53 protein-coding genes and 1 riboswitch (1 of these 54 running past the window's edge) are annotated in these 57,671 nt (G+C 39.3%); of the genes, 44 read left to right on the forward strand and 9 right to left on the reverse strand.

Features of this window, described 5'->3' with window-relative positions; all coding sequences use genetic code 11:
* The first annotated feature begins 210 nt into the window (after positions 1–210).
* The 4 genes from F601_RS0103130 to F601_RS0103145 all read left to right on the forward strand — a co-directional run bounded on the left by F601_RS0103130 (position 211) and on the right by F601_RS0103145 (position 5,648).
* The gene (locus tag F601_RS0103130) at positions 211–759 is read left to right on the forward strand and encodes a DUF7010 family protein (RefSeq protein WP_018164212.1); all 549 of its coding nucleotides are present in this window, start codon (positions 211–213) and stop codon (positions 757–759) included.
* Positions 760–933: 174 nt separating this feature from the next.
* A complete protein-coding gene (locus F601_RS0103135) occupies positions 934–3,480 on the forward strand; it encodes a M1 family metallopeptidase (protein WP_018164213.1) in 2,547 nt (848 codons plus the stop codon).
* A 187-nt stretch (positions 3,481–3,667) separates the two neighbouring features.
* On the forward strand, positions 3,668–4,342 hold the full coding sequence (locus F601_RS0103140) for a response regulator transcription factor (RefSeq protein ID WP_018164214.1): 675 nt from the start codon (positions 3,668–3,670) through the stop codon (positions 4,340–4,342).
* Positions 4,332–5,648 carry a sensor histidine kinase gene (locus tag F601_RS0103145; RefSeq protein WP_018164215.1) on the forward strand — a complete coding sequence of 439 codons (1,317 nt, stop codon included), beginning with the start codon at positions 4,332–4,334 and terminating at the stop codon, positions 5,646–5,648. Before F601_RS0103140 ends, F601_RS0103145 begins: the two co-directional genes overlap by 11 nt.
* A gap of 89 nt (positions 5,649–5,737) precedes the next feature.
* Here F601_RS0103145 and rpsT read toward each other — a convergent pair whose 3' ends face one another.
* Complete coding sequence (gene rpsT / locus F601_RS0103150) at positions 5,738–5,989, reverse strand: 30S ribosomal protein S20 (RefSeq protein WP_074486519.1); 252 nt, start codon at positions 5,987–5,989, stop codon at positions 5,738–5,740.
* A 53-nt stretch (positions 5,990–6,042) separates the two neighbouring features.
* Positions 6,043–6,963: a type I pantothenate kinase gene (gene coaA, locus F601_RS0103155; RefSeq protein ID WP_018164217.1), complete on the reverse strand. Its 921-nt coding sequence runs from the start codon at positions 6,961–6,963 to the stop codon at positions 6,043–6,045.
* A gap of 280 nt (positions 6,964–7,243) precedes the next feature.
* Between coaA and F601_RS0103160 the strand changes: the two genes are divergently transcribed.
* From F601_RS0103160 to lplA, 15 genes are all read left to right on the forward strand, one after another.
* On the forward strand, positions 7,244–7,828 hold the full coding sequence (locus F601_RS0103160) for a class I SAM-dependent methyltransferase (RefSeq protein ID WP_282705024.1): 585 nt from the start codon (positions 7,244–7,246) through the stop codon (positions 7,826–7,828).
* Positions 7,829–7,969: 141 nt separating this feature from the next.
* A complete protein-coding gene (locus F601_RS0103165; protein WP_018164219.1) occupies positions 7,970–9,247 on the forward strand; it encodes a pyrimidine-nucleoside phosphorylase in 1,278 nt (425 codons plus the stop codon).
* Between the two features lie 18 nt (positions 9,248–9,265).
* A complete protein-coding gene (deoC, locus tag F601_RS0103170) occupies positions 9,266–9,925 on the forward strand; it encodes a deoxyribose-phosphate aldolase (RefSeq protein WP_018164220.1) in 660 nt (219 codons plus the stop codon).
* Positions 9,849–10,301, forward strand: a complete 453-nt coding sequence (locus tag F601_RS0103175) for a cytidine deaminase (protein ID WP_081600864.1) — start codon at positions 9,849–9,851, stop codon at positions 10,299–10,301. Before deoC ends, F601_RS0103175 begins: the two co-directional genes overlap by 77 nt.
* A 114-nt stretch (positions 10,302–10,415) precedes the next feature.
* Positions 10,416–11,477 carry a BMP family lipoprotein gene (locus F601_RS0103180; protein WP_018164222.1) on the forward strand — a complete coding sequence of 354 codons (1,062 nt, stop codon included), beginning with the start codon at positions 10,416–10,418 and terminating at the stop codon, positions 11,475–11,477.
* A 138-nt stretch (positions 11,478–11,615) separates the two neighbouring features.
* Complete coding sequence (locus tag F601_RS0103185) at positions 11,616–13,136, forward strand: ABC transporter ATP-binding protein (protein ID WP_018164223.1); 1,521 nt, start codon at positions 11,616–11,618, stop codon at positions 13,134–13,136.
* A 14-nt stretch (positions 13,137–13,150) separates the two neighbouring features.
* Complete coding sequence (locus tag F601_RS0103190; protein WP_018164224.1) at positions 13,151–14,212, forward strand: ABC transporter permease; 1,062 nt, start codon at positions 13,151–13,153, stop codon at positions 14,210–14,212.
* Position 14,213: 1 nt separating this feature from the next.
* The gene (locus tag F601_RS0103195) at positions 14,214–15,167 is read left to right on the forward strand and encodes an ABC transporter permease (RefSeq protein WP_018164225.1); all 954 of its coding nucleotides are present in this window, start codon (positions 14,214–14,216) and stop codon (positions 15,165–15,167) included.
* Between the two features lie 151 nt (positions 15,168–15,318).
* The gene (gene nox / locus F601_RS0103200; RefSeq protein ID WP_018164226.1) at positions 15,319–16,689 is read left to right on the forward strand and encodes a H2O-forming NADH oxidase; all 1,371 of its coding nucleotides are present in this window, start codon (positions 15,319–15,321) and stop codon (positions 16,687–16,689) included.
* Between the two features lie 238 nt (positions 16,690–16,927).
* Complete coding sequence (locus F601_RS0103205) at positions 16,928–17,896, forward strand: thiamine pyrophosphate-dependent dehydrogenase E1 component subunit alpha (protein ID WP_018164227.1); 969 nt, start codon at positions 16,928–16,930, stop codon at positions 17,894–17,896.
* 354 nt (positions 17,897–18,250) lie between these two features.
* Complete coding sequence (locus F601_RS0103210; protein ID WP_018164228.1) at positions 18,251–19,249, forward strand: alpha-ketoacid dehydrogenase subunit beta; 999 nt, start codon at positions 18,251–18,253, stop codon at positions 19,247–19,249.
* Positions 19,250–19,374: 125 nt separating this feature from the next.
* On the forward strand, positions 19,375–20,754 hold the full coding sequence (locus F601_RS0103215) for a dihydrolipoamide acetyltransferase (RefSeq protein ID WP_018164229.1): 1,380 nt from the start codon (positions 19,375–19,377) through the stop codon (positions 20,752–20,754).
* A 555-nt stretch (positions 20,755–21,309) separates the two neighbouring features.
* Positions 21,310–23,082 carry a dihydrolipoyl dehydrogenase gene (gene lpdA / locus F601_RS0103220; RefSeq protein WP_018164230.1) on the forward strand — a complete coding sequence of 591 codons (1,773 nt, stop codon included), beginning with the start codon at positions 21,310–21,312 and terminating at the stop codon, positions 23,080–23,082.
* Between the two features lie 233 nt (positions 23,083–23,315).
* Positions 23,316–25,181, forward strand: coding sequence for a CAP domain-containing protein (locus F601_RS12625; protein ID WP_155979150.1), 1,866 nt, complete (start codon positions 23,316–23,318; stop codon positions 25,179–25,181).
* Positions 25,182–25,330: 149 nt separating this feature from the next.
* A complete protein-coding gene (gene lplA, locus F601_RS0103230) occupies positions 25,331–26,320 on the forward strand; it encodes a lipoate--protein ligase (protein WP_018164232.1) in 990 nt (329 codons plus the stop codon).
* Positions 26,321–26,451: 131 nt separating this feature from the next.
* On the opposite strand, the gene trhA is transcribed toward lplA, so the two are convergent.
* From trhA to F601_RS0103250, 4 genes are all read right to left on the reverse strand, one after another.
* Positions 26,452–27,108, reverse strand: coding sequence for a PAQR family membrane homeostasis protein TrhA (trhA, locus tag F601_RS0103235; RefSeq protein WP_018164233.1), 657 nt, complete (start codon positions 27,106–27,108; stop codon positions 26,452–26,454).
* Complete coding sequence (locus F601_RS0103240; protein ID WP_018164234.1) at positions 27,098–27,544, reverse strand: DUF1836 domain-containing protein; 447 nt, start codon at positions 27,542–27,544, stop codon at positions 27,098–27,100. The genes trhA and F601_RS0103240 overlap by 11 nt, the downstream gene beginning before the upstream one ends.
* A gap of 127 nt (positions 27,545–27,671) precedes the next feature.
* Complete coding sequence (locus F601_RS0103245; RefSeq protein WP_018164235.1) at positions 27,672–28,949, reverse strand: hydroxymethylglutaryl-CoA reductase, degradative; 1,278 nt, start codon at positions 28,947–28,949, stop codon at positions 27,672–27,674.
* Positions 28,942–30,114: a hydroxymethylglutaryl-CoA synthase gene (locus F601_RS0103250; RefSeq protein WP_018164236.1), complete on the reverse strand. Its 1,173-nt coding sequence runs from the start codon at positions 30,112–30,114 to the stop codon at positions 28,942–28,944. Before F601_RS0103250 ends, F601_RS0103245 begins: the two co-directional genes overlap by 8 nt.
* 483 nt (positions 30,115–30,597) lie before the next feature.
* On the opposite strand from F601_RS0103250, the gene F601_RS0103260 reads away from it, so the two are divergent.
* The 9 genes from F601_RS0103260 to F601_RS0103300 all read left to right on the forward strand — a co-directional run bounded on the left by F601_RS0103260 (position 30,598) and on the right by F601_RS0103300 (position 40,015).
* Positions 30,598–31,437, forward strand: coding sequence for a thymidylate synthase (locus F601_RS0103260; protein WP_018164238.1), 840 nt, complete (start codon positions 30,598–30,600; stop codon positions 31,435–31,437).
* A gap of 169 nt (positions 31,438–31,606) precedes the next feature.
* The gene (locus F601_RS0103265) at positions 31,607–32,101 is read left to right on the forward strand and encodes a dihydrofolate reductase (protein WP_018164239.1); all 495 of its coding nucleotides are present in this window, start codon (positions 31,607–31,609) and stop codon (positions 32,099–32,101) included.
* A gap of 206 nt (positions 32,102–32,307) precedes the next feature.
* Positions 32,308–33,537: an ATP-dependent Clp protease ATP-binding subunit ClpX gene (clpX, locus tag F601_RS0103270; protein WP_018164240.1), complete on the forward strand. Its 1,230-nt coding sequence runs from the start codon at positions 32,308–32,310 to the stop codon at positions 33,535–33,537.
* A gap of 9 nt (positions 33,538–33,546) precedes the next feature.
* Positions 33,547–34,143: a ribosome biogenesis GTP-binding protein YihA/YsxC gene (gene yihA / locus F601_RS0103275; RefSeq protein WP_018164241.1), complete on the forward strand. Its 597-nt coding sequence runs from the start codon at positions 33,547–33,549 to the stop codon at positions 34,141–34,143.
* 172 nt (positions 34,144–34,315) lie between these two features.
* The gene (locus F601_RS0103280; RefSeq protein WP_018164242.1) at positions 34,316–35,107 is read left to right on the forward strand and encodes a putative ABC transporter permease; all 792 of its coding nucleotides are present in this window, start codon (positions 34,316–34,318) and stop codon (positions 35,105–35,107) included.
* Positions 35,108–35,257: 150 nt separating this feature from the next.
* A complete protein-coding gene (locus F601_RS0103285) occupies positions 35,258–35,521 on the forward strand; it encodes a phosphocarrier protein HPr (RefSeq protein ID WP_018164243.1) in 264 nt (87 codons plus the stop codon).
* Positions 35,522–35,523: 2 nt separating this feature from the next.
* Positions 35,524–37,257: a phosphoenolpyruvate--protein phosphotransferase gene (ptsP, locus tag F601_RS0103290; protein WP_018164244.1), complete on the forward strand. Its 1,734-nt coding sequence runs from the start codon at positions 35,524–35,526 to the stop codon at positions 37,255–37,257.
* Positions 37,258–37,579: 322 nt separating this feature from the next.
* On the forward strand, positions 37,580–39,010 hold the full coding sequence (locus tag F601_RS0103295) for an NADP-dependent glyceraldehyde-3-phosphate dehydrogenase (RefSeq protein WP_026183087.1): 1,431 nt from the start codon (positions 37,580–37,582) through the stop codon (positions 39,008–39,010).
* A 135-nt stretch (positions 39,011–39,145) separates the two neighbouring features.
* A complete protein-coding gene (locus tag F601_RS0103300; RefSeq protein ID WP_026183088.1) occupies positions 39,146–40,015 on the forward strand; it encodes a hypothetical protein in 870 nt (289 codons plus the stop codon).
* A 70-nt stretch (positions 40,016–40,085) separates the two neighbouring features.
* Here F601_RS0103300 and F601_RS0103305 read toward each other — a convergent pair whose 3' ends face one another.
* From F601_RS0103305 to F601_RS0103315, 3 genes are all read right to left on the reverse strand, one after another.
* Positions 40,086–40,706: a DsbA family protein gene (locus F601_RS0103305; protein ID WP_018164247.1), complete on the reverse strand. Its 621-nt coding sequence runs from the start codon at positions 40,704–40,706 to the stop codon at positions 40,086–40,088.
* A 90-nt stretch (positions 40,707–40,796) separates the two neighbouring features.
* Positions 40,797–41,450, reverse strand: coding sequence for an NAD(P)-dependent oxidoreductase (locus F601_RS0103310; RefSeq protein ID WP_018164248.1), 654 nt, complete (start codon positions 41,448–41,450; stop codon positions 40,797–40,799).
* Positions 41,451–41,573: 123 nt separating this feature from the next.
* Positions 41,574–42,011, reverse strand: coding sequence for an Rrf2 family transcriptional regulator (locus F601_RS0103315; RefSeq protein ID WP_018164249.1), 438 nt, complete (start codon positions 42,009–42,011; stop codon positions 41,574–41,576).
* 465 nt (positions 42,012–42,476) lie between these two features.
* Between F601_RS0103315 and F601_RS0103320 the strand changes: the two genes are divergently transcribed.
* From F601_RS0103320 to F601_RS0103395, 16 genes are all read left to right on the forward strand, one after another.
* Complete coding sequence (locus F601_RS0103320) at positions 42,477–43,196, forward strand: MBL fold metallo-hydrolase (RefSeq protein ID WP_018164250.1); 720 nt, start codon at positions 42,477–42,479, stop codon at positions 43,194–43,196.
* Between the two features lie 33 nt (positions 43,197–43,229).
* On the forward strand, positions 43,230–43,955 hold the full coding sequence (locus F601_RS0103325; RefSeq protein ID WP_018164251.1) for an SDR family NAD(P)-dependent oxidoreductase: 726 nt from the start codon (positions 43,230–43,232) through the stop codon (positions 43,953–43,955).
* Between the two features lie 137 nt (positions 43,956–44,092).
* Positions 44,093–45,595, forward strand: a complete 1,503-nt coding sequence (locus tag F601_RS13650; RefSeq protein ID WP_018164252.1) for a glucosaminidase domain-containing protein — start codon at positions 44,093–44,095, stop codon at positions 45,593–45,595.
* A 53-nt stretch (positions 45,596–45,648) separates the two neighbouring features.
* Positions 45,649–48,372, forward strand: a complete 2,724-nt coding sequence (locus F601_RS0103340; RefSeq protein WP_018164253.1) for a GBS Bsp-like repeat-containing protein — start codon at positions 45,649–45,651, stop codon at positions 48,370–48,372.
* A gap of 193 nt (positions 48,373–48,565) precedes the next feature.
* Positions 48,566–48,705, forward strand: a riboswitch (FMN riboswitch).
* Between the two features lie 278 nt (positions 48,706–48,983).
* A complete protein-coding gene (ribD, locus tag F601_RS0103345; protein WP_018164254.1) occupies positions 48,984–50,054 on the forward strand; it encodes a bifunctional diaminohydroxyphosphoribosylaminopyrimidine deaminase/5-amino-6-(5-phosphoribosylamino)uracil reductase RibD in 1,071 nt (356 codons plus the stop codon).
* Entirely contained in the window at positions 50,039–50,641 is a 603-nt protein-coding gene (locus tag F601_RS0103350) for a riboflavin synthase (RefSeq protein ID WP_018164255.1), read from the forward strand. Before ribD ends, F601_RS0103350 begins: the two co-directional genes overlap by 16 nt.
* Complete coding sequence (locus F601_RS0103355) at positions 50,642–51,817, forward strand: bifunctional 3,4-dihydroxy-2-butanone-4-phosphate synthase/GTP cyclohydrolase II (RefSeq protein WP_018164256.1); 1,176 nt, start codon at positions 50,642–50,644, stop codon at positions 51,815–51,817.
* Between the two features lie 13 nt (positions 51,818–51,830).
* Positions 51,831–52,298: a 6,7-dimethyl-8-ribityllumazine synthase gene (gene ribH, locus F601_RS0103360; RefSeq protein WP_018164257.1), complete on the forward strand. Its 468-nt coding sequence runs from the start codon at positions 51,831–51,833 to the stop codon at positions 52,296–52,298.
* 181 nt (positions 52,299–52,479) lie between these two features.
* Positions 52,480–52,842 (forward strand): MDR/zinc-dependent alcohol dehydrogenase-like family protein, encoded by a 363-nt coding sequence (locus F601_RS13470; RefSeq protein WP_248678577.1) that lies wholly within the window; start codon positions 52,480–52,482, stop codon positions 52,840–52,842.
* The gene (locus F601_RS13475) at positions 52,808–53,179 is read left to right on the forward strand and encodes a zinc-binding dehydrogenase (protein ID WP_051070619.1); all 372 of its coding nucleotides are present in this window, start codon (positions 52,808–52,810) and stop codon (positions 53,177–53,179) included. Before F601_RS13470 ends, F601_RS13475 begins: the two co-directional genes overlap by 35 nt.
* A gap of 32 nt (positions 53,180–53,211) precedes the next feature.
* The gene (locus F601_RS0103370) at positions 53,212–53,661 is read left to right on the forward strand and encodes a MarR family winged helix-turn-helix transcriptional regulator (RefSeq protein WP_018164258.1); all 450 of its coding nucleotides are present in this window, start codon (positions 53,212–53,214) and stop codon (positions 53,659–53,661) included.
* On the forward strand, positions 53,658–54,386 hold the full coding sequence (locus tag F601_RS0103375; protein WP_018164259.1) for an ABC transporter ATP-binding protein: 729 nt from the start codon (positions 53,658–53,660) through the stop codon (positions 54,384–54,386). Before F601_RS0103370 ends, F601_RS0103375 begins: the two co-directional genes overlap by 4 nt.
* Entirely contained in the window at positions 54,379–55,902 is a 1,524-nt protein-coding gene (locus F601_RS0103380; RefSeq protein WP_018164260.1) for an ABC transporter permease/substrate-binding protein, read from the forward strand. Before F601_RS0103375 ends, F601_RS0103380 begins: the two co-directional genes overlap by 8 nt.
* Positions 55,903–55,918: 16 nt before the next feature.
* Complete coding sequence (locus F601_RS0103385) at positions 55,919–56,440, forward strand: DinB family protein (protein WP_018164261.1); 522 nt, start codon at positions 55,919–55,921, stop codon at positions 56,438–56,440.
* Positions 56,441–56,456: 16 nt separating this feature from the next.
* Positions 56,457–57,296 carry an SDR family oxidoreductase gene (locus F601_RS0103390; RefSeq protein WP_018164262.1) on the forward strand — a complete coding sequence of 280 codons (840 nt, stop codon included), beginning with the start codon at positions 56,457–56,459 and terminating at the stop codon, positions 57,294–57,296.
* Positions 57,297–57,394: 98 nt separating this feature from the next.
* On the forward strand, positions 57,395–57,671 hold the start of the coding sequence (locus tag F601_RS0103395) for a TIGR01457 family HAD-type hydrolase (RefSeq protein ID WP_018164263.1). 497 nt of this gene lie beyond the right edge of the window; only the first 277 of its 774 coding nucleotides appear in the window; it begins with the start codon at positions 57,395–57,397; the stop codon falls past the right edge of the window.

Below are 57,671 nucleotides of genomic sequence, written 5' to 3' on the forward strand. Positions count from 1 at the left end.
TTTCAAGAGAAGCACAACGGCCTCGCTCCTCTTGAAATGAGGAACAAGGCCGTTGCTTAATCTTTTATTATTTCGTTGTCCACTTGACAGGGAGCAGTTCACCTAGGAAGTGTGGCTTTTTTGTAAAAAAATAGTCAATATTTCTTAAAGTGTTATAATAGAATTAGGCTGAAGTGACGTTTTTTTTTTTTTTGATAGGAGGATTCTATTATGAAGTTAGAAGAACTAAGAAATGATATTATTGTGAAGCAAAAGAAGGGACTGCCTTTTATTACAACTTCGGTTATTATTTGGATATTGATTACTATTGTCACTTGTTTAAATGTCAACCAACAATTAGAAAATATTCTTATCTTTTCTTGTTCTTGTCCTCTGATGCCATTAGCTTGGTGTATTGGCAAGAAAATGGATGTTGATATCTTTTCCAAAGAGAATCCTTTAGGTGAGGTTGGGTTTCTATTTACATTGAATCAACTCTTATATTTACTGATAGTAATGTGGGTATTTAATGCACTTCCAGAAAAAATGCTTATGGTCTTTGCTATGGTTTTTGGTGCTCATTTATTACCTTATTCTTGGCTGTACAAATCAGAAGCCTACCGTTTCTTCTCAATTCTTATTCCAATTTTATCTCTTGTTGTAGGTAATATTTTTTCTACAACTGTTCTATCAGCGCTAATGGTAATCATTGAGATAGTTTTTGCTCTTCTTCTTCACAAAGAAGTCAGAGAAACTGAAACACTTATAGGTGTAAATTGATACATTTTCAAAAAAATAAATGTCTAAAGGTTTAGAAAACTTACAAGAAGGTTTCTAAACCCTTTATTTTGTCCAAAATAGTTTGAAATGTGATATAATGGTAAAGTTTGTTAGACGTTTAGATAAAGCAATTTTTGTTTTAAAACTAAATAATTTTTGAATAAGAGGAGTCTTATGAAAACTGTAGAACATTATATTGAAAAATTTGTTCCTGAAAATTACAATATTTTCTTGGACATTAGTCGTGAAAACAAAACTTTTTCCGGTAATGTAGCTATCACTGGTGAAGCTCTTGTTAATACGATCTCATTACATCAAAAAGACTTGACCATTGCTTCAGTCTTGCTTGATAATGAGAAAATGTCATTTACAATGGATGACGAAAATGAAGCTCTTCATATTGAGTTGCCAGATACTGGCATGATGACACTTGTTATTGAATTCTCTGGAAAAATAACTGATAATATGACAGGTATTTACCCATCATATTATACAGTTGATGGTGTCAAGAAAGAAGTTATTTCAACACAATTTGAAAGTCATTTTGCGCGTGAAGCTTTCCCATCTATTGATGAGCCGGAAGCAAAAGCAACATTTGATTTGTCATTGAAGTTTGATCAAAATCAAGATGAAATGGCGTTATCAAACATGCCAGAAGTTAATAGCCAGCGTCGTCAAGAGACTGGAATTTGGACCTTTGATACAACACCTCGTATGTCGTCTTATTTGCTTGCATTTGCAATCGGAGATATTCAAGGAAAAACAGCCCACACGAAAAATGGTACTCTTGTTGGCTCATATGCAACTAAAGCTCATAAGCCACAAGCCTTGGATTTCTCATTAGACATCGCTGTACGCGTTATTGAATTTTATGAGGATTACTTTGGTGTCAACTATCCAATTCCACAATCACTTCATATTGCCCTACCTGATTTTTCTTCTGGAGCTATGGAAAACTGGGGACTCGTAACCTATCGTGAGGTCTACTTATTGGTAGATGAAAACTCTACAGTAGCAAGTCGTCAGCAAGTTGCACTTGTTATTGCTCATGAAATTGCTCACCAATGGTTCGGTAACTTGGTAACTATGAAATGGTGGGATGATCTTTGGTTGAATGAATCTTTTGCCAATATGATGGAATATGTAGCTATTGATGCTATTGAACCAAGCTGGAATATCTTTGAAGATTTCCAAACTGGAGGAGCTCCGCTGGCACTTAAACGTGATGCAACTGATGGGGTTCAATCTGTCCATGTTGAAGTTCATCATCCAGATGAAATCAACACACTTTTTGATCCAGCTATTGTCTATGCCAAAGGAAGCCGTCTCATGCATATGCTCCGTCGTTGGTTGGGTGATGATGATTTCAGAGCGGGTCTCAAAATTTACTTTGAACGTCACCAATATGGGAACACAATCGGTCGTGATCTTTGGAACGCTTTAAGTGAAGCTTCAGGAAAGGATGTTGCCGGCTTCATGGATGCGTGGTTGGAACAACCTGGTTATCCAGTCTTGTCTGCTAGAGTTGAAGGTGATAAACTCATTCTTAGTCAAAAACAATTCTTCATTGGTCAAGCGCAAGAGCAAGGTCGTCTTTGGCCATTGCCTTTGAATGCTACTTGGACAGGACTTCCAGATACAATGACTGGTTCTGAGTTAGTGATTCCTAATTTTGATGCTCTCCTTGCACAAAATGATGGCAAAGCTCTTCGCTTTAACACTGAAAATACAGCGCATTACATTACAAATTACCAAGGGCAACTACTGGATTCTGTTTTGGAAAAATGGTCTACGCTTGATGCAACAGCTAAATTGCAGGTTATTCAAGAGCGTCGCCTCTTGGCAGAAAGTGGTGAGATTTCATATGCAGATCTTATCTCTGTTATTTCAGGTTTGACAGATGAAACATCATACCTTGTTACAGCGGCAATTAGTCAAGTTACCACTGGTCTTAAACGCTTTGTAAATGAAGGAAGTGAGGCAGAAGCAGCCTTCAAATCAATGGTGGAATCAATCTTTGTTAAGAATTTTGAACGTCTTGGTTTTGAACCAAAAGTAGGGGAAGCAGATGAAGATGAAATGGTTCGCCAGATTACACTTAGCGCCATGCTTTATGCTGACAATGCTCAAGCCATTGAAACAGCGTCAGCCATTTTCCAAAAACATGCAGATGACATTGAGTCAATCCCTGCCTCAATTCGTTTGTTAGTTTTATCAAATCAAATTAAACATGCTGAAACTGAAGATTTAGTTGAACTTTATTTGACAACATATGTCAAAACCAATGATGGTACTTTCCGTCGTCAATTAGCTCAAGCACTGGCTAATACAAAATCTGAGAAAACAGTAGCACGTATTTTATCTGAATTGAAGAACAAAGACCTTGTGAAGCCACAGGATTTGGCCATGAGTTGGTATTTACCATTCTTGAATCAAGACTTTGCTCAGGGAGCCTTCTGGACTTGGGCGCGTGAGAACTGGTCATGGATTAAATCAGCTCTTGGTGGAGATATGAGCTTTGATAAGTTTGTTATCTACCCTTCAAATGTCTTTAAGACAGCTGAGAGATTGGCAGAATTTAAAGCTTTCTTTGAACCACAATTGGAGGATATGGCTATTAGCCGTAATATCACAATGGGTATCAATGAAATCACAGCTCGTGTTGAATTGATCGAAAAAGATAAGGAAGCTGTTGAAACAGCGCTACTTGCGACAAAATAAGTAATAGAAGAGGTTGAGAAATCAACTTCTTTTTTTGATTGATATATTCGATGTTTTGATAGTCAAATAATTTTTAAGCTTTCAGGAAAAATTAAGAGTGTTGACTTATACTATAATGTAATGAATTGACATTTCCATTACTTGGGTTTTGTGGAAGTCGTGTTATAATAGACAGAGGAGTGTTGATATGATAAAAATATTGTTAGTAGAAGATGATTTAAGTTTATCCAATTCAGTCTTTGATTTTTTGGATGATTTTGCTGATGTGATGCAAGTTTTTGATGGAGAAGAAGGTCTTTATGAAGCGGAGAGTGGTGTTTACGATATCATCCTGCTTGACTTGATGTTGCCAGAAAAAAATGGTTTTGAGGTGCTTAGAGAACTGCGTGCTAAGGGCGTAGCTACACCTGTTCTCATTATGACAGCTAAGGAAGGCTTAGATGATAAAGGACATGGATTTGAACTTGGTGCAGATGACTATCTGACTAAGCCATTTTATCTCGAAGAACTTAAAATGAGAATTCAGGCACTCCTAAAGCGCTCAGGTAAATTTAACGATAATATGTTAACTTTCGGTGATCTTTCAGTTGATCTGACTACGAATACGACCGCTGTAAATGGTCAAGAAGTGGAACTCTTAGGGAAAGAATTTGATTTGCTTATTTATTTCTTGCAAAATCAAAATGTAATTCTACCTAAAACTCAAATTTTCGATCGTATTTGGGGATTTGATAGCGACACAACAATATCAGTAGTTGAAGTTTACGTGTCAAAAATTCGCAAAAAACTTAAAGGGACTAGTTTTGCAAGCAATTTACAAACATTGCGCAGTGTAGGGTATATTCTAAAAAATGCTGAATAAGATTAAAAGGAAACTATCTTCAGAAACTTTTACTCATTTCTTTCATTTCTTTGCAGTTTTTTCAGGCATTTTCATTGTCATGACCACGATTATTCTGCAAATCATGCGCTATGGTGTCTATTCATCAGTTGATACCCGTCTTCAGGATGCAGTAGAAAACTATGATCAATATGTCGAAATGACTCTAGCTAGAAGTTTTTCTATTCAAACAGATGGAAGTGAAGTCATTTTTAAGTTCGAGCCAAGTAAAAAATCTAATGATAAAATCAGTAATATCTCTGTTCTTTTATATGATGAAGACGGATCGATCTTAAATACTGTTGATGCTTTTACTCAATTTAGTAATGTCTCGTTAGATACAAAAAAACTCAAAGAGATTGTTGAAAAATCACTTGAAACCAGCTTTGGACAAAAAGAGAAATTCCACTTAGTAACTATCCCAGTAAATAGTTCTAAATACCCAGAAGTGCGTTATGCTACCTTTTTGGTTAATGTCAGACAACTTGATGAAGCCAATGAACGCTTTGTTACAATAACGATTTCTGTTATGGCAGTATTCTGGTTGATTTCAATGTTTGCTAGTGTCTACTTAGCTAAATGGTCTAGAAAACCGATTTTGGAAAGCTATGAAAAACAAAAATCATTTGTAGAAAATGCAAGTCATGAATTGAGAACTCCTTTAACGGTTCTACAAAACCGTCTCGAAAGTTTGTTTAGAAAGCCTGACTCAACGATTTTGGATAATAGCGAGAGCATTGCAGCAAGTTTAGAAGAAGTTAGGAATATGCGTCTTTTGACCACCAATCTTCTCAATCTAGCTAGACGCGATGATGGACTTGAGCCGAATGTTGAAGTAATAGAGCCATCGTTTTTTGATGATATTTTTGAAAATTATCAAGTGATTGCTGAAGAGAATAATAAAATCTTTATTGGGGCTAATAAGGTATCACATGCTATTAAATCTGATAAGACTTTATTAAAACAATTGCTGACAATTCTTTTTGATAATGCTATAAAATATACGGGCGAAGATGGGAAAGTTGATATGTCAGTTACTACAATGGATAAGCGTCTGATTATTCAAGTTGCAGACAACGGCTGTGGTATCAAAGATGAAGATAAGAAGAGGATCTTCGATCGTTTCTACCGTGTCGATAAAGCGCGAACTCGACAAACAGGAGGTTTCGGACTGGGATTGTCGCTTGCAAAGCAAATAGTTAAAGCTTTAAAAGGAACAATACAAGTAAAAGACAACCAACCAAGCGGTACCGTCTTTGAAGTAATATTAAACGATAAACAAAGATAGTTGTACACATAAAAACGCTAGTCAAAAAAAGATGACTAGCGTTTCTTTGGTTAAAAAGAAAAAACTCCGATTGGAGTTTTCATTGGATATTAGTTAGCCAATTTAGCAGCAAGACGTGCTTTATCGCGGCTAGCTTTATTTTTATGAATCAAACCTTTAGTTTCGGCTTTATCGATGCTTGAAGAAGCAGCGCGGAAAAGCTCTTCAGTTGGGTTAGCTTCAAATGCTTTGATAGCAGTACGCATAGCTGATTTTTGTGCTGAATTTTTTTCGTTTTGTTTAACGTTAAGCTCAGCGCGTTTGATAGCTGATTTAATATTTGCCAATGTTTTCACCTCCAAATTAATCTAACTATATCATTATATAGAATTTATTCTATTTTGGCAAGCCTTAATCACTTTTTCAGGTAAATTTCATCAATTTTGTGATTTTTTGACTTATGAAGAATCAATTCAGCCCGATTTCTAGTAGGCTCGATGTACTTCTCAAGATTTACTAAATTAATTGTTTCCCAGATGTTTTTTGCAAATAGCAGAGCTTCTTCACGTGACATCTTAGTGAAGCGATTGTAATAGTTATTTGGATCTGATTTTGCTAATTCCAGTAAGCTCTCGAAACGTTCTAAATACCAAGACTCGATGTGCTTATTGTCTGCATCAATGTATATCGAGAAGTCAAAATAGTCGCTCATATAAAGTCGATTGTTTTGTTGGTTTTGAAAAACATTAATCCCCTCTAAAATCAAGAAATCAGGTGACTGAATAACTTGTCTGTGGTCAGGTATAATGTCATAAATCTCGTGAGAGTATACAGGAATTTCAGCGGAGTCTCCATTTTTTATACTATCTAGGAAATTCAAAAGAAGTTCCATATCATAAGACTCTGGAAAACCTTTTTTATCCAATAGAGTACGCTCAATAAGTATCTCATTAGGGTAAAGGAAACCGTCCGTAGTAACCATCTCTACTTTACTATTTTTAAATGTCCGAGATAGAAGTAGCTGTAACAATCGACTTGTGGTTGATTTTCCTACTGCAACAGAACCTGAAATCCCTATAATAAATGGACGAATAGTAACATCTTTTTTTAAAAAGATACTTTTTGAAAAAGAAAGATTCTCTTGATTTTTTTTGTAGATTTGAATTAGGCTAATAAGGGGTAGGTATACATCTACAACATCTTGTATATTGATGTTATCATTCAGACTTTTGATAGATTCCAATTCTTTTTCAGTTAGAAGGGGTTTTGTTTTTTGGTGAAGCTCTTGCCAAGATTTGCGAGAGATTTTGTCGAAATTGATAAATTCATTTGCCATCCGAGACACTCCTATTTAGGGCTAATGGTTCTATTATAGCATTTTCAAAAGAAAGTGTAGATTTTTTTTAGTAACAATTTTTTGTTTAGTTCTATTAAATAATTTGAAACATCGAACAATCAGAAAATTCCAAACAAGCCGTTTCAAATTTAAAAGATCTAAGGTTCGGAATTTACGAACAATAGCATAGGAAGTAGCCATAAATGCAACTTGTAAACCGCTTTAAACTGTGTTAGAATGATAAAGCATCCTAAAAAGGATAGGAGAATTCATGACAAAAATGTATTACGCAGAAAATCCTGATAGTGATCACGATATACACGAATTAAATGTGACACTTTTAGGTGAAAAATTCCGTTTTCTAACAGATTCTGGAGTTTTTTCAAAGAAAATGATTGACTTTGGAAGTCAAGTATTGCTAAATTCTCTTGAGTTCGAGAAAGGTGAGACTGTTCTTGATCTCGGTTGTGGTTATGGACCATTAGGAATTTCACTTTCAAAAGTTCAAGGAATTAAGGCTACAATGGTTGATATCAACAATCGTGCAATAGATTTAGCAAAACAAAATGCTCAACGCAATAATGTGGATGTCGACATTTTTCAATCAAATATTTACGACCAAGTCGAAGGAAAATTTAATCATGTTATCAGTAATCCGCCAATACGAGCGGGTAAACAAGTTGTTCATGCTATTATTGAAGAGAGCATCAACTATTTGGAAAGCGGTGGCGATTTGACCATTGTTATCCAGAAAAAACAAGGTGCACCAAGCGCCAAAGCAAAAATGGAAGAAGTTTTTGGAAATTGCCAAACTCTGAAAAAAGACAAAGGGTATTATATTTTACAGAGTGTTAGAGAGGAATAAAATCCGTCGTAGAGTGTCGCTGTATTTGACATCATACAGGGAAGTTAAATGATGTTAACAATGTAAGACCTGATAGTGAAACTAAGTTGTTTCATTTGATCATTATATCTAACGACATGATATACGGATTTGGTATTAATGATGAGAACAGTTGATTTAATACAAAAAAAACGAGATGGTGAAGAATTAAGTACTCAAGAAATCCAATGGTTGATTGAGGGTTATGTTGATGGTACAGTGCCTGACTATCAAATGTCTGCTTTTGCAATGGCTGTCTACTTTAAAGGAATGAGCATGCGCGAAACGCGCGACTTAACAATGGCTATGGTTGCTACTGGAGAAGTTATAGATCTCTCAGCAATCGCAGGTATTAAAACAGACAAACATTCTACTGGAGGAGTAGGAGATAAGGTTACTTTGATTTTGGCACCTCTAGTAGCTAGTTTTGGTGTACCAGTAGCAAAAATGAGCGGACGTGGTCTGGGTCATACTGGTGGAACTTTAGATAAACTAGAATCAATTAAAGGCTATCAAATTGAAAGAAGTCAGGAAGACTTTATTAAACAGGTTCAAGAGATTGGTGTGTCATTAATTGGTCAATCAGATAACCTTGTTAAAGCAGATAAGATGCTCTACGCTTTACGTGACGTTACAGCTACAGTAGATATTATCCCTTTGATTGCTAGTTCGGTAATGAGTAAGAAAATTGCGGCAGGGGCGGACAGTATACTTCTTGATGTTACTGTTGGCGATGGTGCTTTTATGAAGACCATTGAAGATGCCGAAAAATTATCAGAGACTATGGTGGCATTAGGTAAGGAAGTTGGTCGTAAGACAATTGCAGTCATTACTGATATGAGTCAGCCTCTGGGTCAAGCTATTGGTAACCGATTAGAGGTACTAGAAGCTATTCAAATTATGAAAGGTCAAGGTCGCGAAGATGTTACTCATTTTATTTGTGAATTGGCTCAGTTGATGCTTGAATTGGCTGGTGTTGAAAAAACTCTTGAAGAGATTCATGAACATCTTGTTAATGGCAAAGCATTGGAAAAATTTGAAGCACTAGTAGCGGCACAAGGTGGTGATTTACAAGATCTCTATAGACCATCAACTGCAAAAGTAGTCACCGAAATTAAAGCTGAAGAATCAGGTTACATTGAAGCATTGCCTGCTTTGGAATTTGGACTTTTTGCCATGAGACTTGGCGCAGGTCGTGCAGTCAAAACTGATGCTCTGGACTATGAAACAGGCATCGTTTTTGAGAAAAAAGTAGGTGAAGCAGTTGAGTCGGGTGAAACCATTGCGAAAGTGTATTCACAGGAAATTTTAGATAAAAAACTGCTTACAGAATTCCAAAAAAATGTTAAAATAGGTAGAGTACAACTTTTACCTAAAGAAATTATTAAAGTCATTTCTTAGAGAGGAGGATATGAGAAGATGATTAATAAATACATCGATCATACCTTATTAAAACCAGAAAGTACTCAAGAGCAAATTGATAAACTTATTTCAGAAGCGATTGAATATGATTTTGCGAGCGTTTGTGTTAATCCGACTTGGGTAGCACACTCTGCTCAGGCACTTAAAGATACAACTGTTAATGTTTGTACAGTAATTGGTTTCCCTCTTGGGGCAAACACAAGTGCTGTGAAAGCATTCGAAACAAAAGATGCTATTGCAAATGGAGCAGATGAGATTGATATGGTCCTTAACATTGGGGCTTTGAAATCTGGAAATTATCAGCTTGTTGAAGATGACATTCGTGCTGTTGTTGAAGCAAGTGGTGACAAGCTCGTTAAAGTCATTATTGAAGCTTGCCTCTTAACAGATCAAGAAAAAGTTAAAGCTTGCCAATTGTCTGTTGCAGCTGGTGCAGACTATGTAAAAACATCAACTGGATTTTCACTTCATGGTGCCACTGTTGAAGATGTAGCATTGATGCGTCAGACAGTTGGTCCTGATATTGGCGTTAAAGCCTCTGGAGGAGCACGCTCTCTTGCAGATGCACAAAACTTTATTGATGCCGGAGCAACTCGAATTGGGACATCTGCAGGTGTTGCAATCGTTTCAGGAGAAGTTTCAAATGGTGGATACTAATCTTGTTGACCTAGCAATCGAGGCAAGTCAGAAAGCTTATGTACCTTATTCACATTTTCCAGTTGGTGCTGCGCTTAAAACAAAAGATGGTCAAATCTTTACAGGTTGCAACATTGAGAATGCAAGTTTTGGTCTGACTAATTGTGGAGAAAGAACAGCTATTTTTAAAGCTGTTTCAGAAGGTCACACTGAATTTGCAGAGCTTGCTGTCTACGGTACAACTGAAGATCCTATTTCGCCATGCGGCGCCTGTCGTCAGGTAATGGCAGAATTTTTTGAACCAACTTTACCAGTAACTTTGATTGCTAAAAGTGGTGCGACAGTCGTGATGACGGTCGAGGAATTACTTCCTTATTCATTTACAGATTTAAAATAATTTAATCACATAGAGAAATCTGTATCTTTTTATCCCATTGTTATTGTAGCCATTTGGCTTAATAAAATATTTGCAACAGAGTTGCACAAAAGTTTTTTAGGAGGGTTCATCTTTATGAACAAGAAAATTGTTGGTCTAGGTCTAGCTACGATCGCTGCTCTATCACTTGCTGCATGTGGAAGCCGTACATCAAAAAAAGATGCTGCATCTAATGGTGCTGAATCAAGTGTAAAAGCTGCAATCGTTACTGACATCGGTGGTGTTGATGACCGTTCGTTCAACCAATCTGCTTGGGAAGGTCTTCAAGCATGGGGTGAAGAAGCTGGTCTTTCAAAAGGTAATGGTTTTGATTACTTCCAATCAGCATCTGAATCAGATTACGTAACAAACCTTGATTCTGCTGTTTCAGGTGGATACAACCTTATCTTCGGTATCGGTTTTGCCTTGCAATCTTCAATCAAAGAAGTTGCTCCAAACAATGCTGATGTAAACTACGCAATCGTTGATGATGTTGTTGAAGGTGAAGACAACGTAGTTAGCGTTTTGTTTGCAGACCATGAAGCATCATACCTTGCAGGTGTTGCAGCAGCAAAATCAACAAAAACTAAACAAGTTGGATTTATCGGTGGTATGAACTCTGCAACTATCGACCGCTTTGAAGCTGGTTTTGTAGCAGGTGTTAAATCTGTTGATGAGTCAATCAAGATTGACGTTCAATATGCTGGTTCATTTGGTGACGCAGCTAAAGGACAAACAATTGCAGCAGCACAATACGCAGCTGGTGCTGATATCATTTTCCACGCTTCTGGTGGTACTGGTAACGGTGTATTTGCAGCAGCAAAAGCTGAAAATGAAACTCGCAATGAAGCTGATAAAGTTTGGGTAATCGGTGTTGACCGTGACCAATCAGCTGAAGGTGCTTACACATCTAAAGATGGTAAAGAATCTAACTTTGTATTGGCTTCTACATTGAAAGAAGTTGGTGCTGCAGTTAAAGACATCACTGAAAAAACAGTTGATGGCAAATTCCCTGGTGGAGAAACTGTACGCTATGCACTTACTGATGGTGGTGTAGACTTGGCTGAAACTAACCTTTCTGAAGATGCTTCTAAAGCAGTTGCTGATGCTAAAGCAGCAATTCTTGATGGTTCAGTTGAAATTCCAGAAAAACCTTAAGAAATAACAAAATCCGAAAAAGGCGACTAACATCGGTCGCCCTTTTTTGGGAGACTGGGAGATTTTCTCTCAGTAAAGCCTATCAAAGAGTTGGTAGGTTTTACTGACAAAAAATGACAGTTTTGAAAGGAATAGACTATGACACACGATTATGTCATCGAGATGCGAGACATAACAAAGCGATTTGGTGAGTTTGTTGCAAACGACCATATCAATTTAAATGTCAAAAAAGGTGAAATTCATGCCCTTCTCGGAGAGAACGGTGCTGGGAAATCAACCCTAATGAACATGCTGGCAGGACTTCTAGAGCCGACAAGTGGTGAAATTGTAATTAATGGTCAATCAGTGACCATTGAATCACCTTCAAAAGCCGCACAACTTGGTATCGGTATGGTGCACCAGCACTTTATGTTGGTGGATGCTTTTACTGTTACTGAAAATATCATTCTTGGTAGCGAAACAACCAATGCAGCAGGCATGATTGATTTGAAAAAAGCTACTGCAGAAATTACAGCACTTTCTAAAAAATATGGTCTTGAAGTTGATCCAACCGCTAAAGTTGCTGATATTTCAGTTGGTGCTCAACAACGTGTAGAAATTTTGAAGACTCTATATCGTGGTGCTGACCTACTTATTTTTGATGAACCGACTGCTGTTTTAACACCTGATGAAATTGCTGAGCTTCTCAAAATTATGAAGGTATTGGTTGCTGAAGGGAAATCAATCGTTCTCATTACACACAAACTTGATGAAATTCGTGCGGTTGCTGATCGAGTGACAGTTATCCGTCGTGGGAAATCAATTGAAACTGTTGACGTTGCTGGAGCAACTAATGATGACTTGGCTGAATGGATGGTAGGACGTTCTGTTTCATTTAAAACTGAGAAGATTGCTCCAAATCCAAAAGAAGTTGTCTTATCGATCGAAAACCTCGTTGTCAATGAAAACCGTGGCATCCCTGCTGTTAAAAATCTATCATTAGATGTTCGTGCAGGCGAGATTGTTGGTATTGCTGGTATTGATGGTAATGGACAAAGTGAACTTATTCAAGCTATCACTGGTCTTCGAAGAGCCAAATCTGGTAAAATCACCATTAAAGGCGTAGATGTTACTCATTACTCACCACGAAAAATTACAGAACTTAGTGTAGGACATGTCCCTGAAGACCGTCATCGCGATGGTATGATTTTGGATATGACAGTTGCTGAAAACTTTGCACTTCAAACATATTACAAAGAGCCAATTTCTAAAAATGGTATTCTAAACTACTCTAAGATTAATGAAAAAGCTCGTCAGTTAATGGAAGAATTTGATGTCCGTGGTGCTGGAGAGTTGATTCCTGGTAAATCTCTTTCTGGGGGGAACCAGCAGAAAGCAGTAATTGCTCGTGAAATTGATCGAGATCCTGACTTATTGATTGTTAGCCAACCGACTCGTGGACTTGATGTTGGAGCTATTGAATACATCCGAAAACGCTTGATTGCAGAGCGTGATAAAGGCAAAGCTGTCCTTGTTGTCAGCTTCGAATTGGATGAAATTCTTGATGTTTCAGATCGCATTGCTGTTATCCATGATGGTAGCATCCACGGTATTGTATTACCTGCTGAGACAACCAAGCAAGAACTTGGTATGCTCATGGCTGGTGGCCATCTCAAGTAAGAAAGGAAATCAACATGCTAAAAAAATATGAAAGTATCCTGATTCCCTTAATGGCAGTCTTGTCAGGCTTGCTACTTGGGGCAGTCGTTATGTTAGTTTTTGGTTATGACCCTATCTGGGGTTATGAAGAACTCTTCTATACAGCTTTTGGTTCTGTAAAAAATATTGGTGAAATCTTCCGTGCTGTTGCACCTTTAGTTTTCACAGCACTTGGATTTGCCGTTGCAAGCCGAGCTGGTTTCTTTAATGTCGGGCTATCTGGTCAGGCATTAGTAGGCTGGGTATTTGCAGGTTGGTTTGCACTTGCTAACCCTGATATGCCGAGACCAATTCTGATTTTAGGTACAGTTATCGTTGCAATGCTTGCAGGAGGTATTGCAGGAGCTATTCCTGGTTTCTTACGTGCTTTTCTTGGTACAAGTGAAGTTATCGTAACAATCATGATGAATTATATTCTGCTTTATTTCTCAAATCATATTATCCGAGATGTTTTTGCTGATGAATTGATGAAAAATACTGACTCAAGTATCAACGTTTCAGCCAATGCCTCTTATCAGACAGAGTGGTTACGTGCATTGACAGACAATTCTCGTATGAACATTGGTATCTTCTTTGCTCTTATTGCAGTATTTGTAATCTGGTTCTTGTTTGCTAAAACAACACTTGGATTTGAAATTCGTGCAGCTGGTCTTAATCCAACTGCAGCAGATTATGCAGGTATGAGTACTAAACGTACAATTGTTTTGTCAATGGTAATTTCAGGTGCGCTTGCTGGACTTGGTGGAGCAGTACAAGGTTTGGGAACATTCCAAAATGTTTATATTCAATCTTCTAATTTGGATATCGGTTTTAACGGTATGTCAGTAGCACTCTTAGCTTCTAACTCACCACTTGGTATTCCATTTGCTGCATTTCTATTTGGAGCCCTGCAGGTTGGATCATCTGGTATGGTTCGTGCCCAAATTCCACCAGAATTGGTTAACGTTGTTACAGCATCAATTATCTTCTTCATTGGTGTAAAATACATTTTTGAACAATTACTGAAATCAAAACGTTTTGCGAAAGGAGGCAAATAAGATGAGTTTGAACTTATTAGCTTTACTTATTTCGCAAATGCTAATTTATTCAGCGCCATTGATTTTTACTAGCCTTGGAGGAGTTTTCTCTGAACGTGCTGGTATTGTTAACGTCGGACTCGAAGGTACAATGGTAATCGGAGCCTTTGCTGGTGTTGTCTTTAATATTGAATTTGCAGAGCAGTTGGGTAAAATGACTCCTCTTGTAGCTGTCTTGGTAGGTGGTCTTGTTGGTATTCTATTCCAACTTATTCACGCGACAGCAACTGTTATTTTCCGAGCTGACCACGTCGTATCCGGGACCGTTTTAAATCTATTAGCTCCTGCTTTCTCAGTTTTCTTGGTTAAAGTTATCTATGGTAAAGGTCAGACAGATTCAATCCGTCAATCTTTTGGGAAGTTCTCTTTCCCTGGATTATCAAAAATTCCAGTAATCGGAGATCTTTTCTTCAAGAATACAAGTTTAATGGGTTATGTAGCGATTGCCACTGCCTTTGTTGCATGGTTCGTTCTTTATAAAACTCGCTTTGGTCTTCGTTTGCGTTCTGTAGGTGAACACCCACAAGCTGCAGATACTCTTGGTATCAATGTTTATAAAATGCGCTTTGCTGGGGTTATGATTGCTGGTTTCCTAGGTGGAATCGGGGGAGCAGTAAGTGCTCAATCAGTTAATATCAACTTCTCAGCAACGACCATCGTTGGTTCAGGATTTATCGCTCTCGCTGCCGTTATTTTCGGTAAGTGGAATCCACTTGGTGCGATGTTAGCAAGTCTATTCTTTGGACTTTCACAGAGTTTGGCAGTTATTGGAAGTCAGCTCCCAGGACTCCAAAATGTTCCAGCTGTTTATCTCCAAATGGCACCTTACTTAATCACTGTAATTGCTTTGGCAGCTTTCTTTGGTAAAGCAGTTGCTCCTAAAGCAGACGGTGTTAACTATATTAAAACTAAATAAGTTTCAAGAAACAGCAACTGAGTTTGCTGTTTTTTGTCTTGAAAATTTAAAAATAATTGTGAATCTATGAGCATATTTCTTGTAAGCGGTTTAAAGCTATGTTATATTAGTTCTGTAAAACAAATATATTTCTGAAAAGGGGATTATTCCTATGTCAAAAATCGTTGTAGTTGGTGCTAACCACGCAGGTACTGCCTGCATCAAAACTATGTTGTCAAATTATGGTGATGCCAATGAAATTGTTGTCTTTGACCAAAACTCAAATATTTCTTTCCTAGGATGTGGGATGGCTCTTTGGATTGGTGAGCAAATTTCTTCTGGTGATGGACTTTTCTATTCAAATAAAGAAGAATTGGAAAGCATGGGTGCAACAATTTATATGAATTCACCCGTTAAAGCAGTCGACTATGATGCTAAAACTGTAACAGCTCTTGTTGATGGAAAAGAGCATGTTGAATCATATGATAAATTGATTTTTGCGACAGGTTCTCAACCAATTTTACCACCAATTAAAGGAGCTGAGATTAAAGAAGGTTCCCTTGAATTTGAAGCAACTCTTAAAAACCTTCAATTTGTAAAATTGTATCAAAATGCTGCTGATGTTATTGAAAAACTCAAAGATGAAGATATTAAACGTGTAGCAGTAGTTGGTGCTGGTTATATTGGGGTAGAACTTGCTGAAGCCTTCCAACGTAAAGGTAAAGAAGTTGTTCTTATTGACGTTGTTGATACTTGTTTGGCTGGTTACTATGATCGCGATTTGACAGACAAAATGGCTAAAAATATGGAAGATCATGGTATTAAACTTGCCTTTGGTGAAACAGTTAAAGAAGTTGCCGGAGATGGCAAAGTTGAAAAAATTATTACTGACAAGAATGAATATGATGTTGACATGGTAATTTTGGCGGTCGGTTTCCGTCCTAACACTGGGCTTGCTGGCGACAAGGTAGAATTGTTCCGTAACGGTGCCTTTCTTGTCAACAAACATCAAGAAACATCCGTCCCTGGAGTCTATGCTATCGGTGACTGTGCGACAATTTATGATAATGCAACACGTGATACAAACTACATCGCACTTGCATCAAATGCAGTTCGAACTGGTATTGTAGCAGCTCACAATGCTTGTGGTACGGATCTTGAAGGTATTGGCGTACAAGGATCAAACGGTATCTCTATCTATGGTTTGCACATGGTTTCGACTGGTTTGACACTTGAAAAAGCTAAGCGTAATGGTTTCAATGCAGCAGTAACAGAATATACTGATAATCAAAAACCAGAATTTATGGAACATGGCAACTTCCCAGTAACAATTAAGATTGTCTACGATAAAGACTCTCGTCGTATCCTTGGTGCACAGATGGCAGCACGTGAGGATATCTCAATGGGTATTCACATGTTCTCATTGGCAATTCAAGAAGGCGTTACGATTGAAAAATTGGCGTTAACAGATATTTTCTTCTTGCCACACTTTAACAAACCGTACAACTACATTACGATGGCAGCACTTGGTGCCAAAGAATAATCTTATATAATCAGCTCTTCGGGGCTGATTTTTTGATTAAAATGACTTACAAGTATGGAATTTAAAAATGGCTTATTTTATGTGGTATAAATGATTAGAAGACACATACTTTGTGAAAATATTATTTTATAGTACAGTGAAACACTGTTATACCGCAGAAAGAAAGCGGTTCAATTATTTGCACATTGTGAATTTTAATTATAAAATAGACTCGTAAATAAGATTTTTGGAGGACCGTATGGTTACTTTGTCAAAAGAACAACATTTAGAAATGTTTTTAAAAATGGAACGTATTCGTGAATTCGATATGCGTATTAATAAACTTGTTCGTCGTGGTTTCGTACAAGGGATGACTCACTTCTCTGTTGGAGAAGAGGCAGCCAATGTTGGTGCGGTGCAGCACTTAACTTACGATGACATTTTCTTCTCTAATCACCGTGGGCACGGTCAATCTATTGCTCAAGATATGGATTTGAACAAAATGATGGCTGAACTTGCTGGTAAAGTAACTGGAGTTTCAAAAGGACGCGGTGGTTCAATGCACTTGGCTGATTTTGAAAAAGGTAACTACGGAACTAATGGTATCGTTGGTGGTGGTTATGCACTTGCGGTCGGTGCGGCATTGACGCAACAATATAAGGAAACAGGTAATATTGTTGTTGCCTTTTCTGGAGACGGAGCAACCAATGAAGGCTCATTCCATGAATCTGTCAATATGGCAGCAACTTGGAAATTACCAGTTATTTTCTTTATCATTAACAACCGTTACGGAATCTCAATGAGTATTGAGAATGCAACAAATACACCACACCTTTATACTCGTGCTGAAGCTTACGGCATTCCAGGTTTCTATTGTGAAGATGGAAATGACGTTCTTGCCGTTTATGAAACAATGGGCAAAGCTGTTGAGCATGTTCGTGGAGGAAATGGTCCAGCTATCGTCGAAGTTGAATCATACCGTTGGTTCGGACATTCAACTGCTGACGCTGGTAAATACCGTACCAAAGAAGAAGTTGATGCTTGGAAAGAAAAAGATCCAATTGTTAAGTACCGTGATTATTTGACTTCTGAGAAAATTGCTAGCGCAGAAGAACTAGATGCAATCCGCGCACAAGTTGTTAAAGAAGTTGATGATGCTTACGAATTTGCACAAAACAGTCCTGATCCAGAGCTGTCAGTAGCCTTTGAAGATATCTGGGTAGACTAAATAATGTTTTCTTTACCAGTTCGCCAGCGGTTTCTTGGTTTAAAGGAAAACTGAAGGTCTGTCCTTTTGCCTCTAACTATATCAGAGCTAGGGATAGATTGACCATAGTGGTGGCTGGTGTTCATAAGCCGACGATTATCGATTAAATGTATTATGAAGAAAACTTAGTGAGCTGTAATGGCAGTTTTCACTGTGGTAAAAGCAAGCAAAGTGAGAAGTTTGTGTCCAGGCTTTTTGAGACTTTGTCTAAAAAATAAGCATTAAATCAACTAAGTCGACTGCTTTCAACCCTGCAATTAAAAGAAACTATCAAAAAGAAAATTTCAAAATTGAAAAAATTTCGGAGAAAATAGAATGTCAGAAACTAAATTAATGGCCTTGCGTGAAGCCATCAACCTTGCTATGAGCGAGGAAATGCGCAAAGATGAAAACATCTACTTGATGGGAGAAGACGTTGGTGTTTACGGAGGAGACTTCGGAACATCTGTTGGTATGATTGAGGAATTTGGACCAAAACGTGTTAAAGATACACCAATCTCAGAAGCTGCTATTGCTGGTGCAGCGATTGGCTCTGCTATCACTGGTCTTCGTCCAATCGTTGATGTGACCTTCATGGACTTTATCACTATCGCTTTGGATGCTATTGTTAACAATGGTGCTAAAAACAACTACATGTTTGGTGGAGGACTTAAAACACCTGCAACTTTCCGTGTTGCTTCAGGTTCTGGTATCGGTTCTGCAGCACAGCACTCACAATCACTTGAAGCTTGGTTAACACATATTCCAGGCATCAAGGTGGTTGCACCAGGTAACGCAAATGATGCTAAGGGGCTACTAAAATCTTCAATCCAAGATAATAATATCGTTATCTTCATGGAGCCAAAAGCTCTTTATGGTAAGAAAGAAGAAGTTAACCAAGATCCAGACTTCTATATTCCTCTTGGTAAGGGTGATATCAAACGTGAGGGAACTGATTTGACAATCGTATCTTACGGTCGTATGTTGGAGCGTGTCCTTCAAGCAGCAGAAGAAGTTGCTGCTGACGGTATCAATGTTGAAGTTGTTGACCCGCGTACACTTATCCCACTTGATAAAGAACTTATCATTGACTCTGTTAAGAAAACAGGTAAGCTTATGTTAGTTAATGATGCATACAAGACTGGTGGTTTCATTGGTGAAATCGCAACGATGGTTACAGAAAGTGAAGCATTTGACTATCTTGACCATCCTATCGTACGTCTTGCTTCAGAAGATGTACCAGTTCCTTATGCACGTGTACTTGAGCAAGCTATCTTGCCTGACGTTGCAAAAATCAAAGCTGCCATTTATAAGATGGTTAACAAAGGGAACTAAGAACATACCTTTTAATGTAAGTGACAATAGGAAGTTGATTAGCTTCTGTTTGAAAAATAGACAAATGGCTAATCTCACTCCTATTGTTATGCGTTGAAGGATTCATTACATGAAAGGAAATTCGAATGGCTGTCGAAATTATAATGCCGAAACTCGGTGTTGACATGCAAGAAGGCGAAATCATCGAATGGAAAGTTGCCGAAGGTGATGTCGTTAATGAAGGGGATATTCTCCTTGAAATCATGTCAGATAAGACAAATATGGAACTCGAAGCTGAAAATTCAGGTGTCCTCTTGAAAATTACGCGTCAAGCGGGTGAAGTGGTTCCAGTTACAGAAATTATTGGATATATTGGTGCAGAGGGTGAAGTTGTTGCTGATTTAGCGGCTCCAAGTGTGACTGTGGAAGCAGTACCTGTCGAAACAGCACCAGCTCCAGTACCTGTTGCAAGTCCTGCGCCAGCAGTTAGCGCCAAACCTCAAGGTTCAGGTAAAGTGCGTGCGACTCCAGCGGCTCGTAAAGCAGCATCTAATCTTGGTATTGATCTTGGTTTGGTGCCAGGAAGTGGAGCAAAAGGTCGTGTTCACAAGGAAGATGTTGAAAACTTCAAGGGTACACAGCCTAAGGCGACTCCACTAGCAGCTAAAATTGCTGCTGATAAAGGCATTGATCTTGCTAGTGTTGTCGGTACGGGTGCTCGAGGTAAGATTACTAAGGAAGATGTTCTTGCTCTTATCGCACCAGCGGTTGTTGCTGAGGCTGTTCCAGTTTTTGAGGAAAAATCTGCGCCTGTCTTGCCAGAAGGTGTTGAGATTATCAAGATGTCTGCAATGCGTAAGGCCATCTCTAAAGGAATGACACATTCTTACTTGACTGCGCCAACCTTTACGCTTAACTATGACATCGATATGACCAATCTTATGGCGCTTCGCAAACAAGTTCTTGAACCAATCATGAATAAGACTGGTCTCAAGGTAACATTTACTGATTTGATTGGCTTGGCTGTAACTAAAGTTTTGATGAAACCAGAACACCGTTACATGAACGCTTCACTTATCAATGATGCTCAAGAAATCGAATTGCACAAGTTTGTTAATATTGGTATCGCTGTTGGTTTGGAAGATGGCTTGGTGGTGCCAGTTGTGCATGGTGCAGATAAGATGAGCTTGTCTGATTTTGTTGTGGCTTCTAAAGATGTCATCAAGAAAGCTCAAACTGGTAAGCTTAAGGCTGCTGAAATGTCTGGATCAACATTCTCAATCACAAACTTGGGTATGTTTGGCACCAAATCATTCAATCCAATCATCAATCAACCTAACTCAGCTATTCTTGGAGTTTCAGCAACTATTCAAACACCAGTTGTTGTTGATGGTGAAATTGTTATCCGCCCAATCATGGGAACAAGCTTGACAATTGACCACCGCCTAGTTGACGGTATGAATGGAGCTAAATTCATGGTAGACCTCAAGAACCTTCTTGAGAATCCACTTGAATTGTTGATTTGATAAGAAGATTTACCAGTCAGCCTGAGGTGGTCCGGCAGGCAAGTAACCGACTGTGTCGTTTCATTGCTAAATCTGGAGTCAAAGTCTCCCAATTTGCCTGCATTGTAACTATAGCTTACAATGCTTTGCCCACCGAGGTGACTGGTGGAGTGCGACTTAGTCGCCGAAAAACATCGCCTTAAATATCAGAGCGATGAAGCAAAGCTAGCCGATAGGCTGGCCATCTTAGATGCTTGTTACAGTGGTGTTAAAACCAAGAATCATCACTGATGATTCTTGGTCGGGGGAGGATTGGAGACTAAAGGCTCCAATCCTAGTCATGAAATCATAAGTTCGCTGACGCCTCCACCATATAAGACAAGTATCGAAAAAGAAAATGTAGATAGGTGAGTGAATCTTGCCGTATCAAAAAAGAAAGGGAATAAGAAAGAAGAGATTTGCTGCAACTGAACCCGAGCGGAAAGCTCGGAAAAAAGATAAATCGCTAAGAAAATCAGGATTTTCTACGATTTCCTATTTTTCAGTCGCTTTCTTTTCGCTCTTGGTATCTTAATTATGGCTTTTGAAATTATCATGCCTAAGCTTGGCGTTGACATGCAAGAAGGCGAAATTATTGAATGGAAAAAACAAGAAGGTGATGTTGTCAATGAAGGTGACATTCTTCTTGAAATCATGTCTGATAAAACGAACATGGAACTTGAAGCTGAAGAATCAGGCGTTCTTTTAAAAATTGTACGCCCTGCAGGCGACGTTGTTCCTGTAACTGAAGTTATTGGTTATATTGGTGCAGAAGGTGAAGTTGTAGCTGTAGCTGAGAATACTACATCTGCACCAGCTGCAGCTGAAGTAGCTCAAGCAACTGCTGATTTGCAAGCAGCTGGTCTTGAAGTTCCTGCAGCCCCAGCAGCTCAAGCTCCAGCGGCCAGTGATAAAGCTCCGCTTGCTGATAACGAGTATGATATCGTTGTTGTTGGTGGTGGACCTGCTGGTTACTATGCCGCAATCCGTGGTGCTCAGCTTGGCGGAAAAATTGCTATCGTTGAAAAGTCAGAATTCGGTGGGACTTGTTTGAACGTTGGATGTATTCCAACAAAGACTTACCTTAAAAATGCTGAAATCCTTGATGGTTTGAAGATTGCTGCTGGTCGTGGTATCAACCTTGCCTCAACTAACTACGCTATCGATATGGACAAAACCGTTGATTTCAAAAACTCTGTTGTCCGTACTTTGACAGGCGGTGTTAAAGGTCTTCTTAAAGCTAACAAGGTAACCATGTTTAACGGCCTTGGTACGGTTAACCCAGACAAGACAGTTACCATCGGTTCAGAAACCATCAAAGGACGTTCAATCATCCTTGCTACTGGTTCAAAAGTATCACGTATCAACATTCCAGGTATTGAGTCACCACTTGTCTTGACTTCTGATGATATTCTTGATCTAAAAGAAATGCCTAAATCACTCGCTGTTATGGGTGGCGGTGTCGTAGGTATCGAACTTGGTCTTGTATGGGCTTCATACGGTGTCCCAGTTACAGTTATTGAGATGGCTGACCGTATCATTCCAGGTATGGATAAAGAAGTCTCACTTGAACTTCAAAAAATCCTTTCTAAGAAGGGCATGACTATTAAGACATCTGTTGGGGTTTCAGAAATCCTTGAAGCTAATAACCAATTGACCTTGAAACTTAACAACGGAGAAGAAGTTGTTGCTGAAAAAGCTCTGCTTTCTATCGGACGTGTGCCACAACTTGCTGGACTTGAAAACCTTAACCTTGAAATGGATCGTAACCGTATCAAAGTTAATGCTTACCAAGAAACATCAATCCCAGGAATTTACGCTCCAGGTGATGTTAATGGTACTAAGATGCTGGCCCACGCAGCTTACCGTATGGGAGAAGTTGCTGCTGAAAATGCTATGCGTGGTAACGTACGTAAAGCTAAGTTGGACTTCACTCCAGCTGCGGTTTACACACACCCAGAAGTTGCTATGGTAGGTTTGACAGAAGAGCAGGCACGTGAACAATATGGTGATGTATTGGTAGGTCGTTCAAGTTTTGCTGGAAATGGCCGTGCTATCGCTTCAAACGAAGCTCATGGTTTCGTTAAAGTTATCGCAGATGCTAAATACCATGAAATCCTTGGTGTACACATCATTGGTCCAGCTGCTGCAGAACTTGCCAATGAAGCATCAACCATCATGGAAGCTGAGTTGACAGTTGATGATGTTGCACAATCAATTCACGGACACCCAACCTTCTCAGAAAATATGTACGAAGCATTCATGGATGTTCTTGGTGAAGCTATCCACAACCCACCAAAACGTAAATAAAACAATGGAGTTGAGCTAAGGCTCAGCTCTTTTTACTTATGCTAAAAGATTATCAAATTGGTCTAGTTTGGAATAATGCTAGCGAAGTTAGTGTCAGAATATTGAAATCTCACTTTGAGGCTCAAGAGCATTGTTATAGTCATGACTTTATTTGCCAGCTTTAAGGATTATCCTTGTCTAATTTCTTCAATCATGATTTAATAGAATAAAGAGAAACAGTGGAAGGTGATGTCATGGATAGAAATCAAGTTTTTGGAATGAGAAAGTGTAAGGGTATTCTGGTTTCCGCCCTTATTGGAGTATGTGTCACCTTTGGGCAGCTTGTTGTAACTGCTGACCAAGTTGAATCTTCAGAAGTTATTACTGTTATAGAAACCAGTAGTGAAGCACTTGATAGTGAATTTTCAGATGGCAGTAGTTACTATTCTCAGGCGAATTCTGTTGAGGACATTGCTACTGAAGAGACTCAAACCATTCAAGATAATATTGCGCCAGAGACTTCAGTCAGTTCAGATGAAGCTGTCACAGTGGCAAGTCTAGATGGCGAGTTTGATGCGCCAGCTCCTGATATTCAGACTAATTCTAATAATTTAAATCCAGTGGCTCCAGTAACAACAAGTGAAGAATTTCCTGATACAGCTCTGCCATTGCGCCAAACAGATGTTGCTGAATCAACTGCGACAACGACAATGGCTACAATTGATGGTAGCTTTCTTTCGGTTGATCCTGACGCATTATTAACACGGATTAATGCTATTCGACAAGAGGCTTTTGATGAGGGCCTTGTAGATACCTATGTTCCACTTAGATGGTCATATGACTTGGAGCAAATTGCTCAAATACGAGCGGCAGAAGCGACCTTCAAGCAATCACACACACGACCAAATGATAGTTATACATTTACAACGACAGTAAATGATTTACAAGCAAGCGGTGAGAATCTAGCTTGGAATTTTCGACGTACTGAGTCAAGTACTCATCGAGCGACAGAACAGTTTTATGAAGAAAAACCAGATTTTTTAACCTACTTAGAAACAGGTAGTGCACCGGATCAGATTGGACATTACATCACACTTATAAATCCCTATTTCCAGTATGTCGGTATTGCGACCTTTTATACAGATTCTGGGCATTTCTTCACGACAACTGCTCAGGAGTTTGCCACAGAATCCGAACTGAGTGAAGCGCAAACTTATTTATCTGGAAAATTCCGACAGTCAGTCGAAGTTTCAGCTAGTAATACCGTTGATGTAAGCCTAAATCTGAGTGCTTCAACCCTTGAAGTTGGACAAGAAGCAAATGCTATTTTAACTGGAAGTCTTCTAGTCTCAGGCTTTCAATCGGGGGCAATTCCAACAAGTTTTACTGATCTCGCATGGAGTAGTTCCAATCCTAGTGTGGTGAGTATTTCTGATAACGGCCAATTTTTCGGAAAATCAGCAGGGCAGGCTAGGATATCTGTAAACCTTGCAGGAGTGACATATTCTGAGGAGGTTACTGTTCGGGCCATCACACAAATTGCTACGCTTGAACAAGAAGTTCAAAGTCTAGATCAAGTTATTCTTCCAGAAACAGTGACGGCTATCTGGAGTGATGGAGTTTTCAGTCAAGAAAATGTTATCTGGGAAACTGTTGCCACATCAGCTCAAAATGGTAAGATGATGATTGTTGGACACCTTACAGAGCATCAAACTGATTTACAGGCATTAATCTATTTAAGCAAGAAAGCTCAATCTAAGATGTTTGATAGGCCTAAAACACTTGAGTTAGTTAATGTTCACGATTCATCTCTTAAAGCATCGCATTATACTACTTTTGCAGAAGTTAACAAGGTTTTCGATGTGATAGCTGTCTATCAGCTTAAAAACCCAAACACTGGTGAGATATTCTACACAACAAATAAGACTGAAAAAGAAATACTTGAGTCTATTGGTTGGGAATACCAAGGGATAGCATGGTACGCACCTACTGAAGGGCAAGCCGTTTACCGATTGTATTCAAAAGAACTTGGTTATCATTATTACACCAGTTCCGTAGATGAAGTTGAAGAGCTAAAAAAACAAGGATGGAAATTCGAAAACATTGCCTGGTACCAATAAAAGAGAACCTTGGAATTAACGCCTAGTGCTATCACCAGGTAATCAAATAATCTTATTAAAAGTCAAATTCTTTCATGAATTTGACTCATTTTGTTATAATATAAGAAAGCACTTCCAAGGTGTTTTCTAACATTTTACAGGAGTCAACTATGAAATATATCATTAACAAATCTAATAACCCTGCTTACAATATTGCTTTAGAAGCTTATGCTTTTCGTGAATTAGTCGATGAAGATGAACTTTTCATCCTATGGATTAATGAACCAGCTATTATCATTGGTAAGCATCAAAATACAATTCAAGAAATCAATAAAGAATATACTGATGCGAATGGTATCCATGTTGTTCGTCGTTTGTCAGGTGGTGGTGCTGTTTACCATGATTTGAATAACCTTAACTACACAATTATTTCAAATAAATCAGAAGAAGGTGCCTTTGACTTTAAAACCTTCTCCCAACCTGTTATTGAAACACTAGCTGATTTAGGTGTTAAGGCTGAGTTTACTGGTCGAAACGATCTTGAAATCGACGGTAAGAAATTCTGTGGAAATGCTCAAGCATACTACAAAGGGCGCATGATGCACCATGGCTGCCTTCTCTTTGATGTTGATATGACTGTTCTTGGCAATGCCTTAAAAGTTTCAAAAGATAAAATTGAATCAAAAGGGGTTAAGTCAGTTCGTGCTCGTGTGACTAATATCTTGAGTGAGTTACCAGAAAAGATTACAGTTGGAGAATTTTCTGATAAGATTTTGGATAAAATGAAAGAAACTTATCCAGATATGACTAAGTACGTTTTGACCGATAATGATTTGGCTAAAATTCAAGAGTCATATGAATCACAATTTAACACTTGGGATTGGACTTACGGAGCGGCACCTGAATATACAATTGAACGTGATGTCCGTTATCCAGCAGGAAAGATTACAACCTATGCTAATGTTGAAAATTCAATAATCAAGACTATCAAAATTTATGGAGACTTCTTTGGTGTACGTGGCGTAGAAGACATTGAAGGATTGCTCATTGGAACACGCTATGAATATACTGATGTTCTTGAAAAACTTAAAACTATTGATACGACACAATACTTCTCACGTATGACTGTCGAAGAAGTAGCTAAAGCAATTGTAGCTTAAAATAAACATATCACAGAAATTGAGATAAGTATCTTATAAAATCTAAAAAGTTCAAACTCAGATTAGTCAAATAAGACTAAAGGGTTTGAACTTTTTCTTTATTTTATTTATAAACTTCAAGCTCTGCTATTTTACAACATGAAATAGACAATAGCAATATACTGTAGGACAGAAGCCAAAAGGATGAAGAGATGCCAAATCATGTGATCATATGGGCGTTTACGCGCGTAGAAGATAGCACCGATACTGTATGATAGTCCGCCTGCAACCATGAGGAGCCAGAATGCCGCACCAGTTTTACTGATGATAGCAGGAATAACGAAGATTACCAGCCAACCCATGAAAAGATAGAGGAAAAGACTGAATTTTTCGTTGATTTTCTTGGCAAAAATCTTGTAAAGAATACCAAAGATGGTTGTTCCCCACTGGAGAAGAATAATAAGATAACCTAGCCAGCCACCAACTAAAGACAATGCAACTGGTGTGTAGGAACCCGCAATTGCAATATAAATCATGCTATGATCAATGATACGTAAGACGTATTTTTGGGGAGAATCATACTGCATAGAATGATAGATAGTGGATGATAGGAACATAAGGAAGAGGCTGATAACAAAAATTGACATCCCAGCCGCCGCTGAAAGACCAAAATGTTGGTTACTATATATTGCGGTTATAGGAAGGAGTACTAGCATTGCTGCAGCCCCAACCGCGTGAGTCACACTGTTTGCCACCTCTTCGCCAAAAGATAATCGTTTGCTTAATTTCATAGTCATGCTAGTTTTCATTCGTCTTACCTCCGAGTTTTTCAACTAATTCATGTGTTTTATAATAAAGTTTTAAAGTCTCACAGGCTGAGACAACTACCTCAGGGAGTTGCTCATTTCCTGCGTCATTCATACAAGTAACAAATCCATCATAACTTTCTTGAGAACCGTTTGCTGCTGTAAGGAGCTCTAATGTTTGGCAAATCTCTTGAATAGCAAAAACGTTTTTAAGAGCTGTCACAACGATAAGACGCGCTACCTGACTCCTATTATATTTTTTCTTTAGTGGTTTACTCAAATGCCCGTGTTTAACATAATTATTAACCATAGAGGCTGTTAAGAGTTTGTCATTTTGGGAAATAGCAGAGCTAGTCACCTGATTGACGTAGAGTAGAACTTGATCAAGATACAAGTCAATCTCAGGGAGTTCTTCCCACTTTGGATATGGCGTCGGCATAAAATATCAAATAACCTTTCATCTAGTATCGATAACTAGATTATAACATTATTGAAAAATATAGCAAGTAGAAATTGTCATTTATAGAACAAATACTTGAAACAACAAAAAAACTAGGGAATTGAACCTAGTTTTTGATATTTCTTAGTTTATGTAAAATGGCCTGCGCCGTCTCCTGATTCAGATGCTTAGCTTCTAGAAGTTGGCTAACAACCTGACCGACTTCAGAATCGCTGGCACCAGCAAGGAGCGCAAGAGATTTGGCTTGTAGTTTCATATGACCAGCTTGAATGCCAGTTGATGTCAGGGCTTTTAGCGCTGCAAAATTTTGTGCCAAACCAAGAGAAACTATGACCGCAGCCAATTCACGCGCTTGAGGCTGACCTAACAAATCATGTGCAATCTGAACAGTTGGATTTAGCCCAATTGATCCACCTCTGGTAGCAATAGGCATAGGAAGAGTCAAGCTACCTTTTAAAACTTGAGCTTCTTCATCAAAAATCCAATTAGATAAACCACGATATTGACCATCCCTGCTGGCATAGGCGTGGCAACCGGCTTCAATAGCACGCCAGTCATTTCCAGTCGCCATGACGACTGCATCAATACCATTAAAGATTCCCTTGTTATGGGTACTAGCACGATAGACATCAACTTGTGCCAAGCGGCTAGCTAGTTCCATCTTACGGGCCAGATTTTGTGCTTCCTCCTTATTTCTGCTAAGGAAACGAAGATTAATTGAACATTCTGAGGTAACCAGACTTTCTGTTGCATAATTAGAAAGAATAGCCATGAGAGCCTGCCCCTCAGATAATTCTTCCAAAGTTGGAACAAGTGCCTCCATCATAGTATTTACCATGTTAGCGCCCATAGCCTCTTGTGTGTCGACTGTGAGATAGATAATCAGAAATTCCTCTTTTGCTTCTACCCTAATGTCACGCGCTCCGCCTCCACGTTTGATGATAGAAGGATGAGCTTCATTAGCTTGGGATAATAGCAGAGCTGAACTGTCCAAAATCTTCTGCTCTGCCATTTTCACATTAGGAACATCATAGAGAGCAACTTGACCAATCATTTTACGGTCATGAACATGAGTTTGAAAACCGCCAGAACGTCTGATAATCTTTGCTGCAAAACTTGCTGCGGCTACTACAGATGGTTCTTCAGTCACCATTGGAACCAAGTAGTCTTTGTCATTGATAAGAAAATCAGGAGCAGTAGCAAAAGGAAGCGAGAATGTTCCTAGAACATTTTCTGCCATCTGATTGGCAGTTTCAAGACCCAGCAGTTTATTAGCTTGCAAATCTTGCAAGCGATTGCTGGTTAAAAGTGTATTCTTTTTCAGATGTTCAATACGTTCTTGCGGGCTTTTCTTAGAAAAACCTGTCCAATTTACTTTAGTCATTTACTTTCCCATAAATACGTTGGTGTTCACGGATTTCTTTCAAAGCGAAAGGTCCAGTTTTATAGTTTGCAAAGTTAGCATTTCCGGCTTCATCCAATATAGCTTCTTCAAAGAAGATTTTTTCATATTCTTCTACAGATAAGACAATGCGTTCTTTAAGTTTCCTCAGTCGGCTAGCTTTTAATTGATTTTGGAAACCTTTAACAAGTTTTCCAGTGAAAATTTCTGCAACAGCCCCACTTCCGTAACTGAAGAAAGCAATCTGATCGCCTGCTACAAGGTTTTGGCTATTTTCCAATAATGATAGTAAACCTAAAAAGAGTGATCCAGTGTAGATGTTTCCAATTTGTTTACTATAGAGTATTGAGTTTTCAAAGTTCTCTTGAAGTTTCTCTTGGAGTTCTGCTGGTAAACTCTTATCCATAATCTTGTTAAAACCTTTTAAAGCTAACTTGGGAAATGGTAAGTGGAAGCAGAAAGCTGCAAAATCTGTGAGAGAAGTTTCAAAGCGTTTTTGATATTCTAGCCAAGTTGTTTTTAACATATCCAAGTATTGTTTAGTTGAATACATGCCATTAACATAAGGTGTAGTTGAATAGTTTGGGCGCCAGAAGTCCATAATATCTCTTGTTTGAGCAAGTGTATTATCATTTAACTCAAGAATATGTGGATTTTGTGTGATTAACATAGCAATACTACCAGCACCTTGTGTGGACTCACCTGGTGTTTCTGCACCGTATTTAGCAATATCAGAGGCGATAACAAGCACTTTTGCTTCTGGATGCTTATCGACATGTAGTCGAGCGTAATCAAGTGCAGCAGTTGCACTATAACATGCTTCTTTCATCTCAACACTACGAGCAAAAGGCTGAATACCGAGAAGACTGTGAACATAAACAGCAGCAGCTTTACTTTGGTCAACTGAAGATTCAGTTGCTACAATAACCATATCAATACTTGCACGGTCTTCCTCAGTTAAAATACTATCAGCAGCTGAGGCGCCAAGTGTAATAATATCATCAGTGATAGGTGAAATGCTAAGTGCATTTAAAAGCAGACCTTTACTAAATTTTTCTGGATCCGCTCCGCGACTTTGTGCCAAATCATCCATTTGAAGCACATATTGAGAGGTCGCAAAACCTATTTTATCAATACCGATTTTCATGTATAAACCTTTCTTTTTAATGAAATATTAATCATGCCTAACCTCTATTTTACCATAAAGTTACAAAAAGATTGGACAAAAAGCACGATTATTTCAGGTATCAAAGTAGTTGGCCTGATTTACATGACAAAGATGTCATGTTAGTATTTCAACTTACTTGATAGAATATAGGAAAGACAATTACCAAGGAGAAAAGTAATGAATTATTTAAAAATGAGATATGTTGTTAACGATATGATTATGGATATAAAATCCTTTATTAACCTTATGGAAAAATGGTTATTAGAATTATAGAACATAAAGTTGTGAGAAAAAAGCTTTCTATTTAGAAATTCGGCTTTTTTTCTCGCTTTTTTTTATGTTTTCGGGTAAAATACTTTGGTGGTCTTTAAAAATATGTAGAGTATCAAATGAATTAATAATAAAATTGGTTTGTGTGATTGGCTCTGTTTTTAAAGTATTTCATTAGTAAAGAGGATAAGCATGACAAAAGCTGATATTATTTTTAAGGAAAATATTTCAAAAATTTTGACCGAAGGCGTTTGGTCTGAACAAGCCCGTCCTAAATACAAAGATGGAACAGTGGCTAATTCAAAATATATCACAGGATCTTTTGCCGAATATGATTTGAATAAAGGAGAATTTCCAATTACAACACTTCGACCAATCGCTATTAAGTCAGCAATTAAAGAAGTTCTTTGGATTTATCAAGATCAATCAAATAGTTTGGATGTTCTTGAGGAAAAGTACAATGTTCATTACTGGAATGATTGGGAAGTAGGAGATAGTCGTACGATCGGGCAGCGTTATGGTGCTGTCGTTAAAAAACATGATATCATCAACAAGATTCTCAAACAATTAGAAGACAATCCTTGGAATCGACGTAATGTCATCTCGCTATGGGATTATGAAGCATTTGAGGAGTCTGCAGGACTATTGCCATGTGCTTTTCAAACTATGTTTGATGTCCGTCGTGTTGATGGTGAAATATACTTGGATGCGACGTTGACACAACGCTCAAATGATATGCTTGTTGCACACCATATCAATGCCATGCAATATGTTGCTCTTCAAATGATGATTGCTAAACATTTTGGCTGGAAAGTTGGAAAGTTCTTCTACTTTATTAACAACCTTCATATCTACGATAATCAGTTTGAACAGGCTGAAGAATTGTTAAGACGTGAACCATCAGATTGCTTACCTCGTTTAGTTCTAAATGTACCTGATGGTACAAACTTTTTCGACATTAAAGCTGATGATTTTGAGTTAGTGGACTATAATCCAGTAAAACCTCAACTTAAATTTGATTTGGCAATCTAAATCTGATGTTTTTTTCTCTGCATTTTTTGTAGAAATTTGATAAAATGACTTTAGAAGTGATATTTCAGAGAGGATAAGGCATTTCAAGGTGTAAAACAACTAACAGGCTGTTAGCTGGTTTTTCTTGGTGTCAAAAGGAAAAAGCTCTGCTATTTCCAAGAGTATTAAAATGACAAAAAAAATAATTGCTATTTGGGCTGAAGATGACAATCATCTCATCGGAGCCAACGACAGACTACCTTGGCGCTTACCTAAAGAGTTGCAACATTTTAAAGAAACGACTATGGGACAGGTTTTATTGATGGGGCGCGTGACTTTTGATGGAATGAACCGTCGAATCCTTCCTGGTCGTCAGACTTTGATTTTAACAAGAGATAATGACTTCGAAGCTGAGGGTGTTATTGTTGTTAACAGTGTGCAAGAAGCATTGGATTGGTACAATAGTCAGGAAAAGTCGCTCTTTATCGTTGGCGGGGCAAGTATCTATCAAGCCTTTGCTGAATACTATGATGGTGTCATTAAAACATCTGTACATGAAAAGTTTGAAGGGGATACCTATTTTCCAGACATTGATTTGTCAGCTTTACATGAGGTTAATCAGACTTTTCATGAAAAAGATGATAAAAATGCCTACGATTTCACAGTAACTGTATTTGAAAAGTAAGAAAGGATGATATGCAAAGAAGTATTTTTGGTGTTTTCACTGCCTTTCTCTGTGCTATTTGCGTGTTGACTGCGATTCCGGCGTTTCGCAAGAAGCGCTATGGACTCGGTTGGCTTTTACTCCTAAACGCCTTCACTAATCTTGTGAATAGCATTCATGCCTTTTATGGCACATTATTTTAAAAAGAATAGAATTTAGAGGAAACCATGGCTGGTAATCGAACGAATGATATTAAAGTATACTGCTCGTTTTGTGGTAAAAATCAAGACGAAGTAAGAAAAATTATTGCAGGAAACGGTGTGTTTATCTGTAATGAATGTGTGGCGTTGTCACAAGAAATTATTAAGGAAGAAATGGCTGAGGAAGTTCTATCAGATTTGGCAGAGGTGCCAAAACCTAAAGAACTTCTTGCGACGCTTAATGAATATGTTGTCGGACAAGATCGTGCTAAACGTGCTTTGGCTGTAGCAGTTTACAATCACTATAAACGTGTCAGCTTCACTGAAAGTCGTGATGATAACGATGTTGATATTCAAAAATCAAACATTTTAATGATTGGTCCAACTGGTTCAGGAAAAACTTTCTTGGCTCAGACCTTGGCTAAGAGTCTCAATGTCCCATTTGCAATTGCTGATGCGACATCATTGACTGAAGCTGGTTATGTAGGTGAAGATGTTGAAAACATTCTCTTGAAATTGATCCAGTCAGCTGATTTTAACATTGAACGTGCTGAGCGTGGCATCATTTATGTCGATGAAATTGATAAGATTGCTAAAAAAGGTGAGAATGTATCAATTACGCGTGATGTCTCAGGTGAAGGTGTTCAACAAGCACTTCTTAAAATTATTGAAGGCACTGTAGCAAGTGTGCCACCTCAAGGTGGTCGTAAGCATCCTAATCAGGAAATGATTCAAATCGATACTAAGAATATTCTTTTTATCGTTGGTGGTGCTTTTGATGGCATTGAAGATATTGTTAAACAACGTTTGGGTGAAAAAGTAATTGGTTTTGGGCAAACTAGCCGTAAAATCGATGACGATGCGTCTTACATGCAAGAAATTATTTCTGAAGATATCCAAAAATTTGGTCTTATCCCAGAGTTTATTGGACGCTTGCCTGTTGTTGCTGCTTTAGAACAATTGACAGCTGATGACCTTGTACGTATTCTGACTGAACCTCGTAATGCTCTTGTTAAGCAATATCAAACCTTAATGTCATATGATGGCGTTGAATTGGATTTTGATGACGACGCTCTTCTTGCGATTGCTGAAAAAGCAATTGAACGTAAGACAGGTGCGCGTGGGTTGAGATCAATTATCGAAGAAACTATGCTAGATATCATGTTTGAAGTTCCAAGTCAGGAAGAAGTGACTAAGGTTCGTATTACCAAAGAAGCTGTTGAAGGCAAAGAAAAGCCAATTTTAGAAATTGCTTAGGGAGGTCACATGGCAGAAGAGTATTTAAACACACATAATGCTGACCTACTCCTCAGTGCAGCTAATAAGTCACATTACCCACAAGATGACAAGCCAGAAATTGCCTTAGCTGGTCGTTCAAACGTTGGTAAATCAAGTTTTATCAATACTTTATTAGGACGAAAGAATCTAGCTCGTACATCAAGTAAACCTGGTAAGACTCAGCTTTTAAACTTTTACGATATTGATGGTAAGATTCGTTTTGTTGATGTACCTGGATATGGCTACGCTAAAGTTTCAAAAGTTGAACGTGCCAAGTGGGGTAAGATGATTGAGGAATACCTAACATCCCGTGATAATCTTAGGGCGGTTGTGAGTTTGGTTGATTTTCGTCATGACCCAAGTGCTGATGACATCCAAATGTACGAATTCCTTAAATACTATGAAATTCCAGTTATTGTTGTCGCAACTAAGGCTGACAAAGTTCCTCGAGGAAAATGGAATAAGCATGAATCAGCTATTAAGAAGAAACTTAACTTTGATAAGACTGATAACTTTATCATCTTTTCTTCAGTTGAACGAATTGGAATTGATGAATCTTGGGACACCATTTTAGAACAAATTTAAGTTTCATTTGATTTCATATAAAGAATGAGGGTCTAGGCTAATCTAGACTCTTTTTATTATGATTTTTTGCATTTGAAATTCTAAAGGTTTATAATAAAGCCATTCTATTTCTTACACAAGAAGTTTGAGTATCATAAAAATATGTTCTTAGAACTTAGAAAGGTGGATAGAGATGCTTTATTCACTTGCTGATTTGGTCATATTCTTTTTTATTTATGCATTTCTTGGTTGGCTCTGGGAGACGTTCTATTGTTCTTTACTTGAGAAGCATTTTGTGTATAGAGGCTTTTTGATGGGACCATATTGTCCTGTCTATGGCTTCGCAGTAACTACAATATTAGTTTTGACAGAACCGTTCCAAGATCGATTGATCTACTTGTTTATTAGTGGTTTCCTCATCACAACGCTCTTTGAGTACTTTGCAGCTTGGCTGCTGGAGACAATTTTCCATTTGAAATTATGGGATTATAGTAATCTGAAAGGTAATATTAAAGGACGAGTAGCACCAGCTATTTCTCTTTTTTGGGGAGTTGGTGTTCTCTTCCTAGTAAAAATTGTTCAACCTTACCTTATGTCATTCTCATTGCCCCATAAGAAAATAGTTGCTCTTGCTATATTTTTAGTAATGATGATTGATTTTATGTGGACAATTAAAGAGACGTTTGCACTACGTCAGTTTGCCCTGGCTTTTGAAAATCAAGTTGGAGTTGAATTAGAAAAAATTCGACAAACCATACAGAGCAACTCTGATACAGTTGAAAAACAAGCTGAGCTTTTTAATCAAAAATTTGATGACTTTAAACAGCATATTGAAGAATTCATTAAGGAGAATAATCTGAAAACCATTCGGCTCAATCAAAGAAGATTGCTGAAAAATTATCAGAAATTTAAATTAGAAGATGCTCCAATTTTAACAGATTTTAGAAAACAGCTTGTAAAACTAAAAAAGAAGATGCAAGACTAGTAAAGACCACATTTTTACCCCTTTTTCATGAATTATTTTCAGAAAAAGCGCTCTAATTATTGAAAATCCAAAGAGATTATGCTATAATTTCTATTTGTAAGGGTTATCATTCGATAATTCAAAAAAACACAAAATAAAAGGAGAACCACTATGGCTTCTAAAGATTTCCACATTGTTGCAGAAACAGGTATTCACGCACGTCCAGCTACTTTGCTTGTTCAAACAGCTAGCAAATTTGTTTCAGACATCACTTTGGACTACAAAGGTAAAGCAGTTAACCTTAAATCTATCATGGGTGTTATGAGCCTTGGTGTTGGTCAAGGTGCTGACGTAACTATCTCAGCTGAAGGTGCTGACGCTGACGATGCTCTTGCAGCTATCGAAGAAACAATGACTAAAGAAGGATTGGCTTAATTATGACAGAAATGCTTAAAGGAATTGCAGCATCTGATGGTGTTGCTGTTGCTAAAGCATATCTACTCGTACAACCGGATTTGTCATTTGAGACTGTAACAGTCGAAGATACGAACGCAGAAGAAGCTCGCCTTGATGTCGCATTACAAGCATCACAAGACGAGCTTTCTGTTATCCGTGAAAAAGCAGTAGAAACGCTTGGCGAAGAAGCAGCAGCAGTATTTGATGCTCACTTGATGGTTCTTGCTGACCCAGAAATGATCAGCCAGATTAAAGAAACTATCCGCGCTAAACAAACAAACGCTGAAACTGGTCTTAAAGAAGTGACTGACATGTTCATCACTATCTTTGAAGGTATGGAAGATAATCCTTATATGCAAGAACGTGCGGCTGATATCCGCGACGTTGCTAAACGTGTATTGGCACACCTTCTTGGTGTTAAGCTTCCTAACCCAGCTACAATTGATGAAGAATCAATCGTTATCGCACATGACCTTACTCCATCTGATACAGCACAATTGAACAAACAATTTGTAAAAGCTTTTGTGACAAACATCGGTGGTCGTACAAGCCACTCAGCAATCATGGCACGTACGCTTGAAATTGCGGCTGTACTTGGTACAAATGACATTACAGACCGTGTTAAAGATGGTCAATTGATCGCAGTTAACGGTATCACAGGTGAAGTTATCATCGAACCTACTGAAGAGCAAATTGCTGAATTTAAAGCAGCTGGCGAAGCTTATGCTAAACAAAAAGCTGAATGGGCTCTTCTTAAAGATGCTAAAACTGTTACAGCTGATGGAAAACATTTCGAATTGGCTGCAAACATTGGTACACCTAAAGACGTTGAAGGTGTTAATGACAATGGTGCAGAAGCAGTTGGTCTTTACCGTACTGAGTTCCTATACATGGATTCTCAAGACTTCCCAACTGAAGATGAACAATACGAAGCTTACAAAGCTGTACTTGAAGGTATGAATGGTAAACCTGTTGTGGTTCGTACTATGGATATTGGTGGGGATAAAGAACTTCCTTACTTTGATCTTCCAAAAGAAATGAACCCATTCCTTGGTTACCGTGCATTGCGTATCTCTATTTCTGAAACTGGTGATGCGATGTTCCGCACACAAATTCGTGCTCTCCTTCGTGCCTCAGTTCATGGTCAATTACGTATCATGTTCCCAATGGTTGCCCTTCTTAAAGAATTCCGCGCTGCTAAAGCCGTATTCGACGAAGAAAAAGCTAACTTACTTGCTGAAGGTGTAGCAGTAGCTGATGATATCCAAGTTGGTATCATGATCGAAATTCCAGCTGCAGCAATGCTTGCTGACCAATTTGCAAAAGAAGTTGACTTCTTCTCAATTGGTACAAATGACCTTATCCAATACACAATGGCTGCTGACCGTATGAACGAACAAGTTTCATACCTTTACCAACCTTACAACCCATCAATCCTTCGTTTAATTGCTAACGTTATCAAAGCTGCTCACGCAGAAGGTAAATGGGCTGGTATGTGTGGTGAGATGGCTGGTGATCAACAAGCTGTTCCACTTCTTATGGGTCTTGGATTGGATGAATTCTCAATGTCAGCTACATCTGTCCTTCGTACACGTAGCTTGATGAAGAAACTTGATACAGCTAAGATGGAAGAATACGCTAACCGTGCTATCACTGAATGTGGTACAGCCGAAGAAGTTCTTGAATTGGCTAAAGAGTACGTTAATGTTGATTAATTAAACTCAAATATTAAAGAAGTTAGGTTTCCTAGCTTCTTTTTTATAAATAACTCAACAAATTTTATTAGTTGATAACAAAGTTATTGTTAGGCATATTGGCATTTAGTAAAAGGGCTAATAATTGTTGAAAGAAATTTATTTCACTTTGTGAAAACGCGTACAATATCAAGTGAATTGAGTTAATTTTTCGGAATATCAGGTAAAAATAGAGAAAAATGATACGATATGTCGTAATTTTCTGACTTTTTTCGTAGCAAATCATTGAAATTATTTAAAAATAGGATATAATAGGAATATCATTAAATAAAGGAGAATGATTTTGACAAAACAATATAAAAACCTTGTCAATGGTGAATGGAAACTTTCTGATAATGACATTAAAATTTACGCGCCTGCAAATGGTGAAGAACTAGGTTCAGTTCCTGCAATGAGCCAAGAAGATGTTGACTATGTTTATGCAACAGCAAAAGCTGCACAACCAGCTTGGCGTGCACTTTCATATGTTGAACGTGCAGCATACCTACATAAAGCAGCAGACATTCTTGTTCGTGACGCTGAAAAAATTGGTGCAGTTCTTTCTAAAGAAGTTGCTAAAGGATACAAGGCAGCAGTTTCTGAAGTTGTTCGTACTGCAGATATTATCCGTTATGCAGCTGAAGAAGGTGTTCGTTTGGAAGGTGAAGTACTTGAAGGCGGAAGCTTTGAAGCTGGTAGCAAGAAAAAGATTGCTATTGTTCGTCGCGAGCCACTTGGACTTGTTCTTGCAATCTCACCATTTAACTACCCAGTAAACTTGGCTGGTTCTAAAATTGCCCCAGCTTTGATTTCAGGAAACGTTGTTGCCCTTAAACCACCTACACAAGGCTCTATCTCAGGTCTTCTATTGGCAGAAGCATTCGCTGAAGCAGGACTTCCAGCAGGTGTGTTCAGTACAATTACTGGTAAAGGTTCTGTAATTGGTGATTACATTGTTGAGCATGAAGCAGTTAACTTTATCAACTTTACTGGTTCTACACCAATTGGTGAACGTATTGGTAAATTGGCTGGTATGCGTCCAATCATGCTTGAACTTGGTGGTAAAGATTCAGCTATCGTTCTTGAAGATGCTAACCTTGCTAAAGCAGCTAAAGACATCGTTCTTGGTGGACTTAGCTACTCAGGTCAACGTTGTACAGCTGTTAAACGTGTCCTTGTTATGGATAGTGTAGCTGATAAATTGACTGAACTTATTAATTCAGAGGTTGCAAAACTTTCTGTAGGTATGCCAGAAGATAATGCTGATATTACACCAGTTATTGACTCAGGTTCTGCTGACTATATTGAAGGTCTTGCAAAAGATGCTGAAGAAAAAGGTGCTAAAGCTCAAACTGAGTTCAAGCGTGAAGGTAACCTTATCTGGCCAACAATCTATGATAATGTAACTACTGATATGCGTCTTGCTTGGGAAGAGCCATTTGGTCCAATCATGCCAATCATCCGTGTTTCTTCAGTTGAAGAAGCAGTTAAGATTTCAAACGAATCTGAATACGGACTTCAAGCTTCAGTATTTACTAATAACTTCCCGCTTGCATTCAAGATCGCTGAGCAACTTGAAGTAGGTACAGTTCACATTAACAACAAGACACAACGTGGTACAGACAACTTCCCATTCTTAGGTGCTAAGAAGTCTGGTGCTGGTACTCAAGGTGTTAAATACTCAATCGAAGCAATGACAACTGTTAAATCAACTGTTTTTGATATTGCTGACTAATTAATCATAATTAAGAGAGAATCTGATTTCTCTCTTTTTTTATTGGAATTTTAAGTATTGCCCGTCTCAACAATTGAAATATATTTTAAAAAGCTTTAGATGACAATACGTCTTTTGAGTGATAAACTAGATGTTATGAGTCATACATCATCTATCAAAATCGTGCAGGCGGGTAAATTTTTAAAACTATTTAAAAATGACACCCTCTTTGCGACACCTATTTTTAGAATTAATAAGAATCGTAAAAACTTACAATTTGTCATCGTCTTTAAGTTGGATAGGGATGACGTCTTTTATGTCCTCAACCGCTCACAGATGGGTTACAGTGACAAGCTACAGCGCATCAAAACCTTCACAGCCTCAAGTCTTTACCAAGGCATGATGACTGTTCCATTGAAATCCCGCCAGACTATCCAAATTTTGCAGGTTCCAAGTGATGTCAAGGACATCAAACCTTACATTAGCTATTACGAGCCTAGTCAAGTGGATGCCATTTTATCTGGTAAATTTTTGGCTGATAGTGACGTTTATAATCCTTTTCGTGATGCTCATTCGGCCGTCTTTCATGCTGAACGCAACGATGTTGAAGTTGTCCCAAACGATGACTATCAAGGCATCCAGGACTTCCACCCTTTCTTGACAGATGGAGACCAGGTCCTAGCTCTGCCATGTTCCTATAAGGACCCAATACGAGGCCAAACCATCACCATTCAGCTTATGGGCTGGTACTTCTTGGAGCAGCAGCTGAAAATTAGCTGGAAGCCTCACAATAGTCCGCCCGCACGCTGGCGTTCCTCTATTCTGGCCGTTGACAAGAAGACCCGTCGTTACTTCTTCCAAGGCAATATCTACAAAGAAAAGGGCACCGATCCCGTTTTTTTGGAAAACCTTAGTTTTAAAGCTTCCCTTTCCTCGGACAATAGCAGAGCTGCTCAGGCAGAGTTTGCAAGACTTATCAATGAAGTCAAGAAACAAGAACAAGCAGCCCTTTTGAAGATGAGATAGGGTTAGTCTAGAATACTTTTTACGAAAGTAACACAAAAACCACGATTTGGACATCGTGGTTTTGTTTCGTTTAGGCAAGCGCTGAAATGGTTTTGAAATTATTTTCTAACTCATCAGCAGTCATGGCACCTGCCCTCAGGTCGTAGAATTTTCCGTCTTTTTCCAAAATCAAGGTCGGATATGAAGAGACACCAAAAGAACGGACGAGCTCATAGTCGGCATGTATCCCGTTATCACTACCTAAAGCTTCCTGTAGACTCTTGGAAAAAGTTGAATTTTGGATACTGAATTCGCTTGCGATTTCTTCATAAGTTTCAATTTCAGAAAAGGACTTTCCATCATGGTAAAAAGCCATTTGTAATTTTTCAGCTGCATCCAGCCATTTTTCTTTCGGTAAGAAAGCTTTTAGAGTTCCAAAGCCAGAGGCGGCATGATAGGAATTTAAGATAAGTTTACCATCCCTTAAAAGTTCTTCGTAAGCTGGTCCAAATTCAACGTGAAAGAGTTGAGCGATTTGCTTATTGGCCCCAGGAATATGAGGATAGGCTGAAAGGGGATTGCCTTGGTCAAAGAGACCGCCGGATAGGATTTCCAGGTCAAGTTCGGGATGATTTGCAACAAAAGGTTTCAGAGCTTCCTTGAAGCCAAAGCACCAACCGCAATAGGCATCCCAGATGTAGTAGAGTTTCATTTTAATTTCCTTAATAATTTTTTATGATCGTTTTATAACTAAATATAGTATATGAGCTAACCATTGTAGATAAGATATAAGAATTCAATCTTAGTTAGCCACTGTAAAACGTTGGAAGAGGTGAGCCCTTTTCTCAACATCATCGACAAGAGCGCTGGCTAAGTCCGCTAAGGTAATATCGGCAGGAGTACCTTCTTCTGTTAGAAGAACATCATCTTGACCGATACGATAATGTCCCTTAGCCTCATGACTGACAGGTGCAACTGCGAACATGGCAGCAGGAGAGACAAAAGACCAGTTGACATCACGGCGCATTTGGAGATTACTAAGGAGTTTACGAGCTGCGTTGGCACCAGGATAAACTTCCGAAGGGAAATCTGGAGTATCTACCAATTGTAGACCAGGAGCTAGATAGAGACTTCCAGCTCCCCCAACGACAAGCAAGTAAGGTACTTGAGCTTCTTTAGCGGCTGCCAGAATAGCCACATAACCTTTCGTGAAGTCCACTGCTAAATTTGGATTGTCCCAACCAGCATTGAAAGCTGAGATGACTGCATCAACATTGTCTAATTCCTTTACAAAGTCAGCTGATAAAACATCAACTGACCGGGCTGTGACCAGTTCATGGGTCAATACCTTCTCGGTGTTACGGGCTAGGGCGATAACCTCATGACCACGCTTAACTAATTCCTTTACGCTAGCATTGCCAACAAGACCTGTTGCGCCAATAACTGCAATTTTCATATTGAATACCTCGTCTCTTTTTTTAAAATACGTTGTAATATTAGATGTTACAAAAAAGAGGATACAATATTATTGTTGTAATGTCAAATGTTACAACTTAACAAAATAAAAACTCACATCATTTTAAAGGGATGTGAGTTCTTTGGAGTTGGCCATCAATTCAGCCAGACTTGTCTGAGATAGTTGATTTTCCAAGGCTCTTTGGGCTTCCAGGAGCTTGTTGTCCAAGATTTGATGCATGCTTGAACCGATATCACAATTAGGGTTGATATCTTTATGGAAACCAAAGAGTTGACCATTTTCCCCCTGAGAATCAGTGGCCAGATAGATATCTAGCAGGCTAATTTTTTCAGGATCTTTGAGGAGACTAGCTCCGCCTTTTCCCCTAATAACCTCGATAAGGCCCGCTGTTTTGAGTTGTCCAAGTGTTTTTCGAATGATGACGGGATTGGCCCCAACGCTATTTGCAATGAAGTCACTGGTCACCCGTTCCGAGCTACTTTTTAGGGCAATGATCATCAGGGTATGAACTCCAATGGTATAGCGACTAGGAATTTGCATGTCTTCACCTTCTTTCCCATACATTATAACAAAGAAGGGATGTCATCACAAATGTTACAATCTGAAGAAAGGGAGTAAACTAGTCCTTGACCTCATTATCATCTTATGCAGTTGAGGCTCTTAAGAAGTGTGTAAAATAGCTATATGGTCATGGTCTGACTAGGCTAAGGAAAAATCGGTTTCGTTCTGTCCAGCTCATTTATTTCGACCAAGTTTAATTTTGCTTTCACCACACCATTAACAGATGGAGTCGTCCATTTATGCTTCAAGAAGGAAACTTGATTGTTAAAAAGCTATTGGACCCCAAAACTTAGATAGATATTAATCTAAGATTGGGGTGTTTTATTATGGAATTTATGATGCAGACCAATCTCTAAATAGCTTAATGTGAGAAAAAGAATTATACTATAGTTGTGAAAAAACTAAGAAACCATCTCAGAAAGAAAATGTGAGGAGGTGAGCAAGATGAGACTCTACAATGTTGGAAACCGCATCGTCAACACCTACGTCTATGAGACAGCTGCCGGCTACATCATGATTGACACGGGTTATGAAGCTAGCTTGGCTAGCGTAGAAAGGAAACTGAAGCAGCACCAAATCAAGCTGTCTGACCTAAACTACCTCTTTCTAACTCACGCTCACGATGACCATGCCGGTTTTCTCAATGAATTACTGGGGAAAGTTCCGCATTTAAAGGTGATGGTGAGCGCTAAAGCCAGACCGACTCTCAAAAGAGGTCAGCACTCCTTTGAAGGTGGTTGCAGCGGTTATCTGGCCTGGTTCTTCTGTAAGGCCATGGGTTTTGTTGGCAAGGCAAAGCATGTCTTTCCCGTTATCGAAGACAAGTACGACCAGCGCCTGATTGAGATTACAGAGGCCAACAAGGCAGAGCTGGAAAAGATTCTAGAAGGGGAGATTCTATTTACCCCAGGTCATACCTCAGATTCCATCTCTCTCAAACTTGGCCAGAAAATCTTCTGCGGAGATGCCGCCATGAATGGACTTCCTAGCCTTAACCGCATCACCATCTGGTTGGAGAACAAGGAGCAGTTCCAACAATCCTGGGACCTCATGCTAGCCCAAAAGGCAGATGACATTTATCCCGCTCATGGTAAACCTTTCAAAATCTCAGATTTGGTGAAATACAAGGATAAGATTGCTAAAGTCAAGTCGCTTAGGTTGTAGTAAAGACAGAGATTTCAAAAAGGAGGTAGCACCATGGCAAAAATTTTAATCACAGGTTCATCTTCGGGTTTGGGGGCAATGGCTGCGCGTGAGCTCATAGGGCGCGGACGTGAAGTAACTCTCCATGCGCGTGATGACAAGAAAAAAGCTGTCGCTTTAGCAGCAAATCCCCAGGCACATCATGTCATCATTGGAGACTTGGCAAAGCCAGAAAAGGTGCTGTCGCTAGCCCAACAGGCCAATGAAATCAGTACTTTTGACGTTATCATTCACAATGCTGGTGTTTACACAGGTGACAACCAAGTCACAGCACAAGTTAATCTGCTAGCCCCCTATGTGCTGACAGCCTTGCTCAAAAAGCCCAAACGCATCATCTATGTCTCATCCAGCATGCACCGAGGTGCACGATTGGATATTGAGAACTTGGATAAGAAACTAGACTATTCTGGATCCAAACTAGCTCTGCTATTGCTCATGACTTACATCAGCCGACTCTGGCCAGATGTTCACACAAACGCCCTTGACCCAGGCTGGGTACCGACCCGTATGGGTGGAAAAGGTGCACCGGACGATTTAGTCGCAGGTTACATGACCCAAGTTTGGCTGGCAGAAAGCAAGGACCAACAAGTTCTGCAATCTGGCAACTATTACTACCACCAAAAACTCAGTCGCATGGATGATAGGGCACAGGACCAAGGATTACAGGAAGCCTTGATTGCTAAGTTAGCAGACCTGACAGGTGTAGGGTTAGATAAATAGAAAACGAGCTTCTGGGCTCGTTTTTCGGTCTATTATTTCAGATTGAAAATCGTTTTCAGTAATTTACGGTTCATTATTGAAAAATATTGAGTCTTTCTATATAATATAGATAATAAGGAAAGGGTTTACAATTATTAATGCGCAAAAAAATGTATAAATCAAAAAAACACTGGGTTATAGCTGGAATAGCCATAATGGCAATAATGGGTGCAGGCAGTGGCGCTGTTGCTGCGGACGAGACACAAACGATTTTGAATCAACAAGAAACAGTGGATTTAGGTGAAAATCAGTCAGAAATTAATATTATTTCGCCGATTTCAGAAAATACAACTATTGAAGACGAGAGTTCTAACGATCAAATTGATTTAGTTAAAGAACAAGTTTCAGATGAACACCTGCTTGATGGTTTGAACGATGAAAGTGATATTGAATCATTAGAACAAAATGAAGATGAAAATATAGTCTTATCAGATAATTATCAAGCAACACTAAATCAAGATGAAACAGTTAATCAGTCTTTAGATTTAGTAGTCGAAACAGATTTACAGGGAGATGATCAAGATTCCCTGTCTCAGAACGGTGAAGAAGCAGTGGCTTCAACAGGAAAAGAAAATAATACTAAGACTGTAGAGATGCATCGTCTTTATAATCCGAATTCCGGGGAGCATTTTTATACTGCAAATGTCGCTGAGAAAGATTATTTGGTTAAAGTTGGATGGAGTTATGAGAACATTGGGTGGTATGCGCCGAGTACAGGAGAGTCTGTATACCGTCTATATAATCCAAATGCTGGTGATCACCACTATACATTAAGTGTAGGTGAGAAGAATTACCTTGTTTTAGTTGGTTGGAACTATGAGGGCATTGCTTGGCATTCTGCAGGTACAGTTGCAATGCATCGTCTTTATAATCCAAATGCTAAAACGGGTACTCATCATTATACCTACTCAACAGGTGAAAGAGATTTTTTGGTTAAACAAGGCTGGCGCTACGAAGGAATTTCTTGGTATGGAGTAGAAAAGCAAAACGAAGAAAGCTTGTCAACAACAACTTCTTATCAAGGTTGGAAATATTCAGCCAATGATCAAATTTGGAATTACTATGATCAATCAGGCACTTTGATTAAGTCACAAAAGACGATTTCAGCAGCAAATGTAGCAACCCCATCTAACACTTTTTTAGCAACAATTTACAAGGGTGCAATTGGTAGCCTGCAATATGGCATTTTGCCATCAATTGTCGCAGCGCAAGCTGTTCTTGAGAGTGGTTGGGGGAAATCGACACTCTCATTAGCTCCAAATAATAATTTATTCGGTATTAAAGTCAGCACGGATTGGACAGGTGACTCGGTAACACTTAATACAAAAGAATACATTGATGGGAAAGAAGTAACTGTGGGAGCAGCTTTTCGTAAGTATAATTCTTGGAGCGATAGTGTTTTAGATCATGCGCAATTCTTCAGTTCAACAGAATGGCGGAAAAAGAATTATGCTAATGTACTTGGTGAATTGAACTATAAACGTGCATCACAGGCATTACAGGATGCAGGCTATGCTACTGATCCTAATTATGCAACAAAACTAATCAGTATTATCGAATATAATAATCTTTCAGCTTGGGATAAAATCCTTACTATTTGAGAATCAATAATAAAAATAAGAAAAAAACTTTATTAGAATTGTGAGGTGGATAAATGAATTCAAAATACACATACGGTTTCAAAAAGTCAAAAGCTTATGGACTTTGTGGCGTTGCAATTGCAGCATTTTTGTTCTCATCAGCACAAACAGTTTTAGCAGATGAAGCAGTCACAACGCCTTCTTCAGAAGCATCACTAGTGGTGCAAAGTGTGGATTTACAGAATGAAGCTGCAGTTGATCAAAGTTCAGATTCTGTATTATTAACTGAGTCAGAAGTTGCTGAAACGCCTTTAAATTCAACAGAAGATATTATTGAATCAAGTGATGATAATATGTCATCGCTTGTCAGTAGTGTAGAAGACGCGAAAGAGACTGTTGAAGAAGCTATCAAGCCAGATACTGAGGAGTCAGCTATCTCTTCTGACTTAACTGATAAAGACAGCTCAGAAGAAACTGTGATTGAGGTTGAAGAATCTAATACTAGCCAAGTAGAATCAGATTTAGAAAATAAACAAATTATTGGAACAGAGCAAAATGAGACTCCCGAGCTTGACCAGAAAAAAATGAGCCAAGATGAGCAAGTTGAGACTTCTGAAGAGGATAAATCCGAGGCCGTTGCTGCATCTGCCGGAGAGATTACTGAAGCTGTTGCGATGCACCGCCTCTACAATCCAAATTCTGGAGAGCATTTTTATACTGCAGCAGTAGGTGAGAAAGATTTTCTAGTAAAGGTTGGCTGGAAATATGAGAATATTGGCTGGTACGCTCCGAAAACCGGTGAATCAGTTTATCGCCTTTATAATCCAAATGCAGGTGATCATCACTACACATTAAGTTCTGGTGAAAAGAACTACCTTGTTAATGTTGGCTGGAAATATGAGGGGATTGCTTGGTATTCGGCAGGTAGTTCTGTCATGTATCGCCTCTACAATCCAAATGCAAAAACTGGAACCCATCACTACACAAGTTCAAAAGGCGAGAGTGATGCTTTAGTGAAAAGAGGCTGGAAATATGAAGGAATTTCATGGTATGGAGTTGACTCAAATGCATTAGCAACTCCATCAGGAAATCCAACGCAAGTTAGCGCTCAGCTAAACACTGATGGAATAGCAATATCACTAACCTCAAACAAAGTTTCAGACTACAGCAAAGTTACATTCTCTGTTTGGTCAGAAGCTAAAGTCCAGAACAATATCAAGTGGTATAAGGCAGATAAGTCAGGCAAAACTGTCGTGAATTACAGCACTCTAGGTGATTATGGCAACTATAAGGTGCAGGCTTATCTTAATGAGAACGGTAAATTGCTTGTTTTGGACACAGATAGTATTACTATCGTAAAACCAAGTGTGAAAGAAACAATAACAAAAAATGATGACATGTCATATACCGTGACAATTTCAAATGTTCCTCTCTATATGAGTTCAATTGTTTTGCCAACTTGGTCAGAGAAATATGGTCAGGATGATATTATTTGGTCTAAAACTAATAAAATCAATAGCACAACATATCAAGCAGTAATCAAATTAAGAGATCATAGCTACGATATTGGAAAATACCATTTACATATTTATGGTCAAAGCAAACTTGGTGGGTCACACCAAATTGGATTAGGGGCAACAGCAGGTTTCACTGTAAAAAGTTCTGATATAAAACTAACTGAACCCGATGTAATTGTTCAAAACTATGATAAGAATAAGGGGCAATTAACAGTTGTTGTTATTGGTGGTAGCAATTCTAAAGCGATTAAGTCAGTACGTGTTGCCGCCTGGTCAGAGAGTGATAGGGGAAATCTGTATTGGTACACAAGCTCGTCTGTTAAAGATGGGCAGTTAAGACTGACTGTTGATGAGAAATATCATCACAATCTAGCAGGTGATTATCAAGTTCACGTTTATGTTACAACTACTGATGGTGTTGAAAAGGGTAGAGTTTTAGGACCATACCACTTTAACAAGGTTGCTAGTCAAAGTAAGGTTAGTTCTACATACAAGGGTACAGGTGTCTTTAATCTATCGGTTGATAATGTTTATTCAAATGGTAAGGTCGTATATGCCGTTTGGTCTGATAAAAATGGACAAGATGACATGAAATGGTATACGGCTACTCAATCTGGCCAAACAGCTAATGCAATTGTGAATGTAACACAGCATACAGGAACTGGAACCTACCACGTCCATGTTTACCAAAATGATAATGGTAAGATGTATTTCTTAACATCTCAAGATTTCCAAGTAAAACGAACTAATTATGATATGCCATATTACAGTCAGGGAGATAGTCGTTGGGGAAGTAAAACTTATAATTACTACACAATGGCTTCATCAGGATGTGTGCCAACAAGCTTGGCTATGGTATTTTCATCGTTGACTGGTAAAACAGTTACACCTGTTAATGTTGCTGATTACTTGTATTACAACACAATTGAATTCAATAGATCTGAAATTGGATCGAGCGGACAAGGTGTTCTAATGGCTACTCGCCAATGGGGATTAACTCCAACAGCACTCACTTCTTTTGATGCATTGGCTAGTAACCTAAAAGAAGGTCATCACGTAGTGGCTGCAGTCCAACAAAACAAATTCTCACCATGGGGTGGAGGAATGTCACATGAGATCGTTCTCAAAGGTTTTTCAAATGGTAATACCTACGTTTATGATCCTTATAACGCGGCAAATAACGGCTGGTATCCAATCATTTCACTTTGGAATGAACAAAGTACTCAAGGTCTTGACCTTAGAGGAGTTGGTCGTCCATTTGTTAAAATAACAGATAACTAACACTCTTTAAAAAAATATAATAAAAAGTTGGGTATGTTCTAAAGTGTTCCCAACTTTTTATGTTAGCACTGAATTAATATTCAATTGAAATATATAAAAGACAACTGACTGAGAAAAAAGAAAAATCTGAAAATTATGTCAACTTTCCCTTGACAGGTTTTTTTATGAGTGTTATGATTAGGTCATGAATTGAATATTTCTTCGGGGCAGGGTGAAATTCCCGACCGGCGGTGACAAGGGTGTTTAGTAAAACATTGATTGAAGTCCGTGAGCGAAAGCTGATCTGGTGTGATTCCAGAACCGACAGTAAAGTCTGGATGGGAGAAGAAAATCGAATGGCCACAAGAGAGCCTGTCTTTTTGTGCTATTTTAGAAAGATTTCAGGAGAATTCTAGTCTCTTGAGGTGTTTTTATACTACATTTGATTTAACCATGCCCCATTCTTGTGAATGGGGTATTTTAGGTTATAAAATAAAAGCGGTAACTTGTTAATAGTGAATTCTTTTTGTATAACCTTTTTCAGTAAACCATCTTAATCCCGAATTGTCTAATTGTTGTGCAGCTTCAATTAGCTTTCGGTTTTTTTTGTGTATTAGGAAGGAGTGATAAAAATGCATGAAAAATATATGAGCTTAGCCCTCGAAGAGGCTAAGCGAGGTATGAAACATACTCATACAAATCCACTTGTTGGTGCTATTCTTGTTAAAGACCAGCAAATAATTGGTCGCGGTGCTCATCTTTTGTATGGACATGAACATGCGGAAAAAAATGCCATTATAACATGCCAAACTCCTGAAAAAATACTCAATTCTACTTTATACGTTACCCTGGAGCCTTGTAATCATCAAGGTAAACAACCTGCCTGTACCCAAGCAATTTTGGAAGCAAAAATTGCACGTGTAGTTGTTGCACAGCTTGATCCTAATCCCCTTGTTTCTGGGAAAGGTATTGCATTTTTAGAGGAAAATGGTGTTGAGGTCATAAGCGGAGTTCTGACTTCTGAGGCAGAAAAACTGAATCCTGCATATAATCTCTTCCATAAAAAACAGCGCCCATATGTGACTTTGAAGCAGGCAGTGAGCTTAGACGGAAAGCTTGGCTTGGATAATCAACGAACTAGCCTCACAGGACCTGAAGTTTATGAATTTGTTCGTCGAGAAAGAGATAACTATCAGGCTATTTTAGTTGGAGCACAAACCGCCATAACAGACAATCCACGTTTACTTGGTTCTGAAACATCACTTTTCCCACCTCAACGGATTGTCTTGGACAGAAGAGGTCGAGTCTTTGACAAACCTGATCTTACCTTATTTAAAGATGAGGCGGCTCCAGTCATTATATTTTCTGCTGCCATACCGGATAACTTACCAGAACACGTCACCGTACTAAAACCTAAGGATTTTAGTATCTCAACAATATTGAGTGATATAGCAGATTTTGGTATTCAGTCTCTTTATGTTGAAGGCGGAGCAGAAATCCACGATCAGTTTTTAGAAGCCAGTCTCTGGGATGAATTAATTACTTATCAAGCGCCTATTTTACTTGGAGGAAATAGCAAAGCTGCTTTTTCAAGCCAACGTCAAGTCTTATCAAAAGTAATTTTAAAAGACATTTCAATCCAACAAATTGGACAAGACATACGCATTTCAGCTAGGAGGGATGAGTCATGTTTACTGGACTAATCAAGGAGCAGGGCAATATTACAAAAATAAGTAAAACAAGCCAGAGCATTAAACTAACTATCCGAGCAAGTAATGACCTGCTAAAGACTTATAAAATTGGAGATAGCATGGCAGTGAACGGTGTTTGTTTGACCTGTGTCAAAAAATCGGGAAACCAATTCACCGTAGATATCATGCCAGAAACCTTTAAACGAACAACTTTTGCAAGACTAAAGATAAATGACAGGGTGAATTTAGAGCCAGCCATGTCGCAAAGTGATCGTTTTGAAGGGCATATCGTTTCAGGTCACAGTGATAGTATAGGAAAATTGCTTCATAGAAAACCGGATGAAAATGCAATCTTATTAACTTTTTCTTATCCTGGTTGCTTACGAGGAGAAATTGTAAATCAAGGATCTATTTCAATAAACGGTGTTAGTTTGACGGTAGTGTCGGCAGATATAAATAGTTTTACGGTCTCACTTATACCACACACTGCCAAAGAAACTAATCTTTCTAGCCTAAAAATAGGCAGTGAAGTAAATTTAGAAACCGATATACTAGCAAAATACGTAAAGGCTCAGTTAAATATGTTGGGAGAAAGATAGATGATTGAAGATGTAAGACAAGCAATTGAAGATTTAAAAGCAGGAAAACTAGTAGTCATTGTGGATGATGACGACCGTGAAGCAGAAGGTGACTTGGTCGGACTAGCTAGTCTAGCCACTGGAGAAAATGTGAACTTTATGACTAAACATGCGCGTGGGCTCATCTGTTCACCAGTTTCTAAGGAAATAGCAGAGCGCTTAGACTTATTTCCTATGATTGATGTTAACACAGACCCTCATGGGACTGCATTTACTGTTAGTGTTGACCATAGTTCAACTACGACAGGGATTTCAGCATTTGAAAGAGCAAAGACTATCAGAGCACTGTCTGATGATAATTCAAAATCAAGTGACTTTCAAAGACCCGGACATATGTTTCCGCTTGTTGGACGTCAAGGAGGAGTTTTGAAGCGTCGAGGGCATACAGAAGCGAGTCTAGACCTTGCTAAATTAGCAGGAGATGTTCAGGCATCATATATTTGTGAAATTTTAAAAGATGACGGAACCATGGCCCGCCGTAATGACTTGTTTGCATTTGCTGAGGAGTGGGGCTTAACTATTATTGATGTCAATGACATCGCAAGATATATGAGTTTTGAAGACAATGTTTTAGTAAATTTACCAAGTTCGCATGGTGATTTTGACTTACGTCTATTAGAGGATGAGCAAGGTAAGGAGCATCTTTTTATTAGTAAGGGAGAAATAAGTAATAAGAAACCTTATCTCTTACGTTTACATTCAGAATGTTTAACAGGTGATGTTTTTGGTTCTTATAGATGTGATTGCGGTGAACAACTTCAGACAGCATTGGAAAAAATAGAAGCAGAAGGTCAAGGTGCTGTTCTTTACCTAAGACAAGAAGGACGTGGAATTGGCTTAAAAAATAAGCTGCGTGCCTATCAACTTCAAGAAAAGGGAATTGATACCTATGATGCGAATTTAGCATTAGGATTCGCCGCAGATGAGAGAGATTATGGAATCGCTGCGGATATACTATCTTACTTAGGAATTAGAGACGTGGACTTGTTGACAAATAACCCAAATAAGGTTGAACAACTTGAACAAGCAGGTATTCACGTTCACGAACGCATCCCCCTAATAATTAAGCCACATCAAGAAAATCAACTCTATCTGCAAGTGAAAAAAGAGAAATTTCATCATATTTTAAATTTTTAAAAGGAGAAGAAACATGACAGTCTATGAAGGAAAATTTATCGGAAAAGAAATCAAAGTAGCTATTGTGGTTGCACGCTTTAATGAATTTATTACATCAAAACTACTTGGAGGTGCCGAAGATGCACTTATTCGAAATGAAGTGCCATCAGAAAATATTGACGTTTTCTGGGTACCAGGAGCATTTGAAATTCCATTTATCACAAAGAAACTTGTCGCAAGTGGAAAATATGATGGCCTTATCACTCTAGGAAGTGTAATCAGAGGAAGTACCAGTCACTATGACTTAGTTTGCAATGAAGTTGCTAAAGGTGTAGGGCAAATCAATCTCAATAGTGAAATTCCAGTTATGTTTGGTGTTATTACAACTGAAGATATTGAGCAGGCCATTGAGCGAGCAGGATCAAAAGCTGGTAATAAAGGAAGCGAGTGCGCTCAAGGATTGCTTGAGATGATTGATTTGAACAAGCAGATAATGAACTAATCAATATAAATAAGTGACCATCGCTGTAAAAAGGTGATGGTTTTTATTATAAAACAACTTATAAAAACATTGTTAGGCAAATTAGTCTATTTTTTTGACTAATTTTATTTATAAGAGTAAGATAGGTATAAATAGTAAAACAATTTGACTAATATACAGGAGATTCCCATGAAAGCAGTTCTTGTTAACCGGTCAGAAGGTTCTATCAACTATGGGTGAGATGGGGTGGGCCTTTGATGGCTCCTATGCTGAATATGTCTTGGTCCCAAATGAGCAGATTTTTCCAGTTGAGACAGATTTGAGCTGGGAGGAATTTGCGGCTGTTCCTGAAACTTATTTTACCGCCTATGACTCCATGCTCCAATTAAGGCTTGAAGATGGTGATAGGGTTTTGGTTCGTGGGGCGGCTTCTGGTGTCGGCTTAGCCTTTACCAAGTTAGTCAAAGCCAAGTACCCCCAACTTAAGGTCTATGGGTCAGTCCGCCGCTTGGACAAAGAAGCTCAGCGACTTGGATGGCCATTTACAAACAGCCTTGACCTTTAGCAAGGCCCTAGAGCTGGTTGGACCTCTTGTCATTAAGGACTCTATCGCCCATATGGACCACTATGGCATCATCTGCAGCACGGGCCTTCTTGGTGGCCAGTGGTATTTGGAGGATTTTGACCCCACTTTTGACTTGAAGAAGAACATTTATCTAACGACTTTTTATTCGGGTAATGTTTCTTCTGAGCAATGGCAGAGCCTCTTTGACTATATTGATTGCTATCAGGTTGACGTTCGCCAAGAAAAGATTTTTAGCCTAGATCAAATAAGAGCTGCGCATGACTATCTAGACAGTCCTCAAGCCCTTGGCAAGATTATTGTTCTTAATGATGACTAAATACAACTGTTAAGAAACTGAAAGGAAATTTTATGATAAATGAGTCACAAGTGAAACCTTATGTCCGTATAATGGACCAACAGGCCTCCCTTTATGAATACTTTGCTAGGCAGTATGGCCTGCAAAATAAGTCCTTGCAACTCCTGCTCTGGGTAGCCAATTATCCCAAATCTCATGGTAGCTATGTGACTCAGAAGTTTCTGGCAGAGCGGACCTATTCTAGCAAGCAGGTGGTAAATGCTACTGTTAAAAATTGGCGGGACAAGGGCTATGTTGAGCTCCTTGAAAACCCTAGGGATAAACGCCATAAACTGATACGATTGACTGAAGCTGGTCAGGCCTATGCGGACAGCATTATCCAACCCCTAAATAAGATAGAAAAGACAGCCATTGAGGTTTTAAGCCCCAAAGAGCAGGAGACTCTTTTGGCTCTGACCGCCAAGTATAACCATGCTTTAAAAGAAGAAATGGAGAAGCTATGATAACATTTGACCAAGTGACCAAAGTCTTTGGAACCAAGACTGTACTTGATAATCAATCCTTTGACATTGCAGATGGCGAATTTCTAGTCTTGGTTGGACCTTCTGGGTCCGGTAAGACGACAATTCTTAAGATGCTTAACCGCCTTATTGATTTGACAGAAGGTCGAATTATGATTGATGGGACCCAGCAGAACCAGTTAGATTTGCGACAACTCCGTTTGTCCATGGGCTATGTTCTTCAACAAATCGCTCTCTTTCCCAATCTGACGGTGGCTGAAAATATTGCCCTCATTCCCAAAATGAAGGGTTGGGACAAGGAGAAAATTGCGACCCGGACGGCCGAACTCCTAGATAAGGTCGGTCTGCCAGCCGCAGATTATCTGAATCGCTATCCCAAGGACCTCTCAGGCGGGGAGCAGCAGCGTGTGGGTATTGTAAGGGCCATTATTGGAGAGCCCAAGTTCCTTCTTATGGATGAACCCTTCTCAGCCCTGGACCCTATCACCAGGGAGCAGTTGCAGGCCCTGACCAAGGACTTGCATGCGGAGTTTGGCATGACCACTATCTTTGTGACCCACGATGTCCGTGAGGCTTTGGAGCTAGCGGATAAGATTGCGGTCCTCAATCAGGGAAAAATCGTCCAGTTAGCTTCTCCAGAGGAGATTTTACAGGCTCCAGCTGACGACTTTGTGGCAGAATTGTTTGGAGGTGTGGCCCATGACTAAGTTACTTACAACCTTTCAAGACCGCTTTGCCGATTGGGTGACAGCTCTGATACAGCACCTGCAGATTTCCCTCATGGCCCTGCTGGTAGCTATCCTGATTGCAGTCCCTCTAGCTATCCTACTCAGTAAGAGCAAGCGCCTAGCGGAAGCCTCCCTCCAAGTGACCGGCGTCTTTCAGACCATCCCCTCTCTGGCCCTTCTGGGACTCTTCATTCCCTTCATGGGGATTGGGACCCTGCCTGCGGTAGTGGCCCTGGTCATTTATGCCCTCTTTCCCATCATGCAGAACACCATCACAGCCCTGGACAGCATTGACCCTAGTTTGGTCGAAGCGGGGACGGCCTTTGGTATGACCAAGTGGGAGCGGCTCAAGACCTTTGAGATTCCTATCAGTCTCCCTATCATCATGTCTGGGATTCGGACTTCGGCTGTTATGGTCATCGGAACCGCCACCCTGGCTTCCCTCATCGGGGCAGGCGGGCTTGGTGCCTTCATCATGCTAGGCATCGACCGCAACAACAGCTCCCTCATCCTGATTGGGGCCCTGTCCTCGGCACTTCTTGCTGTCCTCTTTAATGCCCTTATCAAACTTTTGGAAAAAGCGCAGCTGAGAACCATCGTGGCCTCCTTTGCCATCATGGTCTTGGGACTCTTTGCCACCTACGCGCCAGCTTTTGTCAAAAGCAGTGAAAGCAAAACGGAGACCATCGTCATCGCAGGTAAACTGGGGGCAGAGCCGGAAATTTTGATTAACATGTACAAGGAGCTAATCGAGGGGGAAATGGATGTCAAGGTCAAGCTGGAGCCTTCTTTTGGCAAGACCAGCTTCCTCTATGAAGCCCTTAAGGCTGGTGATATTGCCATCTATCCTGAGTTTACGGGAACGGTAACTGGGTCCCTTTTGACCAATCCACCCCAGCTGTCAAATGACCCAATAGAGGTCTTTGAAGCAGCCCGGGATGGTATCTTGGAGCAGGATAATTTGGTGCTCTTGAAACCAATGGCCTATCAGAATACCTATGCTCTGGCGGTGACCAGGGAATTTGCGGAAGAAAATCAGCTGACCAAGATTTCAGACCTCCTTGCTATTCAGGACAAGCTGGTGGCAGGCTTCTCCTTAGAATTTAATGACCGGGCAGATGGCTATCCTGGCCTACAAGAGCTTTACGGTCTTAAGATCACAGTTAACACTATGGAGCCTGCCCTTCGCTACCAGGCCATTCAAACAGGTGATGTCAATCTTATTGACGCCTACTCCACAGATAGCCAAATCAAGCAGTACGACCTGGTGGTCTTGGAAGATGACCGTCAGCTCTTCCCCCCCTATCAAGGAGCACCGCTCATGCGGGCAGAGCTTCTGGAAAAATACCCAGAGCTAGAAGCGGTCCTCAATAAGCTAGCTGGTCAAATCACAGAAAGTCAGATGTCAGAAATGAACTATCAGGTGGATGTGGAAGGCAAGTCAGCCCAAGAAGTGGCTCATAACTACCTGCTTGAAGCGGGATTGGTCAATTAAAGAAAGAAGTGATCACATGACAAGATTTAAAGACTTATTAATTGATGATTTAGAACGGGCAGTGGCCCGTTTCCAACGTGCCTTTGAAGGGGTGACGGTGGAGCAGGCTAATGCCTTTCCGGCAGCTGAGATGGCTCCCCAAATCAAATCCATGACCTGGCTTCTTTGGCACACAGCCTTGGTGCTGGATGTCCAGATTGCGGAATTGGCCGGCACAGAATGGCTCTACCAGCAAGGTTGGAAGGAAAACTTACCAGAAAACAAAACCAAAAATCCTAGCTGGATTCACAGCTTGGAGGAAGCTCAAACCATCACGGTTGACAGCTTTAATACCCTCTTTGCCTATTTTGAGGCAGCGAGAGACCAGGCTGTGGCTTACATCCAAAGCCTGCAAGAAAGTGACCTGGATGATATTGTGGATGAGTCTTGGACACCAGCGGTGACCCGTGGGGTTCGCTTGGTCTCAACCTTGGATGATGTCACCATGCATTCAGGCCAGGTTTTCTACGCAAGACGTTTGCTCGGTTTGACAGACTAGAATAGAGGAAAATACCATGATTGCACTAACAGGTGTTACCGGAAAATTGGGTGGTGCGTTGGCACGTGGCATGTCAGAAGCTGGCATTCCTGCTCGTCTTTTGGCCCGCCGTCCTGAGGCTGTTGAAGTTCTGCCACATACCAGCATCCATGAGGCCTATTATGATAAGAGCCAAACCACCATTGATGCTCTGACGGGAGCAAGGGTGCTCTTTATGGTTTCGGGTCGTGAATCGGTCAATCGGGTCCAGGAGCACAAGGACCTGATTGATGCGGCCAAAGTTGCAGGTGTGGAGCACATCATCTACACCAGTTTCTACAATGCTGCTCCAGATTCCACCTTTACCCTGGCCCGTGACCATGCGGCGACAGAAAGCTACATCAAGGAGCAGGGCTTTGCCTACACCTTTATTCGCGATAACTTCTACCTGGATTTCTTTGTGGACTTGGCGCGTGGCTACGGCTATATCAAGGGTCCGGCTGCTGACGGCAAGGTTTCGGCCGTAGCTCGGGAAGATGTGGCCAGCGTTGCGCTAGCCATTCTCCAAAACCCTAAAAAATGGGAGAACCAAACTCTAGATATGACAGGTCCCGAGGAGCTTTCTTTGGGGCAAATGGCAGAGCAGCTTAGTCAGGCTTGGGGCAAGGAGATTGTCTATGTTGAGGAGACTATTGAGGAGGCCTATGAATCCCGCAGAGCTTGGCAAGCAGAAGACTGGGAGTATGATAGCTGGGTCTCAACCTACACGGCCATTGCTGCTGGCGAGCAGGCTGGGGTGTCAGGAGATATCGAGCGCGTGCTAGGAAGACCGGCAACGAGCTTGGCAGAGTTATTGAAACATAATAGTAAGTCATAGGATTGAGTTATTGGCTCAATCCTATTTTTAAATGTTGTTTTGTGATAGAATAGTTTTAGTAAAATTAGCTTGTTTAAGAAGTTAGAAAGAGGATTACAGTGAAATATAAAGGTTACTTAATTGACTTAGATGGTACGATTTATAAAGGGAAGGATCGTATTCCGGCAGGGGAGCGTTTTATAGAAAGGCTACAGGAAAAAGGGATCCCTTACCTTTTAGTGACAAATAATACTACGCGTACACCACAGATGGTTCAAGAGATGTTGGCGAGCCAATTCAATGTCAACACGCCACTTGAGACAATTTACACTGCAACTATGGCGACCGTAGATTATATGAATGAACTCAATAAGGGAAAAACGGTCTATGTAATTG

It is taken from the genome of Streptococcus henryi DSM 19005 (assembly GCF_000376985.1).
Lineage (GTDB): Bacteria > Bacillota > Bacilli > Lactobacillales > Streptococcaceae > Streptococcus > Streptococcus henryi.

Bases quoted from the DNA above. Each gene is read 5' to 3' on its own strand.
- F601_RS0103175 (WP_081600864.1), top strand. From the start codon at position 9,849: ATGCCGGAGCAACTCGAATTGGGACATCTGCAGGTGTTGCAATCGTTT.
- F601_RS12625 (WP_155979150.1), top strand. From the start codon at position 23,316: ATGGATAGAAATCAAGTTTTTGGAATGAGAAAGTGTAAGGGTATTCTG.
- F601_RS0103135 (WP_018164213.1), top strand. From the start codon at position 934: ATGAAAACTGTAGAACATTATATTGAAAAATTTGTTCCTGAAAATTAC.
- F601_RS0103285 (WP_018164243.1), top strand. From the start codon at position 35,258: ATGGCTTCTAAAGATTTCCACATTGTTGCAGAAACAGGTATTCACGCA.
- F601_RS0103195 (WP_018164225.1), top strand. From the start codon at position 14,214: ATGAGTTTGAACTTATTAGCTTTACTTATTTCGCAAATGCTAATTTAT.
- lplA (WP_018164232.1), top strand. From the start codon at position 25,331: ATGAAATATATCATTAACAAATCTAATAACCCTGCTTACAATATTGCT.
- F601_RS0103320 (WP_018164250.1), top strand. From the start codon at position 42,477: ATGAGACTCTACAATGTTGGAAACCGCATCGTCAACACCTACGTCTAT.
- F601_RS0103250 (WP_018164236.1), bottom strand. From the start codon at position 30,114: ATGAAAATCGGTATTGATAAAATAGGTTTTGCGACCTCTCAATATGTG.
- F601_RS0103380 (WP_018164260.1), top strand. From the start codon at position 54,379: ATGACTAAGTTACTTACAACCTTTCAAGACCGCTTTGCCGATTGGGTG.
- F601_RS0103280 (WP_018164242.1), top strand. From the start codon at position 34,316: ATGCTTTATTCACTTGCTGATTTGGTCATATTCTTTTTTATTTATGCA.
- F601_RS0103340 (WP_018164253.1), top strand. From the start codon at position 45,649: ATGAATTCAAAATACACATACGGTTTCAAAAAGTCAAAAGCTTATGGA.
- F601_RS0103245 (WP_018164235.1), bottom strand. From the start codon at position 28,949: ATGACTAAAGTAAATTGGACAGGTTTTTCTAAGAAAAGCCCGCAAGAA.
- ptsP (WP_018164244.1), top strand. From the start codon at position 35,524: ATGACAGAAATGCTTAAAGGAATTGCAGCATCTGATGGTGTTGCTGTT.
- F601_RS0103140 (WP_018164214.1), top strand. From the start codon at position 3,668: ATGATAAAAATATTGTTAGTAGAAGATGATTTAAGTTTATCCAATTCA.
- F601_RS0103265 (WP_018164239.1), top strand. From the start codon at position 31,607: ATGACAAAAAAAATAATTGCTATTTGGGCTGAAGATGACAATCATCTC.
- F601_RS0103325 (WP_018164251.1), top strand. From the start codon at position 43,230: ATGGCAAAAATTTTAATCACAGGTTCATCTTCGGGTTTGGGGGCAATG.
- F601_RS0103315 (WP_018164249.1), bottom strand. From the start codon at position 42,011: ATGCAAATTCCTAGTCGCTATACCATTGGAGTTCATACCCTGATGATC.
- F601_RS0103300 (WP_026183088.1), top strand. From the start codon at position 39,146: ATGAGTCATACATCATCTATCAAAATCGTGCAGGCGGGTAAATTTTTA.
- F601_RS0103310 (WP_018164248.1), bottom strand. From the start codon at position 41,450: ATGAAAATTGCAGTTATTGGCGCAACAGGTCTTGTTGGCAATGCTAGC.
- deoC (WP_018164220.1), top strand. From the start codon at position 9,266: ATGATTAATAAATACATCGATCATACCTTATTAAAACCAGAAAGTACT.
- F601_RS0103205 (WP_018164227.1), top strand. From the start codon at position 16,928: ATGGTTACTTTGTCAAAAGAACAACATTTAGAAATGTTTTTAAAAATG.
- F601_RS0103130 (WP_018164212.1), top strand. From the start codon at position 211: ATGAAGTTAGAAGAACTAAGAAATGATATTATTGTGAAGCAAAAGAAG.
- F601_RS0103350 (WP_018164255.1), top strand. From the start codon at position 50,039: ATGTTTACTGGACTAATCAAGGAGCAGGGCAATATTACAAAAATAAGT.
- coaA (WP_018164217.1), bottom strand. From the start codon at position 6,963: ATGGCAAATGAATTTATCAATTTCGACAAAATCTCTCGCAAATCTTGG.
- F601_RS0103390 (WP_018164262.1), top strand. From the start codon at position 56,457: ATGATTGCACTAACAGGTGTTACCGGAAAATTGGGTGGTGCGTTGGCA.
- F601_RS0103240 (WP_018164234.1), bottom strand. From the start codon at position 27,544: ATGCCGACGCCATATCCAAAGTGGGAAGAACTCCCTGAGATTGACTTG.
- F601_RS0103190 (WP_018164224.1), top strand. From the start codon at position 13,151: ATGCTAAAAAAATATGAAAGTATCCTGATTCCCTTAATGGCAGTCTTG.
- F601_RS0103145 (WP_018164215.1), top strand. From the start codon at position 4,332: ATGCTGAATAAGATTAAAAGGAAACTATCTTCAGAAACTTTTACTCAT.
- nox (WP_018164226.1), top strand. From the start codon at position 15,319: ATGTCAAAAATCGTTGTAGTTGGTGCTAACCACGCAGGTACTGCCTGC.
- F601_RS0103160 (WP_282705024.1), top strand. From the start codon at position 7,244: ATGTATTACGCAGAAAATCCTGATAGTGATCACGATATACACGAATTA.
- F601_RS0103180 (WP_018164222.1), top strand. From the start codon at position 10,416: ATGAACAAGAAAATTGTTGGTCTAGGTCTAGCTACGATCGCTGCTCTA.
- trhA (WP_018164233.1), bottom strand. From the start codon at position 27,108: ATGAAAACTAGCATGACTATGAAATTAAGCAAACGATTATCTTTTGGC.
- yihA (WP_018164241.1), top strand. From the start codon at position 33,547: ATGGCAGAAGAGTATTTAAACACACATAATGCTGACCTACTCCTCAGT.
- ribD (WP_018164254.1), top strand. From the start codon at position 48,984: ATGCATGAAAAATATATGAGCTTAGCCCTCGAAGAGGCTAAGCGAGGT.
- F601_RS0103385 (WP_018164261.1), top strand. From the start codon at position 55,919: ATGACAAGATTTAAAGACTTATTAATTGATGATTTAGAACGGGCAGTG.
- F601_RS0103305 (WP_018164247.1), bottom strand. From the start codon at position 40,706: ATGAAACTCTACTACATCTGGGATGCCTATTGCGGTTGGTGCTTTGGC.
- F601_RS0103370 (WP_018164258.1), top strand. From the start codon at position 53,212: ATGATAAATGAGTCACAAGTGAAACCTTATGTCCGTATAATGGACCAA.
- F601_RS0103210 (WP_018164228.1), top strand. From the start codon at position 18,251: ATGTCAGAAACTAAATTAATGGCCTTGCGTGAAGCCATCAACCTTGCT.
- F601_RS0103355 (WP_018164256.1), top strand. From the start codon at position 50,642: ATGATTGAAGATGTAAGACAAGCAATTGAAGATTTAAAAGCAGGAAAA.
- F601_RS13650 (WP_018164252.1), top strand. From the start codon at position 44,093: ATGCGCAAAAAAATGTATAAATCAAAAAAACACTGGGTTATAGCTGGA.
- clpX (WP_018164240.1), top strand. From the start codon at position 32,308: ATGGCTGGTAATCGAACGAATGATATTAAAGTATACTGCTCGTTTTGT.
- F601_RS0103215 (WP_018164229.1), top strand. From the start codon at position 19,375: ATGGCTGTCGAAATTATAATGCCGAAACTCGGTGTTGACATGCAAGAA.
- F601_RS0103260 (WP_018164238.1), top strand. From the start codon at position 30,598: ATGACAAAAGCTGATATTATTTTTAAGGAAAATATTTCAAAAATTTTG.
- ribH (WP_018164257.1), top strand. From the start codon at position 51,831: ATGACAGTCTATGAAGGAAAATTTATCGGAAAAGAAATCAAAGTAGCT.
- F601_RS0103375 (WP_018164259.1), top strand. From the start codon at position 53,658: ATGATAACATTTGACCAAGTGACCAAAGTCTTTGGAACCAAGACTGTA.
- F601_RS0103185 (WP_018164223.1), top strand. From the start codon at position 11,616: ATGACACACGATTATGTCATCGAGATGCGAGACATAACAAAGCGATTT.
- lpdA (WP_018164230.1), top strand. From the start codon at position 21,310: ATGGCTTTTGAAATTATCATGCCTAAGCTTGGCGTTGACATGCAAGAA.
- F601_RS0103165 (WP_018164219.1), top strand. From the start codon at position 7,970: ATGAGAACAGTTGATTTAATACAAAAAAAACGAGATGGTGAAGAATTA.